The organism is Aestuariirhabdus litorea, from assembly GCF_003864255.1.
GTDB classification, from domain to species: domain Bacteria; phylum Pseudomonadota; class Gammaproteobacteria; order Pseudomonadales; family Aestuariirhabdaceae; genus Aestuariirhabdus; species Aestuariirhabdus litorea.
In genome coordinates, this window is the sequence record NZ_QWEZ01000001.1 from 391,782 (window position 1) to 448,480 (window position 56,699).

Sequence of the window (56,699 nt, forward strand, 5' to 3'; positions counted from 1 at the left end):
GTTGCAGTGGATTGTAGCACTTCAGTGCGCGCTACCCACAATAAAATATCAGAGTAAATCTGTCGGGTATTATCCACGGGCTCCGGTCAGCTGTCCAGTACCCCCTGCTGGTAACTGATCACGGTGATGGCCGAGCAGCCGGGCAAGCTTTCGACGAAGGAGGCGCCCATTAACCGCGAGGGGGTAAAGTAGCCTCCACCGCCCTCGTAGTCGAGTAGATACTGGGTGATGGCCAGTGCACCACTGACGGTGAGGTCGTAGCCGTTGGGGGTGGAGAGGAAGGCCTGTTTACTGGTGCCGTTGTTATTTTTGACCTCTCCCCACACGTAACAGGGGGCCTGGCTGCGCTCCTCGGTGGTGGGGTTTTCGACACTCTGTTCAATGCGTCGCAGCAGAAATCGCTGGAGCCACCCCAGTCGTAACAGGGGGCGCAGCCAGTTGAGTTGTCTCAACTGGCGCACGCGGCCAGGCGGTGCGCCCATGTAGACCTCGATATTACCAATACCCGTGGAGAACCAGGCGGTTGCCAGGTCTCCCCAGGGGATGGCCACAGCGTGCTTTATACCGGTGCCAAAATCGATGTCTCGTTCGCGTGCGGCCAGAGGCTCGCAGACCAGCTTTCCCGCCTGTCGCACCATGCTGCCCTGGCCCGCACCCAACAGGCTGGTTTTGGTGGTGCCCACGCTGAGCCCACCTTCGGTGTCGAATCCCAGGGTGAGACGCTCGGCGTCGGGCAGGGCGTTTTTCAGGGTGGCCGCGATGCAGTCGGTGGGGATGACATCGAAGCCAACACCCGGGCAGATCACCTTACGGCACTGGCGGGCTCGACTGTGTCGGGCCTGGGCGTATTCAAAGATGGCAATCTCGCCGGTAATGTCGAGGTAGTGCAGGTTGTTGTCCATGCAGCTGTCGATCAGCGAAGGGGCGGTGTCGACAAAGGGGCCTGCGCAGTTGAGCAGCAGGTCGATATCCGCAAGGTTCTCGGCAATCCGTTCCGGCTCTTCCAGGGAAAAGACCCGGTAGGAGACCCCCAGTTCGGTGGCCAATGGCACAATCTGCTCTTCACTGCGCCCGGCCAGAATCGGGCTCATCCCCTGCATATGGGCTTTACGCGCAATCATGCTGCCGGTAAATCCGTTGGCACCGTAGATCATCCATTTGGCTTCACGTTTGGCGTTCATGCACAGTTCCTTGGGCAGGGGGTAGATCGGTCTGTAAGGGGTGCTCTAATGATAGGGGCAATCGCTACGGACACAAAGCAATGGATGGCAGCGTGAGTAGCCGGGCCGATGCCACCTTAGGGCTGATTGCTGAGAAAGGTCACAAAGTTGGCTATCAGAGGGGCCTCGACAGGTGGCTGCTGGGGGACGTTTTCCTCTACAATGGCCTGTTTGAAATACGTTGCTGGCGTGTGTGGGGCACTCTGCCCTAACGCCCCGGCCAATCAGTAGAGAAAGAAGAGAGTCCATGAGAGCCGACAATACCGACGAGTTGAAAGATATTCCGAGCATGGCGGTTTCCCGCGAAGATATCCGGGGATCGCAGCGACCGGCTGCACGTACGCCCAGTAAACCCGCTAAAGGCTCTCCACTGCTGATGGTGGTGGTCATGATACTGGTGCTCGCCCTGGGGGCGGTCACCTTTTTTGGTTACCAGCAGACCCAGGCGCTGCGCGCCGAACTGGAGAGTAATCAGCAGGCCTTTGAGTTAACCCTGCAGCGGCTGCAGGATGTGAGCGGAAAAGTGATAGCAACCGGGGAATCGATCGATCAGTCGGATACCAAGGTCCAGGCCGAGTTGAAAGAGATTAACTCCGAGATCCGTAAACTCTGGGATGTATCCAACAAACGCAATAAGCGCAATATTGAAGACAATGCGGCCATGGTTGAGAAGCTCTCAACCTCCCTGACCTCGCTGGAGAAAGCGGGAAAGGCGTTAGACCAGGGCTTGAAAAGCCAGCAGCAGGAGCTGCTATCCGAGAAGGCCCGGGTGAGTGGGTTGGCAACCCAGGTTCAGCTGGCCAGCACCGAGCAGGCAGCACGGCTTGAGTCGGTTCAGGAGCGGCTGGACAGCATGGCAACCCTGGCAGCCCGAGTTGATTTGCTGCAGAAGCAGCTAAGCGCCGATATTGAGGCGGTGAGTGGCCGCGTACAGGGCAACGCCGAGGCGGTCCGCTCCATCGACGCGTTCCGGCGCCAGGTGAATGGGCAGTTGCTGGAGCTGCGTGACAGCCTCAACCGCTTGCAGGGGGGCAGCGCTTCGCTGGCTACTCCCCCCAACGCCGGCTAAGCGGGCGCCTTCTTAATATCGAGCGGCGACCAGCTCGCGCACCATCTGGCGTGTTTCGATACGGCGCGCCAGTGTCAGCTCGTGACTAACCCGGTTCCAGGCGTTGACCGCCTGCAGGGCATCCTTCTGTCGGCTGCCCTGGGCGTTGCAGACCCGGCACACCACCCGCTGGGACAACAGCCCCTGTACGATGTGCAACTGCTGGCTGGCACAAAACGGGCAATCTTCCAGTAACTGTTTCATTCCTATCCCCTCACTCTTAATGGTCTTGCGTGCACCCGACGCGACGCTCTTGGGCGTCTGGGGCGGCGGGTGTTTTGCTGGCTTAGGGCATGGCCAGGAGCTGTCCAGGTCATGCCGTGGGACAATCGGTTCTGTGTCGCGAAGAGGGTGGCACGGGCGGCCACTGAGTGGGTGTTGCGTTTTTCGAGGGGGGTAGAGGGGGCGATCTGGATCCAGACGGGAGAGGGGGGGCGAGGCTTTCGGAAAACTACCGGGCCGCATGCCGGCAGGTGCTCCATGGTCTGGGTATCACAGTGGTATGCCTGTATTTCACCAAGATAGCGTTAAGTGTAGGGATGACCCGGGTGATAGCAAGGGATTTGTTATGGTATTTCTCTATAGGTGAGTCTCTATTATCCCCGTAGCTGCGTATAAGAAGGGTGCTCATATTTGAGCCGTGTGCACCGGGCTGCGCTCCGAAGGCCCCTGTTGTTTGCTGGTGTTTTGCCGCAGGCTAGGGGATGCTGATACGAGACTTGCAGCTCAGCAGGAGCAGTTGCCTGAACAGCTGTTTGAGGGCCTGGTTGGAGGGCTCTTGCCCGGCCTGCAGGGGATTAAAACGCCACTCGAGCTCCGTTCCCCCGGTTTCCAGGTTACGTATATCCAGACAGAGTTGCTGGTCAGCCTCCATCCAGGCGTTGATGGTTAAGCTCATAAATCACCTCACTTATTGAATCTATATGAGAATGATTATCGTTACTTTTATGTAGGTTGTCAATCCAGCTCGACCACGACCCGCAAACCAATGCTGCTGGCGGCATGCTCCGGCTTGAACGCGTCTCGGGCGGAGGCGGTGACCCGGCTTGCCTTGCTTTCAAAGCTTCCCCCCCTGGCGACCCGGCGGTTACAGAAGTTGAACTGCAGTGCGCTGCCATCGTTGGGGGTGCGGCTGTAATCGTTGGCATAGCAGTCCTCTACCCACTCAGCCACGTTACCCTGGGTGTCATAGAGCCCGAAGCCATTGGCTTTGTACTCGCCCACCGGCTGGGTGCGCTTACGGCCAAAGAGGCTGTTGAGGAGGTTGTCGCAGCCCTCGCCGCAGTTGGCCCGCTTCTCGCTCATGGTGTCGCCCCACCAGTAGGCCTTGGTGCTACCGGCGCGCGCCGCATACTCCCACTCTGCCTCGGTGGGCAGGCGGTAGGGTTTACCGGTGACCCGGGTGAGCCAGTTTACGTAGGCCTGGGCATCCTCCCAGCTGAGGTTGATCGCGGGCCGGTCACCCCGTCCCCAGCGGCTATCGGAGGCCTGTTTGCGGCCGGTGGCGCGGGTGAACTTGTCGTACTGGGTGAACGTGATCTCGTGCCGGCTGATGGCAAAGGCCTTGGTGATCCTGACCCGGTGGCGCGGTTGCTCGTCTTCGCTGGCAGAGCTACCCATCAGGAAGCTGCCCGCAGGCACGATCACCATGGAGGGGCCTGAGCTGCCGTCTTGCAAGTGGTTGCTGAAGACAAAGCCGGCTTTGGGGGTTGGGCGCAGGTTGATATCGATCGACTTGTCACGGTTGTCCAGCTCAACCCACTCCTTGAACGGCTGGTATCCCTCCCTGGAGACCTCCACCAGGTAGCGGCCCGGCTCCAGGGCCATGTTGTCACGATAGCGTGGTTTGATGTTGAGGATCCGTACCCGGCTGTCGGCCGGGGTCGGTTGGATGCTGAGGCGGAAGGTGACCGGCTGCAGGCTCACCCGGTGCTCCAGGCTGCTGCCATCGATTCGCAGGGTGTCGAGGGCCGTGGTGTAACCGGGGCGAGCCACCTGCACCTGATACTCCCCCTCGGCAAGCAGTATGCCGGGTCGATAGGGCTCGGGGTAACCGAGCAGAACCACCAGTGCGTCAGCGGGCTCAGTCTGCACCCGCAGGGCGAAGCGGGGTGGAGGCGGCGTGGTCTGTGTGATGGTGACCGCAGCGCTCTCTGCCGGCGGTTCCCCCCTGCTAACCGGAGGCGCAGGGGGCGCCTCCTCGGGGACTGGAGGGGGTGCCAGGTTCATCGCCTGTAGTGCCTGCTGGCGCCACTGCTCCCAGGGTAGCGGAGCCCAGTAGAGAAGCGGGGGGGTGAGCAATAACAGCAGCAATATCCAGCGCCGCCGGCGTTGAGGGGCAGCGGCGCGAATCAGTGTGTCACTGCCGGGGCGAATGTCGGTGGCGGCCTCTTCACCGGGGTCCAGGCCGGCCGGTTGGGAGCCGGTACGGGTTTCTATCTCGTAGCCGAAACTCTCCTGGTTGGCGACCATTTTTCGCTTGCCGGTGAGTTGGTCAAAAAAGCCACTGATACGGCTGTTACGGCGCGGCAGCTCATAGGGGGGGGTTGACCCCTCCAGCATGGCGATATCGTTGACCACTTCGGCACCGCGCTGGTAACGCTCGCTGACATTTTTGGCCAGCATGCGCCGCAGCATGGGTTGAAAGCGCTGGTAGCGGGGTGCCAGTACCGGGACCGGTTGCGAAACATGCTTGATGCCGATGGCCACGGCCGAATCGCCGGTATAGGGGACTTTGCCCATCAACATTTCGTAAAACACAATGCCGAGGCTGTAGAGGTCGGCACGACCGTCCAGGTTGTGCCCCTTGGCCTGCTCCGGGCTCATGTAGTGGGGGGTACCCACAATGGAGCCGGCGGAGGTGACATCCACAGGTGCATCCAGGGCCTTGGCAATGCCGAAGTCGGTCAGGACCGCTGAGCCGTCCTGTCGAAAGAGGATGTTCTCCGACTTTACGTCCCGGTGAACAAATCCCTTCTCGTGGGCGAAATCCAGGGCGTGGGCGACCTGGCGCAGGATCTCCAGCGCCCGCTCCTGGGTCAGGCCGCTATGGATCAGCTGCTGCAGGCTTTGCCCGGGGCAGTAATCCATGGCGATGTAGTACAGCTGGTCGTACACACCCACATCGTAAACCGAGATGATGTGGGGGTGGGAGAGGCGGCCGACGATATTGGCTTCGCGCAGAAAGCGTTCTCCAAAGCTGGGGTCGCTGGCCAGGGCAGGGCTCATTACCTTGAGCGCTACCTCACGCCCAAAGCTCTCCTGGATGGCCAGGTAAACGGTCGACATGCCGCCGCGGTTGATCTCGCGCAGGATGCGATAGCCGGGAATGCGCAATTCCTTCTCTCCATTGAGCAGGGTTTCCACCGTCAGGCGCCCCCCTGACTAAGGTAGAGCAGGCAGAGCAGCAGGGCCAATACGGCCAGCAGCCGCGGAGCGTAGTGGGCATAACGGTTATCGCTGGGAGGGGCGGGTTGGGGGGAGAGGGTATCCGCACGCAGGATCACTACCGTGATGTTATCTTTACCCCCGCGCGCGAGAGCGGCCTCCACCAGGTCGTCCACCAGCGCCTGGCTCGGGACGGGTTGCTCCAGCAGGGACTGGATCTCCTCATCGCAGAGTTCATCACTGAGACCATCGCTGCACAGCAGCAGGGTGTCGCCGGGTTGCCAGCTGAGGGTGTCGGCGTCGACCCGCAGCACCTCCAGGGGGCAGCCCAGTGACTGGGTTATTATGTTGCGCTGGGGGTGGTTGTCGGCTTCCTGCTGGGTGATGAGGCCGCTTTCCAGCAGCTCCTGGACAAAGGAGTGATCCCGGCTCAGCTGCTGAAACGGGGGCACTCGCGTCGAGTTCCAGCGATAGATACGGCTGTCACCCACCCAGCCAATCTGGTACTCCTGGCCCTGATTGTGAACGGCCACCAGCGTGGTGCCCATTCCCTCCTGTTCGGGGTTTGCCTGGCTTTGCTGGCGGATCGCATCGTGGGCCTGGTGGATAGCCTCTGTCAGCGGGGTGTTTTTTTCGACCGCTTCGGCCACGGTGTCAATGGCTATCTGGCTGGCCACTTCGCCGCAGTTGTGTCCGCCCATGCCGTCGGCCACCAGCCACAGGTCGAGATCGTTGCTGCAAAGGTAGCAATCCTCATTGTTGCTGCGCTGTTTGCCGGGGTCGGTTCTCGCCGCAAAACTGATAGTGGCCATGGTTCTCCTGTGGGGGCGAAAATCGATGTTGGACTTGGCGAAACCGGACATTCATCCTATTACTCGAGGATGGCGTAAAAAAGTTTTTAAATCTGTGAACTGATCGCCGTATGACTTAGCCCCACTAGATTATTTTTAGACAGCATATATCGGGCTTCGAATTTTCGCCCAACGCTTTAATTTTATTCGGTATTCAGGCGTTCCAAGATGGGCTGGCCATTGCCTTTGGCCACCCCGCTTTGGTGCTCTTCTTCGTTTAAGCTCTCGATGGTAGTAACAGGAGTTCGGCATGTTAAAGCTGGTGCGGAAAGACAACAAAGGAATCGCACGCTGGTTGGTGGACGCGCGGATGAGGATCGGCTCGGCCCCGGATAACGACTTTGTGATTGCCGATGCGAGTGTGGCCGATACCCATGCGGAGCTGAGGATCAAGGACGAGGAGGTGGCCCTGGTTCGGGTGCATTCCGACTCTGTACTGTCGGTGAATGGACGCGATGTAAAAAAGGCAGTGCTGACCAAGGCCGGTGACCTGATCTGCGTCGGTACCGTCGAGCTGGAGCTGGTGGATCCCAAAGAGGGGTTTGTGCCCAAGATCAAACCGGTGACACAGGATACCCCCTGGTCCATCAAGGCAATGGATGCCTCCCTGCCCGAAAAAACCTTCGCAATCAGTAACAGCATGGTGATTGGGCGCTCGAGTGATTGCCAGATCAGCATCTCCTCCTCGCACCTCTCTCGACGCCATGCCGAGCTCTCGGTGGTGGATGGCCGTTTGATGGTCAAGGATATGGGCTCCTCCAACGGTACCTATGTCAATGGCAAGCGGGTGACCGAGGCGTTTCTGAAGCGAGGCGACCTGCTGGGGTTTGATAAGTTGATCTTTACCGTACTGGGCCCGCCCGATGAGCTCGACAAAACCATGGTAAGGACCATGGCGGACAGCTTGCCTGTGGATAAGCGGGGCGAGTCCGCCTCCGGGCCCTCTGCCAGTATGCCAACCCCCTCCGAGGCGGCCGCCTCAGAGGGCGGAGATGAGCCAGCGAGTGGCGCGCCTGTCTCCCCTCAGCCCGCGACTGCCGGCGGCAGTGGGATGGGGATGATCGTCGCGGTAGCGGTGGTGCTGGTATTGGCCGGTGTCGGGTTGTTTATGGTGCTTTGAGCGTGGCGTGCCCCACCTACAAGAGTAAGCGCACATAACCAGGTACAAAGCGTTTTCCCGGGTCTATGACCCGGGGGCGGCTGGACAGACCAGCAGGTCGCAGCTGAGCTGGGGCTGCACCCGTTCGATGGTGTTGCCCTCGATGGCCCGCTCCAGGGCACCCCGTGTGGTTGCTCCCATCACCACCAGCGTTCCCGCCACCTTGCCACCTTCCGCCGGCACAACCCGCTCAGGTTGACCCTCCACCATCAACAGCTGCGCTTCGGTGATGCCGCTCGCCTTCAGGAGCGGGGCCAGTGCCTGCCGGTGGTGTTGTCTCAAGGCGCTGCTCTGGCCCGGATCGGCAGAGGCTATGTCAGCATCGAACAACAGCTGGGGGGAGAGAGGGGCGTAGCAATGGAGCAGGTTCAGGTCGGCCCCTGTGTGGGTGGCGATACTGCGGGCGGTCTCGATAATCTCCCGCTGTGGGCGGTCGCCGGGTACCCCGTCAGGCGGGGTGACAACACAGGCGAGGATCCGCTGTAGGGGGGTACGGTTGAAGGGGATCCAGACCGGCAGGGGGGAGCGCCGAAGCAGCTCCCCTTCCTCTGGCGGTAGCAAAAGCGCTCGCATCGGGTGATGCCGGACCGCTGATTTGACGATCAGTGCGTCACTACCGGGTGGGCACTCGCTCAGCAGTTCGGTGACGGGGGCGGCGCTGTAGAGCAGCTGCGCCTCGGCATCGGGGTGCTGTTTGCGGGTTTCGGCCAGTAATCCGTGCAGCCACCGTCGGTGCACCTCAATCCACTGCTCGCGCTCCCGCTGGCGCTGCTCTTCATTGAGCAACGGGTTGTGCTCAAGGTCACTGTCAAAGCCCTGGGCAACCAGCTTTATATGGGCCCCCGAGAGCCCGGCGATAAAGCCTGCCCGATCCAGGGCGGGCTGGGGGTCCACTGCCGGTACCAGAACCACATACAGTTGACGGATAGCGTCTATCTTCATAGGGGTACCCTTGGCCGCTGCACTTCAACATAGCATTTTGGAGTAAAGATTCCATACAGCTGGCCGATAGCGCATTACACAGTAAGGATAGGTCCGAATGAGCAGCATCATCTTCTTCTTTCGACAGCCAGGGCGCCTACTGAGCCGCTGGCTTCTTGGGGTGGGGCTACTGGCCCTGTTGGCTGGTTGTGGTAGTTACCAGGTCAGCGGTGGGGTGAGTGAAGGGATAGACCTGGCCTATCAGCAGTATGCTGAGGGTGATTGCGTCTCCACGATCCAGACCCTGAGCCGGGTTGAGCGGATGTTAAGGTCCTATCGTTTCCTGCAGCCGGAGGTCTCCCTGCTGCGGGGGTTGTGCCTGGAGCGGCAAGGTTATTTTGTGGACGCCATGGAAACCTACAACTACATCGTGACCACCTTCCCCCAATCCGAGTACGCCTACCGGGCCAAGGCCCGCCTGAAGGTACTGTCGACCCAGCCGGCCAGTTGAGGGGCTGGCGACCGATTTCGAGGGCGGCGGCTGCCAGTCTCACGCAAAGCGGTTATACTTTGTGCAGACACGACTTGAGATTCGAACGGTGAATAGCCAGCAGCCCATGAAGGAACGGCGCGATTTGTCGCGCCACTATCTGGTCGATTACCTGACCATCTATAACCGCAACACGGGGCGGGAGATCGGTGCGATTGGTAACATATCAGCCCGTGGCCTGATGCTGATTACCCGCTTGCCAGTCATGGTGGGCGAGGTGTTCAATATGCGGATCAAACTGCCGGTAGGTGACCAGTCCTACTTCGACCTGGACTTCGATGCCTGCAGCCAATGGTGTCGGCAGGATGTGGACCCTGCCTATTTCGACAGTGGCTTCAGCATCGAGTGGCCCCACGACGGCATCCACGACCTGGCGGCGGCTCTCAAGGAGTTTTTCAGTTTCCGTGAACCGGAGTTGTGATTCACCGGTGACCCATCCCTACAGTGTTCCTACCCTCCCCGCCAAGGTTGAGCTGGAGATTAAGCGTAGTCGTTTCATTGGCCTGCTTGAGCCGGTCTCCAGCCGCGAGCAGGCATTGGCGTTCCTGGCGGATGTTCGCCAGCGTTATCCCGACGCCCGCCATCACTGCTGGGCCTATCGTGCCGGTAGCGCCCGCTCCCCCTCCGCAGAGGCCTGCTCGGATGATGGCGAGCCCCAGGGCAGCGCCGGGCGGCCCATGCTTAATGTGCTTCAGCAGCAAGCGGTGAGCGACCTGGTGGTCGTGGTGGTGCGTTACTTTGGCGGAGTGAAGCTGGGGGTAGGGGGGCTGGTGAGAGCCTACACCGAGGCGGTACAAGGTATCCTCGAACAGAGCCAGTTGCGCCAGCAGAGGGCAATGACCCCCTGTCAGCTGAGGTTTGACTATGGGTTTGAGGTGCCGCTGCGCCAGCTGGTGGAGCGCCTGGAGGGGCGCTGGCTCGACGCCGAGTATGGGGCCGGGGTTGTCCTGCGGGTCGCCATTGCCGATCAGCAGCTGGCGGCCTTCAAGGCGCAGGCGTTGGATATCTGTCGGGGCCAGCTGGATCTATCTCTGCTCCCCCACCACTGAATTAAGCATAAGGAGCCGTTGCTTTGGCAGGGACCATCTATTGGCACGATTATGAAACCTTCGGTACCAGCCCGGCAACGGACTGGCCTTCGCAGTTTGCCGGACTGCGCACCGACCTTGAGCTTAATGAGATCGACGAGCCTCCCCTGGTGCACTACTGCGCCCCCCCTGACGACCAGCTGCCGGCCCCCGATGCCTGCCTGGTGACCGGAATTACCCCCCAGCTGGCCCGGGAACGGGGCAGCTGCGAAGCGGAGTTTATCGCCCGTATCCAGCAGGCGTTCAGCGTCCCCGGAACCTGCGTGGCGGGGTACAACAGCCTGAGGTTCGACGATGAGGTGACCCGTCACTCCCTCTATCGCAACTTCTATGACCCCTACGCGCGGGAGTGGCAAAACGGTAACAGCCGCTGGGACATTATCGACCTGGTGCGCCTGACCGAGGCCCTGCGTCCCGAGGGGATCATCTGGCCGCAGCGTGATGATGGCCTGCCCAGCTTTCGGCTGGAGGCGCTGACCGCCGCCAACGGCATCGCCCACGAGGCCGCCCACGACGCCCTCAGCGATGTGCGCGCCACCGTCGCCATGGCCCGGCTGATCCGTGAGCGCCAGCCCCGTCTCTATGAGTTTGCCTTTGCCCACCGGCAGAAGCAGAGGGTGGCCCGTTACCTTAACCCCCAGCAGAAAACCCCGCTGGTGCACGTGTCGGGACGTTATCCCGCCAGCCGTCACTGCCTGGCACTGGTGCTGCCCATCGCCCCCCACCCGGAGAACAAGAACGGCGTGGTGGTGGTGGACCTGGCGAGCGACCCGGAGCTGCTGCTGTCACTCGAGGTGGAGGAGTTGCGGCGCCGGCTTTACACGCCGGCGGCTGAGCTCGCAGATGGTGATGAACGACCGGGCCTGAAGACGGTACACATCAACCGCTGCCCGCTGGTGGCGCCCATTAATGTGCTTCGCGCCGAGGATATCGAGCGACTGGGACTCGATATGGGGCAGATGAAGCGCCACTACGAGCGCTTGCTGGCGGCCCCCGAACTGGTGGCCAAATTGCAGCAGGTGATGGCCAGCCCCGAGCGTGAGCCCCACCGGGATCCGGACCATATGCTCTACAGCGGCGGCTTTTTCGGTCCCGGGGATCGCGAGCGGATGGAGCAGGTGCGACGCACCGCCGCGGACCAGCTGGCGCAAATGGAACCGGCCTTCGAAGATCTCCGGCTGGAGGAGATGCTGTTCCGTTACCGGGCGCGCAACTACCCCGAGACCCTCTCGCCCGCCGAGCAGGGGCGTTGGCAGCAGTTTCGCCAACAGCGCCTGTGCCAGGCCGCTGGTGGAGGAGGCCGAACCCTGTCGGAGTACTTTGGGCGCATCGAGCAGCTGCGCATGGAGCGCGCCGATGAGCAGAGCCAGCAGCTGCTCAACGAGTTGCAGCGATGGGGGGAGCAGCTGCAGCAGGGACTGGATTGATCGCCGCCACCGGGGGCTTATAATAGCGCCTCGTTTAAAGGAGTAGCCGATGTCCAGAACCTTCCGACTCGTGGTCGCCTGTCCCGACCGCGTTGGCATTGTTGCCAAGGTGAGTAATTTTCTCGCGAACTACAATGCCTCCATCACCGAGGCAAACCACCACTCGGACCTGGCCACGGGCTGGTTTTTTATGCGACACGAAATCTGTGCCGACTCCATGCCGTTGGATCTCGAGACCCTGCGCGCCGCCTTTGCGCCGATCGCTGCCGAGTATGCGATGCAGTGGCGCATTACCGATTCCACCGAGCCCAAGCGGGTCCTGTTGATGGCCAGCCGGGAGTCCCACTGCCTGGCCGATCTGCTGCACCGCTGGCACAGCGGTGAGCTGGAGTGTTCGATCCCGGCGGTGATCTCCAACCATGATGACCTGCGTTCGATGGTGGAGTGGCACGGTATCCCCTTCCACCATGTACCGGTGAACCCGCAGGAGAAGGATGAAGCCTTTGCCGAGGTCGCCGAACTGGTGGAGCGTTACCGCGCCGATACCATTGTCCTCGCCCGCTATATGCAGATACTGCCACCGGCGCTGTGCGATCAGTTTGCCAACCGGGTGATCAATATCCACCACAGCTTCCTGCCCTCCTTCGCGGGGGCCAAGCCCTACCATCAGGCTTACCTGCGGGGGGTAAAGCTGATCGGTGCCACCTGCCACTACGTTACCTCCGAACTGGACGCCGGCCCGATCATTGAGCAGGACATCGAACGCATCAGCCACCGCGACAGCATTGCGGATATGGTTCGCATCGGCAAGGATTGCGAGAAGACTGCCCTGGCCAAGGGGTTGCGCTACCACCTGGAGGACCGGGTGCTGGTGCACGATAACAAAACCGTGGTCTTCGCCTAGCCCCGCTCTCCCCCCCCCCGACTCTAAAGGCTGGCAGGGTTTTTGCTCTTTACCCGGTGGATGCTGTTTAACACCCACTGGGGGTCCATTATGGTTCAAAAAGGTGCATTGCTTAACGGGGTGGTTCAGGCCGGTGCGTTGACGGCGACGACGGCCAATGAAGCCTTGCCTGCCCTCGACTACCGCGCCTTGCATATGGGTAACCAGCGCCGCCTGGGGCGCATTTCATTGACCCTCAGGTGCCTTCCCCTGTTGAGTTACCTGCAGCACCACCGTGGGGCCTCCCTGGCCGTGCTCAATGGCGACCTCTTCTTTGAGTCAAGAATTCTGGGGATTCAGCAAAAGGTGGAGTATCACCTTGAGCGGGTCCAGCGCCTTGACGAACTGAATCTGTTGAAGACGCCGGGCTGGGAAAACGTCGAGCGGGAGTGGCTGTTCGTCAAGGAGCAGTGGCGCATGGACTCCCCCATCGCCAATTTCAACCTCCACAGCCACCTGATCAATGAGCTGCTGACCTTTATCAAGTCCCTTCTGTTTCATGAGGAGGTCGGCACCGACGGCGATTCGCTTCTGCTGCTGGGTTACATCGTTGAAACCCTGCTACCCATTGTGGAGGTGATAGCGCAGATTCGTGGACTCTCCACCCACCGGGAGCTGGATCAGGAGGGTGACCAGGAGGTGGTGTTCAAGCTCAACTACCTGGTCACCGAGTTTCGCCAGCGCCAGCGGGGCGTTCTCGAGCGTTGCGACGCCTTTTCCGAACGTGACCGCAAGTGGATTCTAAAGGCCTATAGCGAAAGCGGTTGTAGTGAGAAGGTGCGGGACTTTGCAGCCGAGATCGCCGACGGCCAGCAGCAGGGGTGGCATAGTGGCTATGGTAATGGAGCACTCTTTCTCAGCGCCACCAAACTGATTGACGCGATCCTGTTTGTTAGCGAATGCAGTATCAAACGCCTGCGGGACCATATGGACAAGAACCTGCAACGCTGGATTTACCGCGAGCAGGCTTAGCCGCTGGGCCAAAAAGTGGCTACCTTATCAAAAAGGGCAGGCCTTTGGAGACCCTGATTCTTTCTCCTCCCTTTCCCTGTCTCCTTAATCTTCCTTTTATATGAAACTTCATCGTATTTTATGTGCCGAAAGCCGGAACGGTTGATCCTGCCTGCTGCGCAGGCAGCTGAGTGCTGGCGTGTGTTGTTTTGTTTTGGTGCATTCTGCCGGCTGGCCTGCGCAGAGTTGTGGCGCGCTGACCGGGAGAGGGGCATTGATCTGGTGCAAAAAAGGGTATTAACGTCCGCCAACCCCTGTTTTTAAAGGGTTTTGACGGCTGGCACGCTTGTTGAATGAGATATATCAACTTCTGTGGGGTGTCTGTCCAGCCGGTAGCCGCTCCCTCACCCGATGCTCACCTGTGGGAGATAGCAATGATGATTCGATTTGGGCGTGTTCTACAATCCACCAATAAAGCGAGTGCCTGTCATAAAGTGGCGGGAGTTATGCTGGGATGCCTGCTGGCAAGCGGGTTCGCATGGGCCGAGCTGGAGGTCGAAAAGGAGGAACTCAAGTTCGGCTTTATCAAGCTCACCGATATGGCGCCGCTGGCGGTGGCCTACGAGAAAGGCTTCTTCGAGGATGAGGGGCTCTACGTGACCCTCGAGGCGCAGGCCAACTGGAAGGTGCTGCTGGATCGGGTGATCGATGGGGAGCTCGACGGTGCTCACATGCTGGCCGGACAGCCCCTCGGGGCGACCATTGGCTACGGCACCCAGGCGCAGGTGATTACCGCTTTCAGCATGGATCTCAACGGTAACGCCATTACCGTCTCAAATGATGTATGGGAGCAGATGAAACCCCACGTTCCCACCATGGCCGATGGCAGGCCCCGGCACCCGATCAAGGCGGACTCCCTGAAGCCGGTGGTGGACAAGTACCTGGCCGAAGGCAAACCCTTCAAAATGGGGATGGTGTTTCCGGTCTCCACCCACAACTATGAGCTTCGCTACTGGCTCGCAGCCGGTGGCATCCATCCCGGGTATTACGCCCCCGATAAGGGTGACACCTCGGGACACATCAAGGCCGATGCCCTGCTGTCGGTGACACCGCCGCCGCAGATGCCCTCCACTATGGAGGCTGGCACTATCTATGGCTACTGTGTGGGGGAGCCCTGGAACCAGCAGGCGGTCTTCAAAGGCATCGGGGTGCCGGTCGTCACCGACTATGAGATCTGGAAGAACAACCCGGAGAAGGTGTTCGGCGTCAGCAAGGCCTGGGCCGACGCCAACCCCAATACCCACATCGCGGTGGTCAAGGCGTTGATTCGGGCAGCCCAGTGGCTGGATGCCGAGGACAACAAGAATCGGCCCGAAGCGGTGAAGATCCTCTCGCGCAGCGAATATGTGGGCGCCGATTATGAGGTGATTGCCAACAGCATGACCGGCACCTTCGAGTACGAAAAGGGGGATAAGCGCGCAGTGCCGGACTTCAATGTGTTCTTCCGCCATAACGCCACCTACCCCTACTACAGCGATGCGATCTGGTACCTGACCCAGATGCGTCGCTGGGGGCAGATTGCCGAGCCCAAGTCCGACAACTGGTATCTCGATGTGGCCAAACAGGTCTACCGCCCCGATATCTACCGTGCCGCCGTCGACTCGTTGATCGAAGAGGGCAAGATGCGCGCATCAGATTTCCCTGACCTGGCCCGGGAGGATGGCTTTCGCGCCCCCCAGATCCACTTTATCGACGGCATCACCTACGACGGTACCCAGCCCAACGCCTATCTGGACCAGTTTACGATCGGTTTGAAGGGTGACGAGGTCGTGCAATAACGGCGGTTTATTCAGCCGGGGTTGCCTGCCAGCAAGTCCGGCCCTGTTTTGAGGAGGCCCCATGGCGACAAAACTGATCACTGCGACCCAGCCCCTGCTTCCTACGGCATGGTTACCAAAGCTGGCCGGACTCTGGAGTCCAGAACGGCTCAACCAGGGCATCCGGTTGCTGCTGGTACCGCTGGCGGCAATGGCGCTGTTTCTGTTTATCTGGCACCTGGGCGCGCCCCGTATCGTCACTTCCCTGGGGCAGGTTCCCGGCCCGGTGGCGGTCTGGGAACAGGCCGGTACCCTGTGGCAGGAACACCTGGCGGAGCGCGACAAGGAGCAGGCATTCTACGAACGGCAGCAGGTGCGCAACAGCAAAAAACTGCAAAAGAACCCCGATGCGGAGGTCAGGATCCGTCCCTATACGGGCAAGCCAACCTATATCGACCAGATCCTCACCAGCCTGACCACGGTGTTTGCCGGCTTTGGGCTGGCCAGCCTGGTGGCGATCCCTATGGGTATCCTCTGTGGATTGAACGCCACGGTGTACCGCGGCCTGAATCCGTTGATCCAGATTTTCAAGCCGGTATCCCCCCTCGCGTGGTTGCCGATCGTCACTATGGTGGTGAGTGCGCTCTACGTCAGTGATGACCCCCTGTTCAGCAAATCCTTCGTCACCTCGGCGATTACCGTCATGCTCTGCTGCATGTGGCCCACCCTGATTAACACCACGGTCGGGGTCGCCTCCATCGAGCAGGATCTGCTCAACGTCAGCAAGGTGTTACGCCTGAACTGGTGGGTACATATCTACAGGGTGGTACTGCCATCGGCCATACCCATGATCTTTACCGGGCTGCGTCTGTCGCTGGGTGTGGGCTGGATGGTGCTGATTGCGGCCGAAATGCTGGCGCAGAACCCGGGTTTGGGGAAGTTCGTATGGGACGAATTCCAGAACGGCAGCTCCCACTCTTTGGGTCGCATTATGATCGCGGTGATCACAATTGGCTTCATTGGTTACCTGCTGGATCGCATCATGCTGCAGATACAGAAAGCGGTGTCCTGGGATAAGAGCGCGATTCTGCGCTAGGAGTAGGGAGAAAATCATGATGAAAGATCATCTTAGCCTTGAGCAGGTTGCTATTGAATTTCCGGCTCCCGGTGGGCCCTTCAGGGCACTGGATAAGGTTAACCTGAAAATTGAGGAGGGGGAGTTTGTCTCGCTCATCGGCCACTCCGGCTGTGGTAAATCCACCGTGCTCAATATTATCGCCGGCCTGCACCGGGCAACCGAAGGGGGGGTAATCCTCGACGGTAAGGAGGTCAACGAGCCGGGGCCGGAGCGGGCCGTGGTGTTCCAGAACCACTCCCTGCTGCCCTGGTTGACCGCCTACCAGAACGTTGAGCTGGCGGTAAAGCAGGTGTTCGGCCGTAAGAAAAGCCGGGCCGAGACCCGCCAGTGGATTGAGCATAACCTTGAGCTGGTGCACATGGGGCACGCCCTCGACAAGCTGCCGGGGGAGATCTCCGGCGGCATGAAGCAGCGGGTGGGCATTGCCCGGGCGCTGGCGATGCAGCCACGGGTGCTGCTGATGGATGAGCCCTTCGGTGCCCTCGACGCACTCACCCGGGCCCATCTACAGGATTCATTGATGGAGATACAGGCGCGTCTCAACAACACGGTGGTGATGATTACCCACGATGTGGACGAGGCGGTGCTGCTGTCAGACCGTATCGTGATGATGACCAACGGACCGGCGGCGACCATCGGCGAGATCCTCAAGGTTGACCTCGAGCGCCCCCGTGACCGCCTGGCGCTGGCCGATGACAGCCGCTACAACCATTACCGGGCTGAGGTGTTGCGCTTTTTGCATGAGCGTCACCGCCGCAGTGAAACCCCACGGGTGGTGGTGGACAACCCGGCGCCCGACGCCGAAGCGGCAGGAAAGAGCGCCGCCTAGGGGCCGGGCTCAGGGGTTGAGGCCGGCGCCACAGTATTTGCAGTGTTCGGCATCGTTATCGTGGCCGCTACGGTTGCAGTTGGCGCAGTATTTGGCGGAGCGATCGCGACGCAGTTCATCGGCCAGCTCGGCGGTGATGATCCCGGTGGGAACGGCAATGATGGAGTAACCGGTCACCATCACCATCGAGGCCAGCACCTGGCCGAACACGGTGTGGGGGGTGATGTCACCGTAGCCCACGGTGGTGATGGTGACGATCGCCCAGTAGATGCTTTTGGGAATGCTGGTAAACCCGCTCTTATCCCCCTCCACCACGTACATCAGGGAGCCGAAAATCGTGGCCAGCACCAGTACCGAGCAGAAGAAGACAAAGATCTTGCGGCGCGAGGAGAGCATGGAGCGCCAGAGCACATTGGCGTCGCGCAGGTAGCGCATCAGCTTGAGGATACGGAAGATCCGCAGGACCCGCAGCAGGCGGATGATCACCAGGAAGGTCGAGCCGCTGTAGAGCAGTGCCAGGTAACTGGGCAGAATCGCCAGCAGGTCAACGATGCCGAAGAAGCTGCGGGCGTAGCTGAGCGGCTTGGGCGAGCAGTAGAGACGGGCGATGTACTCGAGGGTAAAGAGCAGGGTGAACACCCACTCAATGATAAAAAACTGCTGGTGGTAACGGGAGGAGATCTCCTGGACCGAGTCCAGCATGGCCACCCCGATACTGAGCAGGATGGCGGCAATCAGGAACAGGTCGAAGCGGCGCCCCGCCGGGGTTTCGGTTCCAAAGATGACCTCGTAGAGGTGCTCTTTCAAGCGCTGCGTCGCCATATTCAATCCGTTGATGGTCTGTCTGGGAGCGCTCTATAGTACCGAACTTTGTAGGTGAAAGTCGCGGCAACCGGGTATCAATTAAAGGGGGGGCTACCAACTCATGCGGTACAGCGAGGCCATGCTCAGCAACAGCAGGGCAACGCAGGTGAGAGAGATCATAATATCGGGCACGGGGGATCGCTTGGGTGGCATTGGGCTCTGGCTCCTCGACAGGGGAAGCCCAGTGTAGGGGGGGCTTGTTTCGGTGCCTATGGGTAGAGCTACGGCAATCCTTGTGGCATCTACCTAGAGGCGCACAGGCGGAGCAACCCCTTCGCCTGTGTGCCCTGCCTGGACTACATCTGGTCCTGAACCTGCATTACCTGGCGCACCAGGTGGGCGAGGGACTTGGTGCCCATCTTCTCCATTACCCGGGAGCGGTGGATTTCGACGGTGCGCTGGCTCAGGTTGATGTCCAGTGCGATCACCTTGTTGGCCTTGCCCTCAATCACATGGTGCAACACTTCACGCTCGCGGTCGGTGAGGGTGCTCAGGCGGCGCAGGATCTCCTTGTGCTCCAGCAGCTCCTTGCGTTGCTCGGCGTCGAGCTTGAGGGCGTCGTTGATCAGGTCCAGCAGCTCCTGGTCACGGAACGGCTTCTGGATGAAGTTCATGGCGCCGTCCTTGATCGCCTGCACCGCCATCTGTACATCACCGTGGCCGGTGATAAAAATAATGGGAAGGATGCAGTGCATCTCATTGAGCTTGCCCTGCAGCTCAAGCCCGCTCATCCCCGGCATACGAATATCCAGCACAATACAGCCCGGGCGATTTTCATCGTAACTGTTGAGGAATTCGGCCGGGGAGGCAAAGGTCTCTACGCTCTGCCCAACGGATTTCATCAACAGTCGTAGCGAGTCCCTGACCGCCTCGTCGTCGTCAATGATGAAAACTGTCGATTCCTGTTCTTGCATGTGCGTTTCCTTTCTAGCTCGTGGAGTGACTCGCGCGTTCTGTTTTTTATGGCAAATAGTTTGCCATTATGTGGGGTTTATATCGAGCATTATAGCGGCTTCCTGCGCGGTAGCTGGTCGGCTACCGCCAGTACCCCCGCCGCGATCACCAGCCCCATGCCGATCAGGGTGGCCAGCGCCAGCGATTCTGCCCACAGTAACCAGCCCAGCAGGGTGGCAAAGAGAATCGATGAGTAGGTAAAAGGGCCAAGGCGTCCTGCCGGTGCCAGCGCATAGGCATGGCTGAGGGAGAGCTGGGCGCCGGTTGAGAGCGCCGCCATCAGCAGGATCAGCCCCCACCCCTGGGTCGAGGGGGTGACCCAGTTCATCAGCGCCGGCAGCACCGAGAGCAGGCTGGTGAAGAGGGCAAAGTAAAAGACGATGCGGGTGCTGGGTTCGGTGCTGGCCATGCGCCTGATGGTGACCTTGGCCAGGGCCCCCAGCAGGGCACCGGCTAGGGCGACCAACAGCACCGGGTTCAGCCCTGCGGCGCCCGGCTTAAGGATCAGGGCAACGCCAAGAAAGCCTAAGCCAATGGCAATCCTGACGCTCCTGGGAATCTGCTCGCCCAGCCACAGGAGGGCGATCACCGGAATAAAGAAGGGGGCGGTCTGTTTAAACAGGGCCGCCTCCGCCAGGGGCAGGTGGGCCCAGGAGTAGTAGAGGCAGTACATGGCGCTGACCCCGACCGCGGCGCGCATCAGGTGAAACCTGATATGCCGGGTCTGGATGGCGGCGCTCCCCTGGCGCATCAGCCAGGGGAGCAGCAGCCCCAGGGCAAACAGGTTGCGGCAAAAGACGATCACCTCGTTGGGCAGCTCATGGGCCAGCTGTCGAATGGTGGCGCCGCTGAGCACCAGTAGCAGCTCGGACAGGAGAATAAAGAGCGCACCGCGGTAGAGGGGGTTGGACATGGGGGCGGTTCTGGCCAGAGGGGCGCGCAGTATAGCTTAAGCGGATAAGGGGTTGCATGCCTTTGGCGGGGGTGCGAAGCTGGTGGCAGGAACTTCGCTGAGGCTGATGTCGGGGCCGCGCAGGATGCGTACGCCGAACCTATCGCCCCTGAGAGCATCGGCTCTTTGGGTACACAATAAAAACAATACAGCGAGTGACTCCACTATGATGCGACGTGCACCTTATCTTCTTCTATTGTGCCTGGGCCTGATGTCGGGCCCGGTGCTGGCCGACAAGGGCCAGCTTCTGGACCGGCTCTACGCGCTGGAGATCGAAACCTACGCCACCTCCACCCAGTTCCATATGTTTACCTTTCTTGAGGGTGACCTGCGGGTCGCAACCAAGATCGAGAAGGGGCTGCAGCAGATGCAGGACCGGATCCCGGCCGATGAGGCGCTGCCTGGCGACGAGGCGCTGGCCGCCCTGGTGAACCAGGTCCGGCTCGACTTTGAACCGTACCGTAAAGCCGCCCAAGGCAACGAGATCCGTACCCAGGGATATACCTCGGTGTATGCGGTGAGCGATCTTGAAACTGCCGAGCAACGTCTGCTCAATAGCCTGGCCGTGGCACAGGATTATCTCGATGGCAGCCAGCCCGGCCTGCGTCACCAGTTGATGTCGGCTGCGGCCAGGGTGCAAAAGATGGCGTCTCGTTATGCCCGCCTCGCGGCCCACTGGAATGGGCGTACCGGGCTGATGGCCGATGCCGAGGGTGACACCATCGATGTGCACGCCACCGCGTTCTCTCAGCAGCTTGAAACCCTCCGGAGCTCCCTTGGGGATGAGCGGCTGCTGGAAGCCGAAATCAAGTGGGAGTTTATTTCGGCCAAACTGATCGACTACCAGAACGAGACCGTCCCCTATCTGGTCACCCGCTACAGCGACTCTATCGTCAGCCGGCTGATGGCCGTGGGCGCAGATACCGCCGTGGAACTGCCGGCGTTGGCCTCCAACTGATGGGAGGCTGTTCTTAAGCGGATGCTGCAGGGGAGTTGGTGCTGGGGCGGTGGGGTCGCCCTGTGCGGCACGAACCTGCGTTTTGAGAAAATAAGGGGTATAATTTCCTCTTTACGCCGTTTAGTTTTAGTCTGGGGACCTGCTGTTCACATCTTGCGCAAAACCCCTTGCATGGTTCCTGCCCAGTTGCGTACTTTATGGCACAACCCGCCCGGCTCTGCAGAGGCGGGACACGCTATCCGAGACACCCGTGTGTTGGCCCTGCAACGGCCGGTACCGATTCGATAACGAACCATAAGAAGAGAGTTCTATGAGCAGCAATACCCCTGCACTGGAAGTGAATGACCTGCATAAGCATTTCAATGAACTGGAGGTGCTCAAGGGAGTGTCGCTGACGGCCCAGAAGGGGGATGTGATCTCCATGATCGGCTCCTCCGGCTCCGGCAAAAGTACCTTCCTGCGTTGTATCAATCTCCTTGAAATCCCCACCTCCGGCGATATCTACCTGCACGGCGAAAAGATTGCGATGAAGCCCGGCAAGCGGGGCGTGCCCATGCCCGCGGACCAGAAGCAGGTGGAGCGTATTCGCTCACGCCTGTCGATGGTGTTCCAGAGCTTTAACCTCTGGTCCCATATGACCATCGAGGAGAACATCATTGAGGCCCCCATCCAGGTGCTGGGTTTGTCGAAGAAGGAGGCCCTGGAGCGGGCCCGCCGCCTGATGGACAAGGTGGGTATCTACGAGAAGCGTGATTACTATCCCGGCCACATGTCCGGCGGTCAGCAGCAGCGTGCGGCGATCGCTCGGGCGCTGGCCATGGACCCGGAGGTGATGCTATTTGATGAGCCCACCTCGGCGCTGGACCCGGAGTTGGTGGGTGAGGTACTCAAGGTGATGCAGGACCTGGCTGAAGAGGGTCGCACCATGATTGTGGTTACCCATGAAATGGCCTTTGCCCGAGATGTATCAAACAAGGTACTCTTTCTGCATCAGGGGCTGATTGAAGAGCAGGGGCATCCCGATACGGTCTTTAATAACCCTGAATCAGAACGGCTGCAGCAGTTTCTTGCCAGCAGTTATTAACCTGATCAAACAACAGATAACAAAAACCCTAGGGAGTTACTTATGATAAAGCGTTTGTTTGCCGTTGGTGCCACTGTGATCGCGTTGGCGGCTACTCCGGCCATGGCTAAAGAGTGGAACAAAGTTCGCATCGGTGTTGAGGGGGCTTACCCTCCCTTCAGCCAGACCAATCCCGATGGTTCGGTGACCGGTTTCGATATCGATATTGCCAATGCCCTCTGTGCGGCCATGAATGCCGAGTGCACCATGGTCAAGCAGGATTGGGACGGGATTATTCCTGCGCTGCTGGCGCGCAAGTACGATGCCATCATCGCCTCCATGTCCATCACCGAAGAGCGCAAGCAGAAAGTTGATTTCACCAACAAGTACTACACCTCTCCGCTGGCCTATGTCGCCAAGAAGGGAGCGGGTATCGACACCAGCAACCTGGCCGGCAAGACCGTAGGTGTGCAGCGTTCAACCATTGCTGATACCTATATCTCCAACGCGGTTGAGGGAGTGAACGTCAAGCGTTACGGCACTCAGGATGAAGCTTACCTGGATATGAAGTCTGATCGCCTGGACCTGCTGCTGGGTGATATTTTTGTTATGACCGATGGCTTCCTCGCCAAAGAGGGCGGCGACGCCTATGAGCTGACCGGTAAGAGCATCACCGATCCCAAGTGGGTGGGTGAAGGTATCGGTATCGCGGTTCGCAAGCGCGACAAGGACCTGACCGAGCAGTTTAATGCGGCGATCGAAAAGATCCGTGCCGATGGCACTTACGACACGATCCGCAAGAAGTACTTCGACTTCGAAATCTACTAAGTCGGAACGCAGGCGAAGCACCTTCGGTGCTTCGCCACCTTTCGTTTTCGTTTACCGGATGAGAGTGCAATATGCTTGATCTTCACGGCTATGGGCAAAGTATTCTCAGTGGCGCCATCGTTACCATTGAGGTAGCACTGCTGTCACTGTTACTGAGCATGGTGCTGGGGATTGGTACCGCACTGGCCAAACTCTCCCGCTCACTGATCGCCAAAAGCGTCGCAGTGGTCTACACCACGGTGATTCGTGGCATCCCCGACCTGGTGCTGATGCTGCTGATCTTCTTTGGCGGGCAGATGCTGGTGAACGAACTGGCCTATATGGTGGGCTACGAAGATTACATCGATATTAACCCCTTTGTGGCAGGGGTTCTGACCATCGGTTTTATCTTCGGTGCCTACATGGCGGAAACCTTTCGCGGCGCCATTCTGGCTGTCGACAGCGGCCAACTGGAAGCGGCCCGGGCCTATGGCATGACCAGCCTACAGGTGTTCCGCCGGATTCTGTTTCCGCAGATGATGCGCCATGCCCTGCCAGGTTTTGGCAACAACTGGCTGGTCTTACTCAAGACAACCGCGCTGGTGTCGATCATCGGCCTCGATGACATGGTGCGCAAGGCGTCGCTGGCGGCCGGCTCAACCCAGAAGCCCTTCACCTTTTACCTGGCGGTGTCGGTTATCTTCCTGGTCTTTACCTCGATTTCGGTCGGCTACCTGCAGTGGCTTGAGCGTCGTTACAGCGCCAGCCTGAGACGTGAGGCCTAATCATGGATTTCTCCATTATTTTCGACAACATCGACCTCTATCTCGAGGGGGCCTGGACCACGATTCAGCTGGTGTTCCTTGCGCTGCTGCTGGGGCTCTTTATCGCGGTGCCGCTGGCGGTCCTGCGTAACAACCGCAACCCGCTGATCTGGGGCCCCATCTGGGTCTATACCTACTTTTTCCGCGGCACCCCCATGCTGGTGCAGGTGTTTCTGGTCTACTACGGCTTCGGCCAGTTTGAGGCGATGCGGGAGAGCTTCCTGTGGCCCTTCTTCAAGGAGGCCTACTGGTGTGCACTCTTTGCCTTTACCCTCAACACCGCCGCCTATACCACTGAGATTTTCCGCGGAGCGATTGCCAATACCCCGTATGGGGAGATCGAGGCTGCCAGGGCTTACGGCATGAGTCGCGGGCAGCAGATCCGCCGCATTATCCTGCCCAGCGCCCTGCGCCGGGCCCTGCCGGCTTACAGCAACGAGGTGGTGTTTATGCTCCATGGCAGCGCGATCGCCGGTATTGTCACCATCGTCGACCTGACCGGTGCTGCGCGCCTGATCAATGCCAAGTATTACAGCCCGTTCGAGGCCTTCATTGCCGCGGGCCTGTTTTACATGGCGATCACCTTCACCATCGTGTTTATCTTCCGCCAGCTGGAAAAGCGCTATCACGCTCACCTGCGCCCCCGTTCCTGAGACAGGGATCCCAGAACAACAGCAGGGGGAGCTTTGGCTCCCCCTGTTTTTTTGTGGCGGTTTATACTGCCAGTGGGCAAGGTAGCCCGGTTTCAGGGCAGGGAAGACCGGCAGTGGATCGGTTTTTCTCCCTGGATCATCATCGACCCAGACGAGGGTAAAGCGTGCCTTGGGGCACAAGGAGAGAGCTGATGGCAACGGTCATGATTACGGGATGTAGCCGGGGGCTCGGGCTGGAGTTCACCCGCCAGTATCTGCAGGAGGGTTGGAAGGTCTATGCCAGCTGCCGCAACCCGGAGGGCTGTACCGAGTTGCAGGCCCTCGCCGCAGAAAACCCCAGGCTGCACCTGTTGCCACTGGATATTGCCGATAACGCCTCCATTGAGCGCGCTGCCAAGGCACTGCAGGGTCAACCGCTGGACCTGCTGGTCCAGAACGCAGGCGTCTATGGGCCCGGTGCCAGTCGCCTGGAAACGGTTCAGGTGGAGCCCTGGATGGAGACTCTCCGGATCAACGCCCTGGCCCCGCTGATGGTGGTGCAGCGCCTGCTGGATAACCTGCGTCTGGGCTATGACCCCTGCGTAGTGCTGCTGAGTAGCAAGATGGGCAGTATGACCGATAACCTCAGCGGGGGGAGCTACGTCTACCGCAGCTCCAAGGCAGCCCTGAATGCGGTGGGCAAGAGCCTTGCCGAAGACTTGAGGGGCGAGGGGATTCGGGTACTCCTGATGCACCCCGGTTGGGTGAAAACCGATATGGGGGGGCCCAATGCCCTGATCGATGCCGTCACATCGGTGGCCTCTATGCGTCAAGTGATAGCCGCCACCACCCTCTCGGAGACGGGCTGCTTCCTGGATTACAACGGCGACCCGCTCCCCTGGTAACCCGTCCCCTTACCTTAGGACCCTCAGGCCCGCAGGTCGACCAGGCCCCCTGGAGCGGAGGCTGGTTCAGGGCTTTGGTAGTGTTCGACCTGTGCGCCCCTGGGTTCGGGGCGCAGGCCCGTCTCCTGCTCGGCGGGGGAAACGTTGATGGTCAGCTCGGTGATTCCCTTGTGGCGCAGATAAGCGTAATCCACCAGGGTATGCCGGTCCCGGACCTCGCCCTCACTCATGAGGCGGATATAGGTGTCGACCTGGTCCTGACGCAGGTTTGCATGGCTGATGCCGAGCAATGTGGTGCGTTCGGCCTCCTTGCGAGCCTCGCGTGTATCCCGGGCTTCATTCAGGCGATCACCCAGCTGGTCGAGCAGGGCGTTGGACTGTTCATAGCTCAATCCGGCCTGGGGGAACAGCGGGCTGTTGGGGGTTCCCGGTGCCAGTGTGTAGGGGTTGAAGTGGCTGATCGGAATCATCATTGCCTCCTGCCAAGTATGTCGTCCTAGTGTAGGGGCGAAGCGGGAGGTGGCGAATACGCAGATATGCGTCTTTTCAGGGGGGTGGATTTCGGTTTATGCGCAGCTTCCAGGCTGATGCTGGCGGATCCAGCGACTGAACGCCTCCGCGTTGAGGGCGGGGGAGAAGAGGTAGCCCTGGAAACTATCACAGCCCATCGACTTCAGGTGGCTCCACTGAGGCTCGGTTTCCACCCCCTCGGCCACGGTTTTGATGTTCATGTGGCGACCGATGGAGATGATGGCATCCACCAGGTGACGTGGCGCCTCCAGCTGCAGGTCGCTGATAAAGGAGCGATCGATCTTCAGTACGTCAATCGGCAGGTCCCTCAAATAGGCCAGCGAGGAGTAACCGGTACCGAAGTCATCGAGGGCGATCATCAGCCCCAGCTTCCGCAACTGGTTGAGCTTGTCGATGGTCTCCTCCCGGTCCGTTAGCAGCACCCCCTCGGTGATCTCGAGGCAGAGTCGGTGGTGGGGGATGTTGCTTTTGTGGATGGCGCTGTGCAGGCTGGTGACAAAGTCCGGACGGGCAAACTGCCAGGGCGAGACGTTGATGGTGAGGTAGCCGTCGAAGCCGGGTAGTTCGGTTTGCCAGCGCTGCAAGCGGTTTAATGCCTGCTGCAGAACCCAGTCGCCTATGGCGTGGATCATACCGGTCTCCTCCGCCAGGGGGATAAACCGGTCGGGCGCCACCATGCCCCGCTCGGGGCTGGGCCATCGAATCAGGGCCTCGGCACCAATGCAACGGCGGTTACTGTCCATCAGTGGCTGGTAATGAAGCTCAAACTGCTCGTTGAGCAGTGCCTGGCGCAGCGCCTGCTCCAGCTGTTGCCGAAGCCGGCTCTCCTCCCCGGACCTGGGGTCGTAGAGGTGGAAGCGGCCGCGGCCACTTTTTTTGGCCCGGCTCATGGTGATGCTGGCGCCCTTCATCACCTCATGCACCGTTCGCGCGTGTAGGGGCACCATCAGCATGGCGATGGTGGCACCGAGGTGCAGGCTGTGGTCATTGACCTGCAGCGGCTGGTGAATAATGGAGAGCACCTTGGACGCAATCTGGCGAGCGTACTCGGGGGATTGGCTCTTGACGTGCTCGTCGATCAGGACAAACTCGTCACCGGCAATGCGGGCCACCATCATCGACAGACCGACAGTGTTGCGCAGGCGCCTGGCCAGCAGTTGCAACAGGTGGTCGCCAACGTCCTGCCCCAGCTCGTCGTTGATGCGCTTGAAGTGATCAAGGTTGACCTGCAGGTAGAGCAGTGGACGCGGCGACTCCTGATCGGCGGGTAGGCGCTGTTTCAGGTACTCGCGCAGCATGGAGCGGGTCGGCAGCTCGGTGAGCGGGTCTTCGAAGGCGATACGGTGGATTCGGGTCTCGGCCTTCAACCGTTGCTCCATCTCCAGGGTCAGTGCCTGCTCCCGCTCGAAGGCGGCGGCGGCCTTGCGAACCGCCTCGTAGGCGAGAATGACGCAGACGCCGATGACCATCAGTGAAGCGGCAAACCCCGCCAGGTAGACGCTGTTGACCCGGCCATCATCGATCATGGCGCCGATGGTGCTGGCGATCGCCTGCAGCAGCAGGTAGCAGGCCCAGAGTGCCGCCAGCAGCGAGTGTTCCGTCCACCAGTGGCGCAGGAAGCGCCACAGGCAGTAGGCGTAGATGCCATTGACCCCCAGCAGCCAGAGCGCGGTCAGTGCCCCGGGGGGGCCCTCCAGCAGGTAGACAGCCTCTCCCCAGGGGTAGTGGAAGTGGCGCAGGTCCACAGGGCTGTCGAAGCGCAGGGTCTGGGGACTGGCGATGTTGATCAGCAACAGGGTGATACAGAGTGCGCAGACCAGACTGAGCCAGGGGCGCACCGAGGTCTGTCGGGTAAAGGTCGCGCACAGGGCGGCGTAGCCGATCGGGGCAATCAGCTCGAAACTGAGCTGCCAGCGCGCCAGTAGCAGGCTCTGGGCCTGGGTGGTGGCCTGGTGGTAGAGCAGGGTGCAGACCTGATAGCCGACCCCACACAGGCAGATGAAGCAGAGCGCCCGGTAGAGCTCGCGCATCAGTTGCTGGGCGCTGATGCGCGCCAGCACACCCGTGGTGATGGCCGCGGCCAGCATGATGCCGCTGGAGAGACCCAGCAGCAGGCTCATGAGCGGCAGTGTGGAAGCAGGGTTATGCATAGCCGTCAGTGACCCCAGGACGCGATCAACCCAGTATAGGCCGGATGATCAGGCCGTGGGGGCAACCAGCAGCTTGTCGATCTGCTTGAAGCGATGGTAGATCGAGTCCTGGATATCCTGGCGCTCAAACTGCGAGAGGTTACCCAGCTCAGCCACATCGATGCGGTGCAGGTGTAGGTAGGGGTGTGCCGCCTTGAATTCCCGCAGGTCACCGTTGACCAGTACCGGCAGGAACAGCTGGTTACCGGGTTTGGCCTTGTAGGTGTTGTTGATCAGGTTGATGCCCTTTACAAACTCCAGCATCTTCGAGCGTTTGTTGCCCCGCATCGGCAGTGACAGGTAGAGTCCTCCCTGGTGGCCAAAGCTCTCACCGGGGTGGAGCATGATGCCCGTCTGCTTGATTGAGGCGTTGTTGATAAAGCTGAACATATCATGGAAGGCATAGGGGTTCGGCAGCACGATCAGCCCGCTGTTGCTGTCGCGGGGCAGGATCACCTCGAAGTTGGAGTAGATCTTCTCGACAGAGGGGCTGTAGACGCAAAAGGCACTCGCCACCTTTTTGAAAAAATTGGAGGCGAGCTGCTTGTTGGATATGGCGCTAAGGTCCCAGAAAAGATCCGGATTCTCATTACTGCTCATAGCTAAATCCCTGCTAGGTTCCCGAGACAATAGGTCGATTTATCAGTCTTGGCAATAACCAAAAGGCCAAAGCGCCGATTTAGTCACTAACCCGTTTAATCACTCACCAGTGCCAGCAGCCCGTGCAGAACGATCTCCTCGTAGGTGATCACCCCCACCATCTGACCCTTATCCAACACCGGGGCACAGGCCAGTCCGAACTGGTCGAACAGGCGGGCGCAGTAGCGGATATCCATGTCGGGGGCGACGCTGAGCACCGGCTTGGTCATGATCTCATAGAGGTTGACCCGCTCTGGCGAGCGGTCCCTGGCCAGCACCTTTTTTGAAATATCGGCCAGCACCACGATGCCGTACTCATCGTGATCGTGGCGTTTCTTGATGATCAGGGTGTGGGCGCTCTCCTTCACCAGTGCCTGAATCGCCTCCGCCACCGTCATCAGCCCATCCATCTCGATGAACTGCCCCTTCATCACCTCGCTGACTGTAATGCGTCGCTGCTCGCTCATAGTGATTGCTCCATTTTGCCTACCAGTTCCGTTACCTGGTGGGCCACCCCCACCGCATCCTCCACATCCAGCTGCACCGCAATGCCGCTGCCGGGGGAGGTATCAAATTCGCCAGCCTCGGCGATGTTCTCCAGAATGCGACGACTGAGGTGCTCCTCGACGATCATCAGCACGATGTCTCGCTGGGTCTCCAGGGTGAGGCCAAAGAAGGTTTTGCTCTTGTTCAGCCCCTCGCCGCGCGCGTTGTTGATCACGGTCGAGCCGGTGGCTCCCGCCTCGCGGGCAGCCGCCACCACAGCATCCGTCTTGCTGTCCTCAACAAAAGCCAGTAGCAGTTTAAAGTGCATGGTTGTCTCTCTCCAGGGTGGACGCAGGGGAGAGCTCCGACTCCCTTTCCTGCTGCTTGCGCCGGCGGCGGGCGCTCATCTCGGCGAGCTGGGCATAACCCATCACGCTCATAATGGGAAACAGGCTGGCGAAGGCGATCAGGCCAAAGCCGTCGATCAGGACGCTGCGCCCGGGTACGGTCTCCGCCAGTCCGAGCCCCAGGGCCGTCACCAGCGGCACCGTCACCGTCGAGGTGGTAACGCCGCCGGAGTCGTAAGCCAGGGGGACGATCATGCGCGGGGCAAACCAGGTCTGGATCACCACCAGAATGTAGCCGACGATAATGAAGTAGTGGATCGGCAGGCCGGTAACGATGCGGTAGCAACCCAGGGCGATCCCGATGGCGACGCCGATGGCGACCGCGATCCTAAGTCCCCAGGTACTGATGGCGCCGCCGGAGACCTCGCTCGCCTTGATCGCCACTGCGATCAGCGAGGGCTCGGCGATGGTGGTGCTGAAGCCGATGGCGAAGGCGAACAGGTAGACCCAGTAATACTGCTCCCAGAGCACCTCATCCGGCAGGATGTCGAAGCCCTGGTAGACAAACTCGGGGCGGGTCAGCTGCTCGGCCATCAGGCGGCCGAGGGGGAAGAGCGCCCGTTCGAGGCCCATCAAAAACAGCGACAGCCCCACCACCACGTAGGCAAAACCGATCAGCACGCGCTTGAGGTTGGGAACTGGCTTGCGCAGCACCAGGTACTGGAAGCCAAAGATGATGGTGGCGATGGGGAACACATCCCCGAGGGTGGCCCAAAGCGTGGCAAAGATGTCGTGCAACAGTTCCATCAGCCGATCACCATGCCGTAGCCCATCACGAAAATCATGGGGGTCAGCGAGGCGAAGGCGATCAGGCCAAAGCCATCGATCATGGGGTTTCGGCCTTTAATGGAAGAGGCCAGCCCCACCCCCAGTGCCGTCACCAGGGGAACGGTAATGGTGGAGGTGGTGACGCCGCCGGAGTCGTAGGCGATGCCGATAATCTCGGGCGGGGCGAACAGGGTCATGATCACCACCATCACATAGCCGCCGATGATCAGCCAGTGAATCGGCCAGCCCATAAGGATGCGCAAGACCCCGATCACGATCGCCAGCCCCACCGAAAAGGCCACCGTCAGGCGCAGGCCGTTGGCGTAGCCCTCGGTGGCCTCCCGGGTGGTCGCGATCACCCCGGCCTCGGCGGCGATGGTGGCGGCTTCGCCGGCGACGGCAATGAGGGCGGGTTCGGCGATGGTGGTGCCGAAGCCGAGGGCAAAGGCGAACAGCAGCAGCCAGAACACACTGCCCTTGAGGGCAAAGGCGTGGGCCAGGGTCTCACCAATGGGAAACAGCCCCATCTCCAGTCCGAAAATAAAGAAGGTCAGCCCCAGCACCACGAACACCAACCCGAGTACAAGGTCGAGTAGTTGCGGTAGCGGTTGCTGCAAAACGGCGAACTGGAAAAAGAGGATCACCACGATGATGGGCGCCAGGTCCCGCAGGCTGCCCAGCATGGCCATCAGTAGTGAAATCAGACTGCGTTTCAACCTGGGTTCCCTAATCCTTTAGCGGGTGAGGGGGGCGATGACCCATGCCTGGGAGCCCCAAAACAGCAGAGTATACAGCAATAACCATACCGTTGGGGTGGTTATCGGCGAGGGTCAGCCCGAGCGCTCGCGCCAGCGCTGCTGGCAGATATCGATAATCGCCCGGGTGGCGTCGTTGGGGTCCGCCTGCTTGTCCCAGGCCAGGCCAATGGTACGCCCCAGGTCGATATCGCCGATCTCCTTGAGTACCAGGTCGTCGCGTTGCAGCAGCTGCGGAATCTCCGGCACCAGCGCCGCGCCCACGCCGGCCCCCACCAGCCCCAGGGCATACTCCACGGTCTGGATGCGGGCGCGGATCTTGAGGCGGATACCGAGGCGCGAGAGGGTGCCGTCGAGCACGCTCACCGCCTCGCAGGGGGAGCGGTGGATGAAGTCGATGCCTTCGAAATCGGTGAGGTGGAGTTCGGTTTTGAGGCTCAATGGATGCCCGGCGGGCAGCGCCAGCAGGTAGCGATCGCGCCACAGGGGCTGGAACACCTCACCGCTCTGCAGGTAGGCGCTGCTGATGATGCGGGCATCGCAGGGCTCCTCCGGTTGCACCAGGGTCAGTTCCAGCCCCTCGACGCAGTTACTCAGGTCCTTGAGCAGCTGGCTGACCCGCTCGGCCCCCAGGGAGCGGATCAGGCCGAGGCGAAAGGGCAGCCGCTCACGCTGCTGGTTGAAGAGGCTGACGATCGCCTGGGCATCCCCCAACAGGCGGTTGGCCAGGGGGTAGAGTCGCTCCCCCGCCTCGGTGGGCTGCACCCCCTTGGCGTGGCGGGAGAAGAGGGGGCTGTTGAGGGTCGCCTCCAGCTGGGCGATGGCGGCCGAGATGGAGGGCTGGGCGATAAAACAGCGGCGGGCGGCGGCGCTGATGCTGCCGCACTCGTAGACCGCAACGAAGTAGCGAAGGGCACGTAGATCCATAGAAGATAACTATATCAGATAGAGTTAAAGAATATTATGCCTTTGTTTTGAGACCTCCTACCATGGGCCCAACCATCCCCCGGCCCCAAGCCGCCGGGCCCTACAGCGAACCGGAGCCGCCCTCTGCCGGCGGTCCGCCGACCACCAGGAGACCCCTATGAACAGCCGTCCCGCCTTTAACTGGATTGATCCCCTCGAGCTCAACAGCCTGCTCAGCGAAGAGGAGCGCATGGTCCGCGACAGCGCCCACGACTACGCCCAGGACAAGCTGATGTCGCGGGTGAAGCAGGCCAACCGCGAGGAGCACTTTCACCGTGAGATCATGAACGAGCTGGGAGCGCTGGGGTTGCTCGGCGCTACCCTGCCAGAGGCGTATGGTTGTGCCGGTGTCAACTACGTCAGCTACGGGCTGGTGGCGCGGGAGATCGAACGGGTGGACAGCGGTTACCGCTCGGCCATGAGTGTGCAGTCATCCCTGGTGATGCACCCGATCCACGCCTACGGCAGCGAAGAGCAGCGCCGCAAGTACCTGCCCAAACTGGCCAGTGGTGAGTGGGTGGGCTGCTTCGGCCTTACCGAACCCGATGTGGGCAGCGACCCCGGTGGCATGAAGACCCGCGCCGAAAAGGTGGCCGACGGCTATCGGCTCAAGGGGGCCAAGATGTGGATCACCAACTCCCCCATCGCCGATGTGATGGTGGTGTGGGCCAAGCTCGACGGCGAGATCCGCGGCTTTATCCTCGAGCGCGGCATGGCCGGCCTCAGCACCCCCAAGATCGAGGGCAAGTTCAGCCTGCGCGCTTCCATCACCGGCGAGATTGTGATGGAGGATGTGCTGGTGCCCGAGGAGAACCTGCTGCCCAACGTCAGCGGCCTCAAGGGTCCCTTCGGCTGTCTCAACAAGGCCCGCTACGGCATCGCCTGGGGCGCCCTGGGAGCCGCCGAGTTCTGCTGGCATGCTGCGCGCCAGTACTGCCTCGACCGGATCCAGTTCAACCGCCCGCTGGCGGCCAACCAGCTGATCCAGAAGAAGCTGGCGGACATGCAAACCGAGATCAGCCTTGGTCTGCTCGGCTGCCTGCAGGCGGGGCGCCTGATGGACGCCAACCAGCTGGCCCCCGAGGCGATCTCCCTGATCAAGCGCAACTCCTGCGGCAAGGCACTGGATATCGCCCGCGTCGCGCGGGATATGCACGGCGGTAATGGCATCTCCGACGAGTACCATGTGATCCGCCACGTGATGAACCTGGAGGCGGTCAACACCTACGAGGGAACCCACGACATTCACGCCCTCATCCTGGGGCGTGCCCAGACCGGCCTTCAGGCCTTCGGCTGATCGAGCCCGGGGTAGAAGAGAGAAAGTAAAGGAGAGAGGGGAGCGCAACATGCAAAATCGTGCGGTGGTGGTGGAGGATAACCTCAGGCGGGCGCTGGCCAGTGGCGAGCTGCCGCGCCCGGACAACTACCTCAGCCTGGCGGACGTGGGACTCAGCCCTGCCCAGCTGGTGGATCTGTTCGAAAGCCAGCTGATGAGCCGATTGCTGGATATTCACTCGCGGGTGTTACAGTCCCGTGGGGAGAGTTTCTACACCATCGGCAGCTCCGGGCATGAGGGCAACGCCGCGGTGGCCGCTGCGCTGCGCCACACCGACATGGCCTTTCTGCACTACCGCAGCGGTGCCTTCCTGGTGCAGCGCAGCAAGCAGCTGCCGGGGCAGACCCCGCTCTACGACATGCTGCTCTCCTTCGCCGCCTCCAGCGAGGACCCGATCTCCGGCGGGCGTCACAAGGTGCTGGGGAGCAAGCCGCTGTTTGTGCCGCCCCAGACCAGCACCATCGCCTCCCATCTGCCCAAGGCGGTGGGGGCCGCTTTCAGCATCCCCCTCGGGGAGCGGCTGGGGGTGGCCACCGAGATGCCCCATGACAGCCTGGTGATCTGCAACTTCGGCGATGCCTCGGCCAACCACTCCACCGCCCAGGGGGCGATCAACGCCGCCGCCTGGACCGCCTACCAGGGCTCGCCCCTGCCACTGATCTTCCTCTGTGAGGATAACGGCATCGGCATCTCCACCCCCACCCCCAGCGGCTGGATTCGCGCCGCCTTCAGCCAGCGCCCCGGTCTCCACTACCGCTATTGCGATGGCCTCGACCTGTTCGATACCTACCGCACCGCACGGGAGGCGGCGCGCATCGCCCGCACCCGCCGCGAGCCGGTGTTCCTGCACATGCGCACCGTGCGCCTGATGGGCCACGCCGGCTCCGACGCCGAGATCGCCTACCGATCAAAGGCCCAGATCGAGGCCAACGAAGCCCTTGACCCGCTGCTGTTCAGCGCCGCTCGCATCGTCGAGGCGGGGCTGATGCGCGCGGACCAGCTGCTGGATCTCTACGACGGTCTCAAGGGGCGCATCGAGCAGGTGGCCGAGCGCGCCATCCGCCGCCCCAAACTGACCACCCCGGAGCAGGTGATCGCCTCCCTGGCGCCCGAGCGGCCCGCACAGCCGCCCCTGCCGGTCCTGCCCGAGGCGCAGCGGGAGGCGCTGTTCCAGCGCGACCGCACCCTGATGGCCAAGCCGCAGCCGATGGGCAAACTGATCAACTGGACCCTGGCCGAGCTGATGGCGCAGCGCGACAACATCGTGGTGTGCGGTGAGGATGTGGGGGCCAAGGGGGGGGTCTACCACGTCACCAGCGGCCTGTTGCAGAAGTTTGGCCCGGCGCGGGTGATCAACACCCTGCTGGATGAGCAGAGCATCCTCGGGCTGGCCATCGGCATGGCCCACAACGGCTTCCTGCCGATCCCCGAGATCCAGTTCCTCGCTTACGTCCACAACGCCGAGGACCAGATCCGTGGCGAAGCGGCGACCCTGCCCTTCTTCTCCAACGGCCAGTACAGCAACCCTATGGTGATCCGTATCGCCGGCCTCGGCTACCAGAAGGGGTTCGGTGGTCACTTTCACAACGACAACTCACTGGCCGTGTTCCGCGATATCCCCGGGTTAGTGATCGCTTGCCCCTCCAACGGTGCCGATGCCATGGCAATGATGCGCAGCGCCGTTGCCTTCGCCGCCGAGCAGCAGCGGGTGGTGGTCTTTATCGAGCCCATCGCCCTCTACATGACCCGCGATCTGCACGAGGAGGGGGATGGCCTCTGGAGTCACCCCTACCGCAGCCCCGCGGAGAGCCGCCCCATTGCGGTGGGGGAGTTCGGCGTCCATGGCGAGGGCACCGACCTCTGCATCCTCACCTACGGCAACGGTGCCTACTTGTCGCGGCAGGCGGAGAAAACCCTGCGCGAGCAGGGTGTGGATCTGCGCATCATCGACCTGCGCTGGCTGGCACCGCTGGATGAGGCCGCCCTGGCCGCCGCCATCGAGCCTTGCGCCCACCTGCTGGTGGTGGATGAGTGCCGCCGTACCGGCTCCATCAGCGAAGCCCTGGTCACCCTGGTGCAGGAGCGGCTGGCCCATCCGCCGGCGATCGCACGGCTGACCGGCAACGACTGTTTTATCCCCCTCGCCGGGGCCGCCACCAGCGGCCTGCCCAGCGCCCGGGGCATTGTCGATGCGGCCCTCGAGCTGCTCGCACAAGGTAAGCGTTCACACACCCTGGAGGCAACAGAATGAAAGAACGTGTCGTCGTCGTCTGCCCGGGCCGGGGGACCTACAACAAGGAGGAGCTGGGCTACCTCAAGCGCCTGCATGGCGACCAGGGGGCCCTTATCGAGGGGATCGACCGCTACCGCGCCGGCGTCGGCCAGAGCTCGATCGCCGGGCTCGACGCCATGGCCCGCTACTCCCTCAAACTGCACAGCTCGGGGGAGAACGCCTCGGCCCTGATCTACGCCTGCGCCTACGCCGACTTCCTCGCCATCGACCGCGAGCGTTATGAGGTGGTGGCGGTGACCGGCAACTCCATGGGCTGGTACATTGCGCTGGCCTGCGCCGGGGCCCTGGCCCCGGACAACGCCATCCGCCTGATCAACACCATGGGCTCGATGATGACCGACGGCCTGATCGGCGGCCAGCTGCTCTACCCGCTGGTGGATGAGCAGTGGCAGGCCGACGGGGCCCTCAAGGATACCCTGGAGCGGGCGGTGGCGGAGGTGCAGGCCGAGCCCGGTTGCGAGCTCTACACCTCGATCGAGTTGGGCGGTTACCGGGTACTGGGGGGCAACGAGTCGGCGCTGAAGCGGCTGGAGCAGCGGCTGCCGGTGGTGCAGGATCGCTTCCCGATGCGCCTCTACAACCATGCCGCCTTCCACACACCGCTGCTGGAGGCGGTGTCGGAGCGCGCCCGCTTGCAGCTGCCGGCGAGCCTGTTTGAGGCGCCGGCGCTGCCCCTGGTCGATGGCCGCGGTGCCCTCTGGCAGCCCTACAGCACCGACCCGGTCGCGCTCCACGACTACACGCTGGGGCACCAGGTGGTGGCCCCCTACGACTTCAGCCGCGCCATCGAGGTGGCGGTGAAGGAGTTTGCCCCCGACCGCCTGCTCATCACCGGCCCCGGCACCACCCTCGGCGGCAGCGTTGCCCAGGTGCTGGCGAAGCTCGGCTGGGAGGGGATTACCCGCAAGGCGGACTTTGTCGCCCGCCAGCAGACTGACCCCTACCTGTTGGCCATGGGACATGAAGAGCAGCGTAAGCGAGTGCTCGCTTAGCGGGTCGGTTAGGGGGTGGTTGCAGGGGGCCGCTGGCGCTCCCGCAGCTGCTGCAGGCTGCGGTAGAGGAGGGCGATGAGGATCACCAGCAGGGGGTCGGTGATCTCCGCCAGGTGGTGGTCGAACAGCAGCTGCGCCGCCTCCACCGCCAGGCAGATCACCACCATCACCAAGGTGGCCACCGGCAGCCGCACCCCAAGCTGCAGCAGCAGCCAGAGGGCGGCGCCAAAGAGGAAGAACTTCTCGAAGATCACCGCTGTGTTGAGCATCATCGCCCCTCCCAAAAAGCCGTAGAAGGGGACCCAGTGGAACTCGGTCGGCTGGCTGCGCAGCTCGAAGGGGGCCAGGGCGTTGATCACCAGCATCGCCAGCAGCATCAGCAGCAGCCAGCGGGTGCGTTCGCGGTCACGCTGCAGCCAGCCGATCCAGAGGGCGGCGGCCAGCAGCGCCCCCACCACATTGGAGAGGTTGAGACTGTTGTAGATCACCAGCACCTCCAGCGCGAACACCAGCGGCACTGCCATCCACAGCAGCAGCTCGGGCCAGCGCGCGGGTTTGAACTGGCTCCAGATCAGCGCCACCACCAGCCAGGCCACGGTGTCGTGGAGGATGCCGGTGGCGGACACCTGCGGCTGCAGTAGCAGGGGCTTGAGGCTGTTCTTGATCTGTTGCCAGTCGATGGAGGGGACAAAGGGCATCAGCCGGTAGCCGAACCAGCTGGCGGCCACCAGCAGGGGAAACACCTCCAGCTGGGGGTAGCGCCGCAGCAGGCGGTCGGCCCGCAGCAGCGGGATACGGGCGCCGGCGATGCCCACGGCGGTGCCGATCAGGTTCCACAGCACATCGCGGATATTGGCGTCGCGGCTCGGCAGGTAGACCTGGCACAGCTGCAGCACCAGCGCCAGCAGCAGGCCGCTGATCACCACCTTCAGCAGCCGCTTGCGATGGATGCTGAACATGGCGAAGTAGCCGTAGGGGATAAAGAGGATGACGTTGCCGAGGATATCCCCCATGTGGCTGCGTCCGTTCCAGCCCTGCATCAACTCCGACCACAGCTGGTGCTCCTCCGATCCGGAAAAGTTGAAGGGGTAGAGAGAGCCGTAGGTGATCAGCAGGACGCTGAGGTAGAAGAGACCCTTCAAGGGGGCGATTCCTGTGCCGCGTTTTGCCACAGCATAATCGATCGTCTTTGGCCTCCACAATAGGACCTTGGTGCTCCCATCATAGAACCCTGGTGCCCTGTCGCCTCGCTGCAAGCCCTTTGCTATGCTGGCCCCATCGCAGGGAGGAGAGTCTATGAGTGAGTCACAGGTGCCGGGTCCCAAGCCGCTGGCGGGGGTTCGGGTGCTGGAGTTGGGGCAGTTGCTGGCGGGGCCCTTTGCCGCCACCCTGCTGGGCTATTTCGGTGCCGAGGTGATCAAGGTGGAGCCGCCGGGCAGTGGGGATCCACTGCGCAAGTGGCGGGTGCTCGATGAGGGCACCTCCCTCTGGTGGCGCTCGCTGGCCCGCAACAAGAAGTGCATCACCCTCGACCTCAAGAGCGAACGGGGCCGGGAGCTGGTGCGCCAGCTGATCCTTGAATCCGATGTACTGATCGAGAACTTCCGCCCCGGCACCATGGAGCAGTGGGGGCTGGGGCCCGAGCAGTTTGAGCAGCGCCACCCTGAGCTGATCTACACCCGCATCTCCGGCTACGGCCAGGATGGCCCGATGGCCGCCAAGCCGGGGTTTGCCTCGGTGTGCGAGGGGTTCAGCGGCTTCCGCTACGTCAACGGTTTCCCGGACCAGGCGCCGGTGCGCCCCAACCTCAGCCTGGGGGATTCGCTGGCGGGGCTGCACGCCGCCTTCGGCATCCTGCTGGCGCTGTTGCAGCGTCGGCAGCCGGGGGGCAGCGGGCAGGTGGTGGATGTCGCCCTCTATGAGGCGATGTTCAACATGATGGAGGGGGTGATCCCCGAGTTCAGCGGCGCCGGCGTGGTGCGCGAGCCCTCGGGCACTACCGTCACCGGTATCGTGCCCACCAACACCTACCGCTGCGGTGACGGCAAGTACGTGGTGATCGGTGGTAACGGCGACTCCATCTTCCAGCGCCTGATGGAGGCGGTGGGGCAGCCGCAGTTGGCGAAGGACCCGCGCCTGGCCGACAACGCCGGCCGGGTGCGCCACGAGCAGGAGATCGACGCGGTGCTCTCGGCCTGGACCGGTGCCCACAGCAGCCAGCAGGTGCTGGCGGTGTTGGAGGAGGCGCGGGTGCCCTCGGGGCCGATCTACAACGTCGAGGATATGATGGCCGACCCCCAGTACCAGGCCCGCGGCCTGTTCGAGTCGGTCGAGATCAACGGCAAACCCCTCAAGATCCCGGCCCTGGTGCCGCGCCTGGCCAGTACCCCCGGCGAAACCCGCTGGCCCGGCCCCGAGCTGGGGAGCCACAACCAGGAGGTGCTGGGTGAGCTGCTGGGGCTGGATGCCGAAGCGCTGGCGGCGCTGGCCGCCGAGCGGGTGATCTAGACCGCCCCGGCGAGCGGACGGGTGAGGAACGCGTGGAGCGCCTCGTTGGCCCAGCTGTGGAGCGACCAGTTCTTGATGTAGCCGCAGTGGCCACCGTGGCGGGTCAGCCTCACCTCCAGCAGCGGGTTATCCGCCAGCTGGTCGAGATTCTCGGCCAGGATCACCGGATCGTCCTCCGCCGCCAGCAGCAGGGCCGGCCGTTTGAGGCCCGCCAGCCGCTGGCCGGTGATGGCATAACTCTCCAGGTAACGTTCGGTATCCTCGAAATCGGTGTGGTGGATGACGAAGTAGTCGGTCATCTCCCGCAGCGAGCGCATCTTCAGCAGCGCATCGCGGTAGCCCAGTTCCGGGAAGTGCTCCAGCTTGGTGGCCAGCGAGCGCTTCCATTTGCGTACAAAGTAGTTGTGATAGAGGGACCAACCCTGCTCCAGCGAGTCCATGGTGGAGGGGGGGGAGATCACCGGGCACACCGCCGCCACCCGCTCCAGCGGGATGTCGTACTCCTCGGCGCGGAGGCCGACCCTGAGGGCAAAGTTGCCGCCGAGGGAGAACCCCGCCAGCATCAGCCGCTCGGGCCTCAGGCAGCTGTGGATATCGTGCATCGCCCCCGCCACCTCGGCGTCGCGGGAGGAGTTGAACAGCTCCCGGTTGAGGTGGTGGCTGGGGCCGTGGTCCCGCAGGTGCAGGCGCAGCACATCAAAACCCTGGCGGTAGAGGTAGCTGGCCGCCGACAGCAGATAGAGGGAGTCGCTGCACCCCTCCCAGCCGTGGATCAGCACCACCAGCTCGCCACTGGGCACCGGCTGCGGGCTGTACTCCCCATGCAGGCGTACCCCGTCGCCGCAGTTGAAGATCATCGCCTGGCTGCTGGCCAGCAGGGCCCGTGCCCGGTGCCGCTCCAGCGGCCGCCGCAGGGGCAGGCTGGCCATCAGGGTCTGCACGTGGCCGTTGGTAAAGGGGCGCGAGGGGGTGAAGGGGGCGAGCTCGGAGATCGGTGAGGGCATAACAGGGCTGGGTCCGCGAATGATGAGACTACTCTAGTGCCCACGGCAGGGGAGCACAAGGGTGCGCGGTCCACTGCATAGGCGGTGCCCGCAGCGCCAGTTTTTGCTAAGGTGGAGGCAGACCCGCCCGCGACGGGCGGCGCCCTCCCGCTAAGGAATCAAAATGGCCAAAGGCTTGGATAAACACCGTGCGCGGCAGGAGTTACTGTCCGCGCTGGGCAAGGACCTGGCGCGCCGTGCGCGCTCCTGTTGCGAGCTGTGCGAGGCCTCCGGGGTCAAGCTGGTGACCTTTGAGGTGGAGCCGGTACCGCTCGAACCGGAGTTCGAGCGCTGCCTGCTGCTGTGCGAAACCTGCCGCGAGCAGTTAGCTAACCCCAAGCGGGTGCAGCCGGACCACTGGCGCTGCCTGGGCAGGGCGGTGTGGAGCACGGAACCGGTGGTGCAGGTGGCGGCGGTGCGCATGGCGCGCCAGCTGGCGGCCCGCCACGACTGGGCGCAGGAGCTGCTCGACCCCCTCTTCCTGGAGCCGGAGGTGGAAGCCTGGATCGATCACCCCTAGCGGGCCCAGGCGGTTATAGGCTGAAGGGGCGCCGACGGGCGCCACAGGGATGACCAGGGCAAGGGATGAAGCGGGAGAGCGGCATGAAACAGAAGCTGAAGCGTGTGGTGTTGATGGGCTGGGTACTGGTACTCAGCGGTTGTGCGGGCTGGGGCGCCCTCAACCTGCAGCAACGCTACGGAGAGCCTGCTCCGCGCGAGCGCACCCAGGCGGCCGTGCCCGCCAACCAGGTGGACTACTGGAGCGAGGTCAAGCCGGTGCTGGAGCAGCGCTGTGTGGTCTGCCACGCCTGCTACGACGCCCCCTGCCAGTTGAAGCTGACCTCCCCCGAGGGGATCGACCGTGGCGCCTCCCGCGACCGGGTCTACGATGCCCTGCGGGTGAAGGCGGCGCCCCCCTCGCGCCTGTATGAGGATGCCCAAAGCACCGTCGAGTGGCGCCAGCGGGGCTTCTTCCCGGTGCTCAACGAATACGAAAACAACCCCCAGGCCAATCGCGAGGCGGGGGTACTCTACCGTATGCTGCAGCTCAAGCAGGAACACCCGCTGCCGAACCAGAAGCACCTGCCCGAGTCGCTGGATATCTCCCTCGATCGGGAGCAGGCCTGTACCTCGGCCGAGCAGTTTGAGCTGTTTGCCGCCGACCACCCCCAGTGGGGGATGCCCTTCGCGCTGCCGGCCCTGCCGGTGCATGAGCAGAACCTGTTGATGCGCTGGCTCGAGCAGGGGGCGATGCATACCCCCCGTCGTGCCCCCGACGCCGCCACCCAGGCAGCGGTGGAGCGCTGGGAGCGCTTCTTCAACGGCGACTCCCTCAAGCAGCAGCTGGTGGCCCGCTACCTCTACGAGCACCTGTTTCTGGCCCACCTCTATTTCCCCGAGGCGGGGGGCGGCCACTTTTTCCAGCTGGTGCGCTCGGCCACCCCGCCCGGCCAGCCCCTTGAGCGCATCGCCACCCGCCGCCCCTACGGCGACCCCGGGGTGGCTCGGGTCTACTATCGCCTGCGGGAGCAAGCCGAGACCATTGTTGCCAAGACCCATATGCCCTACCGCCTCGATGAGGCGCGCATGGCGCTCTGGCAGTCACTGTTCCTGGCCCCCGACTACCCGGTCGACAGCCTGCCCGGCTACCTCGATGGGGAGGCCTCCAACCCCTTCCTGACCTTCGCCCAGCTGCCGGTGCGTTCACGCTACCGCTTCCTGCTGGATGAGGCGAAATTCACCATCAATAGCTTTATCAAGGGGCCTGTGTGCCGGGGACAGGTCGCCCTCAACGTGATCAATGATCATTTCTGGGTCTACTTCCTGGACCCCGATTACGAAGGGTACGAACACGCCGCCAGCTTCCTGGCCGGGCGCAGCCAGCGGCTGGAGCTGCCGGCCGCCAGCGACAACATCTATACCCCGATGACCCACTGGCTGATGTATTCGCGACAGCAGAAAAAACTGCTGGAGGAGAAGGACAAGTACCTCAGCCAGTTCATCGGCGAGCAGGGCTTCGGTCTCGACCTGGTGTGGGACGGTGACCAGCGCAACCCCAACGCGGCCCTCACCGTCTACCGCCACTTCGACAGCGCCACCGTGGAGCAGGGGCTCTTGGGCCAGCCCCCCAAAACCGCCTGGGTGATCGGCTATGAGCTGCTGGAGCGCATTCACTACCTGCTGGTCACCGGCTACGACGTCTATGGCAACACCGGCCACCAGCTGTTGACCCGCCTGTACATGGATTTTCTGCGCATGGAGGGGGAGGCTAACTTCCTTATGCTGTTGCCGGAGGAGGCCCGCACCCGCGAGCGCAACGACTGGTATCGCGGCGCCGACCAGTCCGTGCTTGACTATATGACCCTGCCCAACTTCGAGCGCACGGCCAGGCTGGAGATCCCCTACCAGAGCGAGGACGAGAAGCAGGAGCTTTACGGCCTGCTGGAGCAGCGCCTGGCTCCGGTGCTGCCCACCCGCCACCGGCTGGCGAGCCTCTCCAAACCGGCGCTGGTGGAGGCCCTCAAACCCCTGACCCGCCTCAAGGGCGGTGGCGTGGCGCTGCTGCCACAAACCCTGTTTGTGCGTATCGACTCCGGCGACAGTGACCAGTACGTGACCCTTATTCATAACAACGCCCACCGCAACATCACCTCCATGTTCGGCGAAACCGGCCAGCGACTGCCGGAGGAGGATACCCTCGATGTGGTGCCGGGCTTTATCGGCAGCTACCCCAATGCGCTGATCCAGGTGAGCGAGCAGGCGCTACCCGAGTTTGTCGCGCAGATCGCGGCCCTGCGGGAGGAGGCCGATTACGAAGCGCTCATTGACCGCTACGGTATTCGCCGCACCCACCCCGAGTTCTGGCCCCTGAGTGACCCCTTCCAGCAGGCTTACCGGGAGCTTTACCCGATCGAGAGCGGGGTGCTCGATTACAGTCGGTTGGAGGATCGCTAAGACGGGTTGGATGGGGTGTAGGTCGGGCTTCAGCCCGACAACTCCATCGCCCGATAAATGCCGGCCTGAAGGCCTTCAGCCGTTGCCTTGCGGCAACCCTCTTGTCGGGACGCACCCCGACAGGTGCCTCAAGGGGGCGACCAGCGCCCCCTTAAGAATCCCCGCTGGGCCCCACCAAGCCGGCCTTCGGCTGCGCGCGTCGCCGCTTCCGCTATCGGGCGTTTCGAGGGGGCTCCTGCCTCCACGAAACGGCTCGGCGGTCACTCCCGGCCGTCCATGGCCTCCGCGACATTCGAACGTCCTGTTCATCATCCCCCCTCCGGGCCTGATCGGTGATGTAATCCAATGCTCGCCGGCTTGGAGGGTGAGGGGGTGCCAGCTTTGAACTTCGTGTCAAAACACGGGGTGATTTCTTGGCTTAAAAAGGGGCGTAAATAGGCGCGATAAATTTTGATTGCCAGTTAATACGGATCGGCTAGAATTCGCCGTCCTGCCGTTTTCTGTACGGTATGTGTGCAGCCTAAGTACGTTTTCCGGGACGGGAAAACGCCAACCATGTGCTTTGAAACTGTATGCAATTCATATCCTTCGATCTCTTTAGAACCCTCGGGTTTCCCGACACCCGGGTCATTAAACCGGAACAGTTTTTTAAATATAAACGTGAACTCAGCCAGGCCGACTGGGTGCTGTTTCCTGAGTACTGGCAACTCAATGCCCTGATCTACGGGCTAGGCTGCCGGGTCTTTCCCAGCGAAGCCAGTTACCGCATCGGGCACAACAAGATCGAGATGACCCGCGCCTTCGAGATGGTGGTGCCCAGGCATACGCCGCTGACCCTGATCGAGCTCAACGGGCCGCTCCAGCGCGAGCAGCTGTGGGAACGGATGGCGCCCCCCTTTGTGGCCAAGCTGCCCAAAGCCAGCCAGGGGGAAGGGGTGTGGCTCATCCAGAGCCGGGAGGAGTGGCGCCGCTACTGCGAGTGCACCGATGTGCTCTATGTGCAGGAGTACCTGCCCATCGACCGCGACTTGCGGGTGGTGGTGGTGGGTAACCGGGTGCTGACCGCCTACTGGCGCCACCAGGCGGCCCAGGGCTTCTACAACAACGTCGCCCGCGGGGGCTGGATCGAAACCGGCAATATCCCCGAGCAGGCCACGGCGCTGGCGCTGGAGATCGCCCTCAAGCTGGGGGTTAACCATGCCGGCTTCGACATCGCCATGGTGGGGGAGCACCCCTACGTGCTGGAGTTCAACCGGTTGTTTGGCAACCGGGGGCTCACGGAGGGGGGGATGTTGGAGAACGCCATCCTCGAGTACCTGCGCGACCAGGAGCAGCCGGAGGACCCGGATCACCCGACCCTGACGCCTAGGTTGTCGGTGGCGGTTTGAATCCTGTTTTTAACGGTGAGCGGTGGCGATGGCGAATGTACTCGCCTACCTGTTAGTCGTGGCCCCGAGGGAATTGATGACTATGAGGTAGCGCCTTCGGCGCGATCGTTTCTGCCTCGCGGCAGGGATGCTTGTCGGGACGCACCCCGACGGGTGCCTCAAGGGGGCGACCAGCGCCCCCTTAAGAATCCCCGCTGGGCCCCACCAAGCCGGCCTGCGGCTGCGCGCGTCGCCGTTTCCGCTATCGGGCTTGCCGAGCGGGCCTCCTGCCCGCACGCCAAGGCTCGACTTCCCTGTCTCGCCCCTTCGGGCCTTAATCGATAGCGAAAGCAGCTCCTTGCCGGCTTGGAGGATGGGGGGCTCCATGGTGGAATGTACGTTAGAGCATTAACGCCCACGTTCAGGTGCGTTTGAAGCGATGGCCGCTTTTGCGACAAGCGGGTCAAACGTCACCTGCAACGTGTTGTTATGCGCCGTCACTCCAAAACACCTTGAAGTGTTTCTGAGTAAAGGTAATCGCTCTCTACGCATAAATTTACCGCAACGCCGAAACGATCGTGAAAACCACCAGAAACCTTGGCCAGCATAAACTTGCCCAATCTTTTTTCCGGCGGGAGGGGCACATCTTCTCCCATCAGTCCGATTGTTCTCGGAGGGTTTTCGCCGAGTTTGTATAGCTTCCGTTTTGCATCGTCACGCTTCCTGGAAAATTTGTGTGTCAATCTGTTATGAAACTGCTCAGCAAGCTGATCTAACCAATGTTCCACTTCCATCGGGTCGAGGTTGGCCACCTCAGCAATATGCTGTGGCTCCACGAAATAGTGCTCAATATCCGAACCTTCCGTAACGAATGAAATAGCGCCATAAGCTTTAATTCGCGCACAAAGCTTCGCTTCCTCTGCGTCAGTTAGAAAGTCATTATCTGCATGAATAATTACCTTCGTCTCAGGTGCCAGTTCAGATATAAACTCGGTCAAAGCGCCAGCGGAGTGCAAATTTCCGGATGACTTATAGCTGTAGATATTTGTTCGTGACATGTCGAAGCCAGAGGATGCCACCAAGGTCAAAATGAAGTCCAACTTCGCATCCTCCGTCAGGATCACAAAATCGACACCGCCATTCAGAAGCTTGTCGAAGCTATCCAATGCCCCTAGATCCATCAACATGGACATACGATGTAGATCGGTGCCCTGTTGCTCAACTTGCCCTCCTTTCATCCAAACGAAGTTCGCATCACCGTATAGTGAATCCACCAAATGTCGACTATGTGTCGCAAGAATAATTTTGGTACTGAACTGATCGGCAACAGTCTTCAGTGATTCAGCGAGAAGAGCTTGGTTGTCAGGATGCAGATGAGAATCTGGTTCATCAAGAAGTAGCAACTTCGGTTTAAACAGGGTTACATAACTAAAAATTTGCAGTGCTTGCAAAACCCCCGTACCTACCAACCCTAAGGGGACCCGATCACCATATTTCTTTAGACCAATTTCCACATGAATGTGACTATCGTGAACAGGGTCGAAATTGATTAAAATGGAAAACTCGGGGAAGAGCAAGCGCATCAGATCTGCCAACTCAGGCAACAGCTTCTTGGTCTCAATTAGCAGCAGTACATTTCTGAGATAAAGATTTGCGTCTCCACTCGCAACCCCTTTCCTAACCACACTTTCTGAACAGTACTGTTCAACCTGCGGTATTCCTGCCAATCCAGGAACGTAAATGGAAAAGGGTGGAATGAAACTGGAAACTGCGTTACCTATTGCGACATGACCAGTCCTCTCGCAGCCGACATTCCCCTCGTTACGCCCTCGGTACACTCGGACCGTATAGGTTTCATCATCGCCATCGATAACTCCGCGCACTCTTAAGTACCCAAAGTTAGACTGGTTTTGATAGGGAAGTCCGTGCCGAAGATCAACGAAACTTTTGGTAGGACAGTACAACAAATTGTCTTGAGTGAATGTCTTTTTATCTAGCCTCCGCGCGGCGACTGCTGCTACGACAGAAAAGTGAATGCCCTGAAGCACGCTACTTTTACCGGAATTGTTGCCACCAACCAGGACGTTGATGTCATCAAGTACGACTTCCGCCTTTTTAACTTGTTTAAAGCTTTCGACTTCAATACTGGTCAGGTCCATACAGCGATCTCTTCGTTTAGATGCGCATAACGCCCAAAGCAGCGCGCTTTAGCGCGTCCAGCCCGAAGGGCGATGCTGCCTTTGCTTGTTAGGTGCAATGAATTACCTGTTCCCTTTAGCTCTATTGTGGGTAACGCAAAGCATTTGACAGTTCGTTACTGTGCTTTCACCGCCTTTACTCCATGCGGACACATGATCTGCATCCATTTCATTAATTTTCCATATTTTGCTCTTGTTTGCAGAATGGCCAATTACGCATAAAGGGCAATTTGAAATTTTATTATCTTTCGCGTTAGTAGTTTGCTTTGCATATACAGATTTCTTCGTGGCTTCATCAAACACTCGTATGTTTAGAAGCTTTGAATCTTGAAGATCACCTAAAATATACTCAAAAACCCCTTTACGGTTCTTGATATATGGGTCTCCATAAAGTTTCTTAACTTCAGTAGAGACTTCAGACGGATCATAGGATTTGGTATGGTATAACTCGTAGAGTCGGCCCCACTCTTGTCCTTTCATTTCATTTTCAACATCAATGAACACAGCTGATACCCAGTCGATTACACTATTGAAGTAGGCGTTTAGTTCATTGATATTTTCGTCAGTACGATGTGTACTCATGTAACCACCGATATCGCCCTTGCTAACCCAGTCTAGCGCTCGTTCCAGAAAGTCTTGCCTGTTAGCACTGCCTTTTATATATGCACTCCATTTTTGGATGTTCGCGTTCTGGCTGTTACTAAATTCTGCTTTAGCCTTGGTAACAAAAGGGCCAGAGTAAATTGCATTCAATAACTCCTGGGAGTTAAGAGGTACGCCAGAGATATTAATGGTTTCAAACCATTGTTTAATTTCAGTCTCCGTACCCTCGCATTCATATATTAGCAACACTGATTCAAGGATTTTTTCTTGTTGGTCGCTAGGTAGGCTCCCAAAGTTTTTTGGATTTCCTTCGTCTATGATAGCGAACTTATTAGTTACAAAACGACCAATACTGGTGATACGCTGTTGTCCATCTAGCACTTCGTATTTGTCACTAGCTACTTTGTTAAAATATAACAAGCCCAGCGGGTACCCCTTGAGCAATGAATGTATTACTGCTTGTTCTTTTTTTCCGTCACCATCAGCATAGATGTAGTTTCTTTGATATTCTGGTTGAATAGTGAGTTTTCCGCTTAATCCAAATATGCCCTTTCCTTCCAATTGGTTAAAAATAAATCCGTCACAAACATCAGCCACAGTAATAGTAGTTTTAAGAGTCGTTTTCATTTTTTCTTCCCTTTTGACTGCTGGTGGCGATGACGAATTAAAATTCTTTTGTAAATAACTCTTGGTTGGGGTTCGAGCAAGCAAAGCATCCTCATGCCTGGGCTATAATGACCAGTACCACCTCGAGCACGATACGCGGCTATGAAATCATGGCCTAGAGTGCTAACACCAAGCTCTTCCATCATACTTGAATCATCGCTATTCCCAATAATCTCGAATTGGTCTGGATTGTATTTATTTAGAAAGGTAACAGGCACGCCCATGATGCCGTCATAATTACTTGGTATTTCCTTGTACGTCCCAACTTCAAGTGCATCTAAATTTTCATACTTATAGTAAGCTAATTTCCCTTTTAAGTTTTTGCTGAACTTTAGATTATCTTCCATAGTCATGAGGCTTAGCGGCTCATGACGGCGCCCGTGATCTAAATTTGTGAACCAGCACGACGCTGATACCCGCGCCATTTTCTTTCCCGTTCTTTTATCAATATGATGAAACCGTTCCCAGTTGTCTGGAACCTCGAAAAACATACCTACATTAAAGTTGGTGCAACCAAGCCAAATTTTATTTTCTTTAATGAGAGGGAATATTTCTAAGTAAGTAATCGAATTCGTATTCCCTATTATTAGAAATTTCTTTTTGTACTTTGCAAGTTGGGCAACGTATTCTTTAAATAGAGAGAAGGGGGGGTTGGTTACCACGATATCTGCTTTTTTAAGTATTTCTACACACTCCGAACTACGAAAATCGCCACCTTCTTCAAGACTCTTTCGACTATGCGGGTTTTTCTTTAGAAAGACTTCAATATCGTCAATACCAACTGCGCCATCTCCATTGAAGTCTCTGACTTCTTGGATTTCAAGAGCTATTGCTTTCGGCTTAATACGCTTATCTTTTTTCCCTTTATATTCGATTAGGTCAAGTTGCTCTCCAGCGATTGGTGAGCCATCGTAGCTAGTGGTGATTAGTTTTTTAAGCCCAAGTCTGTTGAAATTAGCTGCAAAAAACTTAAAAAAATTACTCTCGAAAGGGTCGTCGCAATTGCAATACACAACTTTGTCTCGAAATGTGTTTGGATTGAATTCAAGATACGCCTCAACTTCTTTCTGAATATCGATATACTGAGTGTAAAACTCATCTTTCTTTGCTACTTTGGCTGCACCTAGCCCACGATTCATTACCTTGCCATCTTCTTCAGGCCTCTCCGTAGCCTTTTTCGATTGTCCACGCTTTTTGCTAACTTTCTTAGTAGTATTTTTTTTTGTCATAACCTTATTCTATTCCAAACGAAATTTTACCTTGCTGAGTTCTTTGGGGCACCCTAACATTTGTATAACGCCCCAGGTACATTTCCCCGGGCCGCTGATTGATTTGAACTAGCGTACCTCTTTGTCTTATATGAGAAAAGTGCTCATTTTCACAGATGTCGCCATGCGACAATCGACCCGGGCGTGTATCTCCGCTGCTTCATCGCTATATCTCCTTTGTCCTTCCTATAACGCACTGATATTGCTAGCTTTATTTAAACCCTGGCGTGCAAATGGTGCACACACTTTGCGCAAAGTGGGCCGTTCACCTGATGCAACCCAATACCCTCTTTATGCATGCAGCAAGCTTTCTACTGCTAGGCAAAAGCCATCGCGCCGAAGGCGCCCCTACCATTTGGATCGCAGCCGCTGTCCATAATCCCTGCGAACTACCGTCCAAATAAAGAAAACCGCAGGTGGCACCCCATTACCCTCCAAGCCGGCGAGCAGTGGGGGAATGGTTCGATCAGGCCCGCAGGGGCGAGGCATGGACGCCGAGCCGTTTCGTGGGGGCAGGAGCCCCCTCGAAACGCCCGGACCAGTTCTCCACAGCGCAGCGCAGCCGCAGGCCGGTTTGGTGGGGTCCAGCGGGGATTCTTAAGGGGGCGCTGGTCGCCCCCTTGAGGCACCCGTCGGGGTGCGTCCCGACAAGGGGGTTGCCGCAAGGCAAAAGGGATCGCGCCGTAGGCGCACACATCCATGCCCACTTAGCCTCCAAGGGAGGAGGCTGTCGCCCTGAAGGGCGACCTACAGGGGGAGCCTGCCCCCTTAGATCGCGTCGTCTCGCTCAATGCAGGCATCGAGTTCGCTGAACCAGCCGCTCTCGCCAAGTCGAATGCAGATGCCGAGTGCGCTGGACCCCCCTGATCGCTGCCGCTTCGATCAATGCGCGCATCGAGCGTGCTCAGCCACGCCGCTCTCGCCAAGTCGAATGTAGACACCGAGTGCGCTGAGCCCTCCTGATCGCTCCCTTCTCGATCAATGCGCGCATCGAGGATGCTGAACCAGCCGCTCTCGCCATCCCTGGCTCCCGCTGCATACCGCCCATCCCTGGGCATAAAAAAACCCCTGGCGCCGGGGCGTCAGGGGTAATGCGGAGATACAGATAGAGTCACATCTGCGATCGAGACATCCGTGAGTCTATCCGCCATCGGTGAGCGGAACAGGAGCGGAAATCCGTTCTTAACACCAATAGCATCATGCGCAAGCACATGATTCGATTGACCGGCGTGGGGCCGGTCGAAATCGGCGGGGGGCGCCTTGGGGGGAGTTCCGAAGAGCTCCTTACGCCTCCTTGTGTAAAGTGTCTGGTTTTTGGGGAGGTCGGGCCATTAGACGTTGGTCGGTGACCGCCCGGTCACGCCGGAAATGGGGTGGAATTTTCCGTCTCTGGCGCCAATACTGGGGGTTCAATCGCTTCAATTCGATCAAAAGTGGCACAAATGCACTGTTATCGTTTTATTTGTGACTAACAGGCTTTTGATAGTCACGCCATAGTGGATATTGACGACGGAAGGAGAGGGTCATTGGCGGATCATTCAAAGGATATGTGGTACGAGCCGGAGCGCCAACTGTTCCATATCCGTGCGCGCCGCCAGATCGGCTTTTTCGATGTGCTGCTCACCTGTCTGTGGGGCAGTGCCCTCGGCGGCGTGGTGGTGGAGGGGATGTTTGGCGGTATCCCCTGGCAGGCGCTGGGGCCGGTCAAGGGGTTGCTGACCCTGCTGGCGCTGGCGGCGATGTTCCTGCTCTGCCTGTGGCGGCTGACGGAGGGGGTGCGCTCGCTGGTGCACGGGGTAAGCCCGCGCTTTGTGCTGCGGCGCGAAACCCTGTTGGGGCTCAAATACCAGCAGGAGCGGGGGCTATCGACCCACTCCATCGCCCTCGGTACCCAGGTGATTACCCGGGTCGCCAACCTGCAAACCTTTCTCGATGCCTGGCAGCAGGCCAGGGATGATATCGCCCGCGAGCAGTTCGAAGCCAAGGCCAGCGAGGCCCAAGACGGGGAGGGCGAACCGCCCGAGCCGGACCCCTGAGTCGGGCCCGGTCTTCAGGAGAGGGGGTTGCAGTGCACGCCCTGGCGTAGCCGGGGGTGCAGCGTCAGCCGGTTGCGTCCCTCCTGTTTGGCGCGGTAGAGGGCTTCATCCGCCGCCTCCAGCAGTTTGTCGGGCATCACCTCCAGGGTGGGCACGCAGGTGGCCACCCCCAGGCTGACGGTGACCACCTGGGCGGCGGAGGAGTGCTCGTGGGGGATGGCGCACTGTTCCACCGCGGCGCGCAGGGCCTCGGCCACCCGGCAGGCGCCGTCGCTGTCGGTATCGGGCAGCACCACCGCAAACTCCTCACCGCCGTAGCGGGCCAGCAGGTCGGAGTGGCGGCGAATGGCGCCGCCCATGGCCCGGGCCACCTGGCGCAGGCAGTCGTCCCCCATGCTGTGGCCGTAGTTATCGTTGTAGCCCTTGAAGTGGTCGATATCCAGGATCACCAGTGACAGCGGTTCGTTGTGGCGGCAGCCGCGGTGCCACTCATCCTCCAGCTTGCGGTCAAACTCGCGCCGGTTGGGCAGCTCGGTGAGGTAGTCGAGGTGGGCCAGGGCGTCGAGGATGGCGGCGCTCTGCTTGGCTCTCAGCTGGGCGTCGAGGCGCGCCTGGGCCACCTTGGGGTTGGAGAGGTCAAACAGCACATCGGCGGCGCCCATGTCGAAGGCGGCCATCTCCTGCTCACCGTTGAGGCCATCGAGCAGCACCAGCACCGAGGTGTGGCGGTAGCGGTGCTCCCGCTTCAGGCGGCTGCAGAGCTCGAGCCCGGCCTGCTCCAGTGAGGCGTAGTCGATCAGCACCACATCCGGGGCACACTCCTGTGCCTCGAGCCACTGCTCCGCCGCCTCGATGCGGGCCTGGTAGACCAGGATATAGGCGGCCTCCAGCTCCACCAGGTTGCAGCGGTCCGGATTGAACTCGCCGACTAATAGCACATTCTGGCGCGGCTTGAGCTGGCAGGCGGCGAGGGTATCGGGCGCCACCGGCAGTTCGCCGCCATTGAAAAAGTGGCGCAGCAGGTCGTAGGTGGGAAAACCCAGCAGGGGTTTTTCGTGCAGGGAGGAGTAGAGCACCGGCAGGCGGGTCTTGAAGCGCTCCCCCTCCCACTCCTGCTGCCAGGTCTCGAGTTCCGGCGACGAGGGAGAGAGTGCCTCGGGGTCGGGGTAGTCGATGCCCGCCTCGCGGGCGAGGGATTCCAGCACATCGGCGTCGGAGATATCCCGACCCTCGACCCAGAGGGCGCGGTAGATCAGGGTTCGAAACAGGGAGACCCGCTTGGGGTCCTGCTCCCGCACTCCAAAGACCACCTGGTTGACGAGGCGGGTGTTGGGGCGGAAGGGGGGCGCGTGTACCGTGATCTCGGGGGCACGCTTGCGGATCACCGCCACCTCACTCAGCAGCTGCTCCTTCTCGTCCGGGGTGACCACGGCACTGGTGGCCGAGGCTTCGTGTTCGATCCCGCGCCACTGGATGCGGCGGCTGTCCCCGAGGCTGATCAGGCGTTCGTTGAGGGCGTAGCAGAAGGGGCAGTTAAAGTCCGAGTAGAAGTGGATGAAATCGGTGCTCATAGCGGTCGGCCCTGGCGGAGCGGTCTGCAAGCAGGGCCGCTCGGCTGAGTTGTATTTGGATTGTCCTATTGTACCCGCGGGCGGGGCCAGCGGAACCCCCGTCGGTACTGTTCCCTATCCTAGGCCGGATTTTGCCGGGCGGGTACTCAAAATCACCAGCGCGATGCCCCCCAGGATCGCCGCCGAGGCCAGCAGCAGGCGCAGGTCGATCGCCTCCCCCAGTAGCAGAGCACCCCCCAGGGCCGCAATCACCGGTACGCTGAGCTGCACGGTGGCGGCCTGGGTCGCCTTAAGCGCTGGCAGCACCCGGTACCAGAGGGCGTACCCCAGCCCCGACGCCAGTGCACCCGAGGCGATGGCCAGCAGCGCCCCGTGCCCGTCGAGGCGGGCGCTGGCGAGGGTGACCAGGCTCAGCAGCGCCGCCAGCGGCACCGCGCGCAGGAAGTTACCGGCGGTGACCCGGGTGGGATTCCCGGCGCCCCGGCCCCGCAGGGAGTAGACCCCCCAGGCGACCCCGGCCCCTATCATCAGCAGCGAGGCGATGAGGGGCGGCTGTTGCAGGCCCGGCAACAGCAGCCCCACCAGACCGGTGATCGCCAGCGCAAACCCGAGCCACTGGCGGGGGTTCAAGCGTTCGCCGCGCCACAGTCCATAACCGATCATGCTGGCCTGCACAGCGCCGAACAGCAGCAGCGCGCCGCTGGCGGCGGAGAGCTGGGTGTAGGCAAAGGAGAAGCCGGCGGCGTAGGCGAACAGGGCCAGGGCCGAGGGCCAGCTGCCGCGTGCCCCGGGCGCTTGCCGCAACCTCGGGCTCAGGGTGACCAGCAGCCACAGGCAGAGGGCGCCGGAGAGCAGGCGCAGGCTGGTAAAGCTGGCGGGGTCGATGGCGCCCTCCAGCAGCGCCGCCCGGCACAGCAGGGAGTTACCGGCAAAGGCGACCATGGTGAGGGCGGTGAGAAGGCTGAGTGGGAGCAGGGGCATGGACTAATCCGGGTGGGCGCCGGGGCGCCTGTGCAGGGGGTGGGTCAGGAGCAGCAGCAGGGCGCCTATCCCCAGCCCGCTCAGCAGCTCCGGCAGCAGGCTGGGCAGGATCGCCAGAGCGTGGTGGAGCGCCTCGATGTTGTGCACAAAGAGGCCGCCGCCCACCAGCAGCATGGCGAGGGTGCCCACCACCCCCAGCAGGCGGATGACCCAGGGCAGGGCCGCCACAAGCCCCTGTCCGCCCAGCCTCAGGGGGGCTTCCAGCCAGGCGGGCTGCTGCCGCGAGCGCTGCATCAGGTAGAAGCCGGCATCGTCCATGCGCACCAGCAGCGCCACCGCACCGTAGACCCCTACCGTGGCGGCCAGCGCGATCAGGCTCACCACCAGCACCTGCACCGCCAGGCTGGCGTTGAGGACAGTGCCGAGGGCGATGACGATGATCTCGATGGAGAGGATAAAATCGGTGCGGATGGCGCTCCTGATCTTGGCCGCCTCGCGTTTGAGGATCTCCTCCCGCTCAAGCGGGAGCTGGGCGGCGATGGGGGTGGCGGGGCGCGGGCGGAACCACTCCACCACCTTTTCGGCCCCTTCGTAGCTGAGGTAGGCGCCCCCCACCAGCAGGATGGGCACAATCAGCCCCGGCAGGTAGGCGCTGAGCAGAAAGGCCAGCGGCAGGATAATCAGTTTGTTGACCAGTGAGCCCTTGGTGATCGCCCACACCACCGGCAGCTCGCGGGAGGCGCTGAAGCCGGTCGCCTTCTCGGCGTTGACCGCCAGGTCGTCCCCCAGAATGGCGGCGGTCTTTTTGGCCGCCACCTTGCTCATCACTGCGGCATCGTCCAGCAGGGCCGCAATGTCATCGAGAATCATCAGTAGGCCACTGGCCATGGGCTGCACTCGCTGGGTCAGGGGGTGGATTGGGGGGCGGATGGGGGGTCGGGCAGGGGAACGTCCTGCCCCCCCGGTCTTTCATGGCAGGCGGCGGTGATCGTCCCCTGCCAGTAGCCGACATCGATCCAGCGCTCGAACTTGTAGCCCACCTCCCGGAACTGCCCCACCTGGGCCATGCCGAACTTTTCGTGCAGAGCGACACTGGCGGCGTTGGGCAGGGCGATGGCACCGAGGGCGGTCCGGAAGCCGCGCTGGGCAAGCTCGGCAAAAAGGGCCCGGTAGAGGGCACTGCCGAGGCCCTGCCCCCCGGCCTCGGGGGCCAGGTAGACGGTGATCTCGGCGGTAAAACGGTAGGCACAGCGACCGTGCCAGCGGGTGGCGTAGCTGTAGCCTTGCACCCCTTGGGCGGTTTCGATGACCAACCAGGGCAGGCCCGTCTCCTCTACCGCGCGCAGGCGCCCGGCCATCTCCTCGGTGGGGAGGGGGTCCTCCTCGAAGGTGACCACCGTCTCTCGTACATAGTGGTTGTAGATGGCGACGATCGCCGCAGCATCGGCTGCGGTGGCCGGGCGAATACGGGGAAAGGGGGCGGCGGCGGGAGGGGGGCTCACCTACTCCTCCACCAGGGTATCGCAGCGGTAGTTGCCCTCACCCTGCTCCCCCACCGCCTGCGCCAGTTTCGGCAGCAGCCCGGCGAGCTTGTCGAACAGCCCCCAGGGTGGGTTGATGAGGATCATCCCCGAGGCGGTCATGCCGCGCCCTTCGGTGTCGGCCCGGAGCCCCAGTTCGAAGCGCTGGATATTGCGGATGCCGCTGCCCTGCAGGGAAGTTTCCAGCTGGTTGATGCGTTCGCGTTCCACCACCGGGTACCAGAGCGCGTAGACCCCGGTGGCGAACTTGCGGTGCGCCGCCTGCAGCGCCTTGACCACCTGCTCGTAATCGGATTTGAGCTCGTAGGAGGGGTCGATCAGCACCAGCGCCCGCCGCGAGGCCGGTGGCAGGTGTGCCTGCAGCCCCTTGAGGCCATCCTCGCAGAACACCCGGATGCGGCGGTTGCCGCGGGTGTTGCCCTTGAGTCGTTCCACATCCTCCGGGTGCAGCTCGTAGAGCCAGGCATTGTCGCGTGCGCGCAGGAACTGGCGGGCGATCAACGGCGAACCGGGGTAGAAACGCAGCCCGCCCTCGGGGTTGAGGGCGTTCACCACTTCGAAATAGCGGGCCAGCTGCGGCCACTCGGAGGGGATGAGGCGGCCGATACCGTTACGGTATTCGACCAGCTTGCTGGCCTCGGCCGAGGCCAGGTTATAGAGCCCGGCTCCGGCGTGGGTGTCGATGTAATCGAAGGGTTTCTCCTTCTTGCACAGGTGCTCCAGCACCTCCACCAGCACAATGTGCTTGAGCAGGTCAGCGAAATTTCCAGCGTGGAAGGAGTGGCGGTAGCTGAGCAAGGGAGAGTCCTGTAGGGGGTAAGTGGGCTAGCGGGTGCAGACCCAGAGCGCGTGAACCATGCCGGGGAAGAAAAACAGCAGGCAGAGCACAATGTTGATCAGCAGCTCTTTGCCAGCTCCGCCCTTCAAAAACACCGCCACGGGGGGCAGGAAAATGGCCAGCAAAATAAGCAGCAGTCGATTCATGGGGCAGATCCTTTTGCAGCGGTTGGGGTGTGGGCGACGGAGTGGTTGCCCACTCTATTGGTATACCAGCTCGGCAAAAGGCGTCAAGCCGGAATCGGGTCCTTGCGCGGGTCGGCTCAGGTGCTGCTTTCGAGGGTGAGGGTCAGTCGTGAATCGGCCAGCGCGGCGCTGCGGTGGAAGACGATCGCCTGGTACTCGGCGCTGGTGACCATCGCCAGGAAGGCCTCAACCGAGGGGTAGCGCACCAGCAGTACCTGGTCCCACTGCT

At 60.9% G+C, this 56,699-nt stretch carries 54 protein-coding genes (1 of these 54 only partly in view); 25 read left to right on the forward strand and 29 right to left on the reverse strand.

The genetic code is table 11. The annotated features are described in order from the left end of the window. Window positions 1–86: 86 nt before the first annotated feature. On the reverse strand, window positions 87–1,181 hold the full coding sequence (locus D0544_RS01920) for a saccharopine dehydrogenase family protein (protein ID WP_125014317.1): 1,095 nt from the start codon (window positions 1,179–1,181) through the stop codon (window positions 87–89). 286 nt (window positions 1,182–1,467) lie between these two features. Here D0544_RS01920 and D0544_RS01925 point away from each other — a divergent pair, with 286 nt between their 5' ends. Further along, complete coding sequence (locus D0544_RS01925) at window positions 1,468–2,289, forward strand: hypothetical protein (RefSeq protein ID WP_125014319.1); 822 nt, start codon at window positions 1,468–1,470, stop codon at window positions 2,287–2,289. Window positions 2,290–2,301: 12 nt separating this feature from the next. On the opposite strand, the gene D0544_RS17060 is transcribed toward D0544_RS01925, so the two are convergent. The 4 genes from D0544_RS17060 to D0544_RS01945 all read right to left on the reverse strand — a co-directional run bounded on the left by D0544_RS17060 (window position 2,302) and on the right by D0544_RS01945 (window position 6,527). Further along, entirely contained in the window at window positions 2,302–2,532 is a 231-nt protein-coding gene (locus tag D0544_RS17060; RefSeq protein WP_164880790.1) for a Lar family restriction alleviation protein, read from the reverse strand. A gap of 493 nt (window positions 2,533–3,025) precedes the next feature. After that, entirely contained in the window at window positions 3,026–3,226 is a 201-nt protein-coding gene (locus tag D0544_RS01935; RefSeq protein ID WP_125014323.1) for a hypothetical protein, read from the reverse strand. A 59-nt stretch (window positions 3,227–3,285) separates the two neighbouring features. Then, window positions 3,286–5,694 (reverse strand): bifunctional serine/threonine-protein kinase/formylglycine-generating enzyme family protein, encoded by a 2,409-nt coding sequence (locus D0544_RS01940; RefSeq protein ID WP_125014325.1) that lies wholly within the window; start codon window positions 5,692–5,694, stop codon window positions 3,286–3,288. A gap of 2 nt (window positions 5,695–5,696) precedes the next feature. Then, a complete protein-coding gene (locus D0544_RS01945; protein ID WP_164880791.1) occupies window positions 5,697–6,527 on the reverse strand; it encodes a Stp1/IreP family PP2C-type Ser/Thr phosphatase in 831 nt (276 codons plus the stop codon). A gap of 289 nt (window positions 6,528–6,816) precedes the next feature. On the opposite strand from D0544_RS01945, the gene D0544_RS01950 reads away from it, so the two are divergent. Then, window positions 6,817–7,686 (forward strand): FHA domain-containing protein, encoded by an 870-nt coding sequence (locus D0544_RS01950; protein ID WP_125014329.1) that lies wholly within the window; start codon window positions 6,817–6,819, stop codon window positions 7,684–7,686. Between the two features lie 63 nt (window positions 7,687–7,749). Here D0544_RS01950 and D0544_RS01955 read toward each other — a convergent pair whose 3' ends face one another. Continuing rightward, entirely contained in the window at window positions 7,750–8,667 is a 918-nt protein-coding gene (locus tag D0544_RS01955) for a universal stress protein (RefSeq protein WP_125014331.1), read from the reverse strand. A gap of 97 nt (window positions 8,668–8,764) precedes the next feature. On the opposite strand from D0544_RS01955, the gene D0544_RS01960 reads away from it, so the two are divergent. The 9 genes from D0544_RS01960 (at window position 8,765) to D0544_RS01995 (ending at window position 17,389) form a co-directional block, all read left to right on the forward strand. Continuing rightward, window positions 8,765–9,157, forward strand: coding sequence for a tetratricopeptide repeat protein (locus tag D0544_RS01960; RefSeq protein ID WP_125014333.1), 393 nt, complete (start codon window positions 8,765–8,767; stop codon window positions 9,155–9,157). A gap of 61 nt (window positions 9,158–9,218) precedes the next feature. Next, entirely contained in the window at window positions 9,219–9,617 is a 399-nt protein-coding gene (locus D0544_RS17065; RefSeq protein WP_164880792.1) for a PilZ domain-containing protein, read from the forward strand. Then, window positions 9,601–10,245, forward strand: a complete 645-nt coding sequence (locus D0544_RS01965; RefSeq protein ID WP_164880793.1) for a YigZ family protein — start codon at window positions 9,601–9,603, stop codon at window positions 10,243–10,245. The genes D0544_RS17065 and D0544_RS01965 overlap by 17 nt, the downstream gene beginning before the upstream one ends. Before the next feature lie 23 nt (window positions 10,246–10,268). Then, on the forward strand, window positions 10,269–11,711 hold the full coding sequence (gene sbcB, locus D0544_RS01970; RefSeq protein WP_125014337.1) for an exodeoxyribonuclease I: 1,443 nt from the start codon (window positions 10,269–10,271) through the stop codon (window positions 11,709–11,711). Between the two features lie 49 nt (window positions 11,712–11,760). Next, window positions 11,761–12,615, forward strand: a complete 855-nt coding sequence (gene purU, locus D0544_RS01975; RefSeq protein ID WP_125014339.1) for a formyltetrahydrofolate deformylase — start codon at window positions 11,761–11,763, stop codon at window positions 12,613–12,615. 90 nt (window positions 12,616–12,705) lie between these two features. Next, the gene (locus tag D0544_RS01980) at window positions 12,706–13,626 is read left to right on the forward strand and encodes a hypothetical protein (RefSeq protein ID WP_125014341.1); all 921 of its coding nucleotides are present in this window, start codon (window positions 12,706–12,708) and stop codon (window positions 13,624–13,626) included. A gap of 485 nt (window positions 13,627–14,111) precedes the next feature. After that, window positions 14,112–15,443 (forward strand): CmpA/NrtA family ABC transporter substrate-binding protein, encoded by a 1,332-nt coding sequence (locus D0544_RS01985; protein ID WP_125015838.1) that lies wholly within the window; start codon window positions 14,112–14,114, stop codon window positions 15,441–15,443. Window positions 15,444–15,504: 61 nt separating this feature from the next. Next, window positions 15,505–16,518: an ABC transporter permease gene (locus tag D0544_RS01990; RefSeq protein ID WP_125014342.1), complete on the forward strand. Its 1,014-nt coding sequence runs from the start codon at window positions 15,505–15,507 to the stop codon at window positions 16,516–16,518. Between the two features lie 19 nt (window positions 16,519–16,537). Further along, complete coding sequence (locus D0544_RS01995) at window positions 16,538–17,389, forward strand: ABC transporter ATP-binding protein (RefSeq protein ID WP_207905829.1); 852 nt, start codon at window positions 16,538–16,540, stop codon at window positions 17,387–17,389. Between the two features lie 9 nt (window positions 17,390–17,398). Here the strand turns inward: D0544_RS01995 and D0544_RS02000 are convergent, their stop codons facing one another. The 3 genes from D0544_RS02000 to D0544_RS02010 form a co-directional block, all read right to left on the reverse strand. Beyond that, complete coding sequence (locus D0544_RS02000) at window positions 17,399–18,211, reverse strand: ion transporter (RefSeq protein ID WP_125014343.1); 813 nt, start codon at window positions 18,209–18,211, stop codon at window positions 17,399–17,401. A 338-nt stretch (window positions 18,212–18,549) separates the two neighbouring features. Next, window positions 18,550–19,167, reverse strand: coding sequence for a response regulator transcription factor (locus D0544_RS02005; protein WP_125014344.1), 618 nt, complete (start codon window positions 19,165–19,167; stop codon window positions 18,550–18,552). Between the two features lie 89 nt (window positions 19,168–19,256). Then, window positions 19,257–20,120: a DMT family transporter gene (locus tag D0544_RS02010; RefSeq protein ID WP_125014345.1), complete on the reverse strand. Its 864-nt coding sequence runs from the start codon at window positions 20,118–20,120 to the stop codon at window positions 19,257–19,259. A 205-nt stretch (window positions 20,121–20,325) separates the two neighbouring features. On the opposite strand from D0544_RS02010, the gene D0544_RS02015 reads away from it, so the two are divergent. From D0544_RS02015 to D0544_RS02040, 6 genes are all read left to right on the forward strand, one after another. Continuing rightward, entirely contained in the window at window positions 20,326–21,117 is a 792-nt protein-coding gene (locus tag D0544_RS02015) for a hypothetical protein (RefSeq protein WP_125014346.1), read from the forward strand. 310 nt (window positions 21,118–21,427) lie between these two features. Next, entirely contained in the window at window positions 21,428–22,201 is a 774-nt protein-coding gene (locus tag D0544_RS02020; protein WP_125014347.1) for an ABC transporter ATP-binding protein, read from the forward strand. Between the two features lie 42 nt (window positions 22,202–22,243). Continuing rightward, window positions 22,244–23,008 carry an ABC transporter substrate-binding protein gene (locus D0544_RS02025; protein WP_125014348.1) on the forward strand — a complete coding sequence of 255 codons (765 nt, stop codon included), beginning with the start codon at window positions 22,244–22,246 and terminating at the stop codon, window positions 23,006–23,008. Between the two features lie 71 nt (window positions 23,009–23,079). After that, on the forward strand, window positions 23,080–23,772 hold the full coding sequence (locus D0544_RS02030; protein ID WP_125014349.1) for an ABC transporter permease: 693 nt from the start codon (window positions 23,080–23,082) through the stop codon (window positions 23,770–23,772). A gap of 2 nt (window positions 23,773–23,774) precedes the next feature. Continuing rightward, on the forward strand, window positions 23,775–24,464 hold the full coding sequence (locus D0544_RS02035) for an ABC transporter permease (RefSeq protein ID WP_125014350.1): 690 nt from the start codon (window positions 23,775–23,777) through the stop codon (window positions 24,462–24,464). 191 nt (window positions 24,465–24,655) lie between these two features. Next, window positions 24,656–25,348, forward strand: a complete 693-nt coding sequence (locus D0544_RS02040; RefSeq protein ID WP_125014351.1) for an SDR family oxidoreductase — start codon at window positions 24,656–24,658, stop codon at window positions 25,346–25,348. A gap of 23 nt (window positions 25,349–25,371) precedes the next feature. On the opposite strand, the gene D0544_RS02045 is transcribed toward D0544_RS02040, so the two are convergent. From D0544_RS02045 to D0544_RS02080, 8 genes are all read right to left on the reverse strand, one after another. After that, a complete protein-coding gene (locus tag D0544_RS02045; protein WP_125014352.1) occupies window positions 25,372–25,821 on the reverse strand; it encodes a hypothetical protein in 450 nt (149 codons plus the stop codon). A gap of 93 nt (window positions 25,822–25,914) precedes the next feature. After that, window positions 25,915–28,029 carry a putative bifunctional diguanylate cyclase/phosphodiesterase gene (locus D0544_RS02050; RefSeq protein WP_125014353.1) on the reverse strand — a complete coding sequence of 705 codons (2,115 nt, stop codon included), beginning with the start codon at window positions 28,027–28,029 and terminating at the stop codon, window positions 25,915–25,917. Between the two features lie 48 nt (window positions 28,030–28,077). Beyond that, window positions 28,078–28,668 (reverse strand): hypothetical protein, encoded by a 591-nt coding sequence (locus tag D0544_RS02055; RefSeq protein ID WP_125014354.1) that lies wholly within the window; start codon window positions 28,666–28,668, stop codon window positions 28,078–28,080. Between the two features lie 95 nt (window positions 28,669–28,763). After that, window positions 28,764–29,174, reverse strand: a complete 411-nt coding sequence (locus D0544_RS02060; protein WP_125014355.1) for a CBS domain-containing protein — start codon at window positions 29,172–29,174, stop codon at window positions 28,764–28,766. Then, window positions 29,171–29,521 (reverse strand): P-II family nitrogen regulator, encoded by a 351-nt coding sequence (locus D0544_RS02065; RefSeq protein ID WP_125014356.1) that lies wholly within the window; start codon window positions 29,519–29,521, stop codon window positions 29,171–29,173. Before D0544_RS02065 ends, D0544_RS02060 begins: the two co-directional genes overlap by 4 nt. Then, window positions 29,511–30,347, reverse strand: coding sequence for a DUF1538 domain-containing protein (locus D0544_RS02070; protein ID WP_125014357.1), 837 nt, complete (start codon window positions 30,345–30,347; stop codon window positions 29,511–29,513). The genes D0544_RS02065 and D0544_RS02070 overlap by 11 nt, the downstream gene beginning before the upstream one ends. Next, window positions 30,347–31,051, reverse strand: a complete 705-nt coding sequence (locus D0544_RS02075) for a DUF1538 domain-containing protein (protein ID WP_125015840.1) — start codon at window positions 31,049–31,051, stop codon at window positions 30,347–30,349. The genes D0544_RS02070 and D0544_RS02075 overlap by 1 nt, the downstream gene beginning before the upstream one ends. Before the next feature lie 147 nt (window positions 31,052–31,198). Then, window positions 31,199–32,050 carry a LysR family transcriptional regulator gene (locus D0544_RS02080; protein WP_125014358.1) on the reverse strand — a complete coding sequence of 284 codons (852 nt, stop codon included), beginning with the start codon at window positions 32,048–32,050 and terminating at the stop codon, window positions 31,199–31,201. 157 nt (window positions 32,051–32,207) lie between these two features. Here D0544_RS02080 and D0544_RS02085 point away from each other — a divergent pair, with 157 nt between their 5' ends. From D0544_RS02085 to D0544_RS02095, 3 genes are read left to right on the forward strand one after another with little or no spacing between them, the layout of a single operon-like run. Then, entirely contained in the window at window positions 32,208–33,386 is a 1,179-nt protein-coding gene (locus D0544_RS02085; RefSeq protein ID WP_125014359.1) for an acyl-CoA dehydrogenase, read from the forward strand. Between the two features lie 49 nt (window positions 33,387–33,435). After that, window positions 33,436–35,676 carry a dehydrogenase E1 component subunit alpha/beta gene (locus tag D0544_RS02090; protein WP_125014360.1) on the forward strand — a complete coding sequence of 747 codons (2,241 nt, stop codon included), beginning with the start codon at window positions 33,436–33,438 and terminating at the stop codon, window positions 35,674–35,676. After that, window positions 35,673–36,710 (forward strand): ACP S-malonyltransferase, encoded by a 1,038-nt coding sequence (locus tag D0544_RS02095; protein WP_125014361.1) that lies wholly within the window; start codon window positions 35,673–35,675, stop codon window positions 36,708–36,710. Before D0544_RS02090 ends, D0544_RS02095 begins: the two co-directional genes overlap by 4 nt. Before the next feature lie 8 nt (window positions 36,711–36,718). Here D0544_RS02095 and D0544_RS02100 read toward each other — a convergent pair whose 3' ends face one another. Then, entirely contained in the window at window positions 36,719–37,852 is a 1,134-nt protein-coding gene (locus D0544_RS02100; RefSeq protein WP_164880794.1) for a VanZ family protein, read from the reverse strand. 154 nt (window positions 37,853–38,006) lie between these two features. On the opposite strand from D0544_RS02100, the gene D0544_RS02105 reads away from it, so the two are divergent. Continuing rightward, window positions 38,007–39,218 carry a CaiB/BaiF CoA transferase family protein gene (locus tag D0544_RS02105; protein ID WP_125014363.1) on the forward strand — a complete coding sequence of 404 codons (1,212 nt, stop codon included), beginning with the start codon at window positions 38,007–38,009 and terminating at the stop codon, window positions 39,216–39,218. Here the strand turns inward: D0544_RS02105 and D0544_RS02110 are convergent. Continuing rightward, the gene (locus D0544_RS02110) at window positions 39,215–40,222 is read right to left on the reverse strand and encodes a YheT family hydrolase (RefSeq protein ID WP_125014364.1); all 1,008 of its coding nucleotides are present in this window, start codon (window positions 40,220–40,222) and stop codon (window positions 39,215–39,217) included. The two genes, D0544_RS02105 and D0544_RS02110, sit on opposite strands and share 4 nt — an antisense overlap. A 163-nt stretch (window positions 40,223–40,385) precedes the next feature. Between D0544_RS02110 and D0544_RS02115 the strand changes: the two genes are divergently transcribed. From D0544_RS02115 to D0544_RS02125, 3 genes are all read left to right on the forward strand, one after another. Further along, window positions 40,386–40,781 (forward strand): phnA protein, encoded by a 396-nt coding sequence (locus tag D0544_RS02115; RefSeq protein ID WP_125014365.1) that lies wholly within the window; start codon window positions 40,386–40,388, stop codon window positions 40,779–40,781. 83 nt (window positions 40,782–40,864) lie between these two features. Next, entirely contained in the window at window positions 40,865–43,216 is a 2,352-nt protein-coding gene (locus tag D0544_RS02120) for a fatty acid cis/trans isomerase (RefSeq protein WP_125014366.1), read from the forward strand. A gap of 572 nt (window positions 43,217–43,788) precedes the next feature. Beyond that, window positions 43,789–44,604 (forward strand): ATP-grasp domain-containing protein, encoded by an 816-nt coding sequence (locus D0544_RS02125; protein ID WP_125014367.1) that lies wholly within the window; start codon window positions 43,789–43,791, stop codon window positions 44,602–44,604. Window positions 44,605–45,080: 476 nt separating this feature from the next. Here D0544_RS02125 and D0544_RS02130 read toward each other — a convergent pair whose 3' ends face one another. From D0544_RS02130 to D0544_RS02140, 3 genes are all read right to left on the reverse strand, one after another. Then, window positions 45,081–46,742 carry an AAA family ATPase gene (locus D0544_RS02130; protein ID WP_125014368.1) on the reverse strand — a complete coding sequence of 554 codons (1,662 nt, stop codon included), beginning with the start codon at window positions 46,740–46,742 and terminating at the stop codon, window positions 45,081–45,083. Between the two features lie 102 nt (window positions 46,743–46,844). Then, the gene (locus tag D0544_RS02135; protein WP_125014369.1) at window positions 46,845–48,011 is read right to left on the reverse strand and encodes a GmrSD restriction endonuclease domain-containing protein; all 1,167 of its coding nucleotides are present in this window, start codon (window positions 48,009–48,011) and stop codon (window positions 46,845–46,847) included. Further along, a complete protein-coding gene (locus tag D0544_RS02140) occupies window positions 48,008–49,279 on the reverse strand; it encodes an adenine-specific methyltransferase EcoRI family protein (RefSeq protein ID WP_125014370.1) in 1,272 nt (423 codons plus the stop codon). Before D0544_RS02140 ends, D0544_RS02135 begins: the two co-directional genes overlap by 4 nt. A gap of 1,565 nt (window positions 49,280–50,844) precedes the next feature. Here D0544_RS02140 and D0544_RS02145 point away from each other — a divergent pair. Further along, window positions 50,845–51,354, forward strand: a complete 510-nt coding sequence (locus D0544_RS02145) for a hypothetical protein (protein WP_125014371.1) — start codon at window positions 50,845–50,847, stop codon at window positions 51,352–51,354. A gap of 14 nt (window positions 51,355–51,368) precedes the next feature. Here D0544_RS02145 and D0544_RS02150 read toward each other — a convergent pair whose 3' ends face one another. From D0544_RS02150 to D0544_RS02180, 7 genes are all read right to left on the reverse strand, one after another. Next, a complete protein-coding gene (locus D0544_RS02150) occupies window positions 51,369–52,925 on the reverse strand; it encodes a diguanylate cyclase domain-containing protein (RefSeq protein WP_125014372.1) in 1,557 nt (518 codons plus the stop codon). A 114-nt stretch (window positions 52,926–53,039) separates the two neighbouring features. Then, window positions 53,040–53,906, reverse strand: a complete 867-nt coding sequence (locus tag D0544_RS02155) for a DMT family transporter (RefSeq protein ID WP_125014373.1) — start codon at window positions 53,904–53,906, stop codon at window positions 53,040–53,042. 3 nt (window positions 53,907–53,909) lie between these two features. Next, window positions 53,910–54,794 (reverse strand): DUF808 domain-containing protein, encoded by an 885-nt coding sequence (locus tag D0544_RS02160; protein ID WP_125014374.1) that lies wholly within the window; start codon window positions 54,792–54,794, stop codon window positions 53,910–53,912. A 17-nt stretch (window positions 54,795–54,811) separates the two neighbouring features. After that, window positions 54,812–55,408, reverse strand: a complete 597-nt coding sequence (locus D0544_RS02165; RefSeq protein WP_243647221.1) for a GNAT family N-acetyltransferase — start codon at window positions 55,406–55,408, stop codon at window positions 54,812–54,814. Beyond that, window positions 55,409–56,245 carry a 23S rRNA (adenine(2030)-N(6))-methyltransferase RlmJ gene (locus D0544_RS02170; protein ID WP_125014375.1) on the reverse strand — a complete coding sequence of 279 codons (837 nt, stop codon included), beginning with the start codon at window positions 56,243–56,245 and terminating at the stop codon, window positions 55,409–55,411. Between the two features lie 27 nt (window positions 56,246–56,272). Then, a complete protein-coding gene (locus D0544_RS02175; RefSeq protein WP_125014376.1) occupies window positions 56,273–56,431 on the reverse strand; it encodes a YqaE/Pmp3 family membrane protein in 159 nt (52 codons plus the stop codon). 116 nt (window positions 56,432–56,547) lie between these two features. Continuing rightward, window positions 56,548–56,699, reverse strand: partial view of a DUF1330 domain-containing protein gene (locus tag D0544_RS02180; protein WP_125014377.1) — the 3' portion only. Its footprint extends 250 nt past the window's final position; only the last 152 of its 402 coding nucleotides appear in the window; the start codon falls outside the window, past its right edge; it ends in the stop codon at window positions 56,548–56,550.

Coding starts and splice junctions, on each gene's coding strand:
- D0544_RS01920 (WP_125014317.1), bottom strand. CDS start 1,181: ATGAACGCCAAACGTGAAGCCAAATGGATGATCTACGGTGCCAACGGA.
- D0544_RS01925 (WP_125014319.1), top strand. CDS start 1,468: ATGAGAGCCGACAATACCGACGAGTTGAAAGATATTCCGAGCATGGCG.
- D0544_RS17060 (WP_164880790.1), bottom strand. CDS start 2,532: ATGAAACAGTTACTGGAAGATTGCCCGTTTTGTGCCAGCCAGCAGTTG.
- D0544_RS01935 (WP_125014323.1), bottom strand. CDS start 3,226: ATGAGCTTAACCATCAACGCCTGGATGGAGGCTGACCAGCAACTCTGT.
- D0544_RS01945 (WP_164880791.1), bottom strand. CDS start 6,527: ATGGCCACTATCAGTTTTGCGGCGAGAACCGACCCCGGCAAACAGCGC.
- D0544_RS01950 (WP_125014329.1), top strand. CDS start 6,817: ATGTTAAAGCTGGTGCGGAAAGACAACAAAGGAATCGCACGCTGGTTG.
- D0544_RS01955 (WP_125014331.1), bottom strand. CDS start 8,667: ATGAAGATAGACGCTATCCGTCAACTGTATGTGGTTCTGGTACCGGCA.
- D0544_RS01960 (WP_125014333.1), top strand. CDS start 8,765: ATGAGCAGCATCATCTTCTTCTTTCGACAGCCAGGGCGCCTACTGAGC.
- purU (WP_125014339.1), top strand. CDS start 11,761: ATGTCCAGAACCTTCCGACTCGTGGTCGCCTGTCCCGACCGCGTTGGC.
- D0544_RS01980 (WP_125014341.1), top strand. CDS start 12,706: ATGGTTCAAAAAGGTGCATTGCTTAACGGGGTGGTTCAGGCCGGTGCG.
- D0544_RS01985 (WP_125015838.1), top strand. CDS start 14,112: ATGCTGGGATGCCTGCTGGCAAGCGGGTTCGCATGGGCCGAGCTGGAG.
- D0544_RS01990 (WP_125014342.1), top strand. CDS start 15,505: ATGGCGACAAAACTGATCACTGCGACCCAGCCCCTGCTTCCTACGGCA.
- D0544_RS01995 (WP_207905829.1), top strand. CDS start 16,538: ATGAAAGATCATCTTAGCCTTGAGCAGGTTGCTATTGAATTTCCGGCT.
- D0544_RS02000 (WP_125014343.1), bottom strand. CDS start 18,211: ATGGCGACGCAGCGCTTGAAAGAGCACCTCTACGAGGTCATCTTTGGA.
- D0544_RS02005 (WP_125014344.1), bottom strand. CDS start 19,167: ATGCAAGAACAGGAATCGACAGTTTTCATCATTGACGACGACGAGGCG.
- D0544_RS02010 (WP_125014345.1), bottom strand. CDS start 20,120: ATGTCCAACCCCCTCTACCGCGGTGCGCTCTTTATTCTCCTGTCCGAG.
- D0544_RS02015 (WP_125014346.1), top strand. CDS start 20,326: ATGATGCGACGTGCACCTTATCTTCTTCTATTGTGCCTGGGCCTGATG.
- D0544_RS02020 (WP_125014347.1), top strand. CDS start 21,428: ATGAGCAGCAATACCCCTGCACTGGAAGTGAATGACCTGCATAAGCAT.
- D0544_RS02025 (WP_125014348.1), top strand. CDS start 22,244: ATGATAAAGCGTTTGTTTGCCGTTGGTGCCACTGTGATCGCGTTGGCG.
- D0544_RS02030 (WP_125014349.1), top strand. CDS start 23,080: ATGCTTGATCTTCACGGCTATGGGCAAAGTATTCTCAGTGGCGCCATC.
- D0544_RS02035 (WP_125014350.1), top strand. CDS start 23,775: ATGGATTTCTCCATTATTTTCGACAACATCGACCTCTATCTCGAGGGG.
- D0544_RS02040 (WP_125014351.1), top strand. CDS start 24,656: ATGGCAACGGTCATGATTACGGGATGTAGCCGGGGGCTCGGGCTGGAG.
- D0544_RS02045 (WP_125014352.1), bottom strand. CDS start 25,821: ATGATGATTCCGATCAGCCACTTCAACCCCTACACACTGGCACCGGGA.
- D0544_RS02050 (WP_125014353.1), bottom strand. CDS start 28,029: ATGCATAACCCTGCTTCCACACTGCCGCTCATGAGCCTGCTGCTGGGT.
- D0544_RS02055 (WP_125014354.1), bottom strand. CDS start 28,668: ATGAGCAGTAATGAGAATCCGGATCTTTTCTGGGACCTTAGCGCCATA.
- D0544_RS02060 (WP_125014355.1), bottom strand. CDS start 29,174: ATGAGCGAGCAGCGACGCATTACAGTCAGCGAGGTGATGAAGGGGCAG.
- D0544_RS02065 (WP_125014356.1), bottom strand. CDS start 29,521: ATGCACTTTAAACTGCTACTGGCTTTTGTTGAGGACAGCAAGACGGAT.
- D0544_RS02070 (WP_125014357.1), bottom strand. CDS start 30,347: ATGGAACTGTTGCACGACATCTTTGCCACGCTTTGGGCCACCCTCGGG.
- D0544_RS02075 (WP_125015840.1), bottom strand. CDS start 31,051: ATGCTGGGCAGCCTGCGGGACCTGGCGCCCATCATCGTGGTGATCCTC.
- D0544_RS02080 (WP_125014358.1), bottom strand. CDS start 32,050: ATGGATCTACGTGCCCTTCGCTACTTCGTTGCGGTCTACGAGTGCGGC.
- D0544_RS02085 (WP_125014359.1), top strand. CDS start 32,208: ATGAACAGCCGTCCCGCCTTTAACTGGATTGATCCCCTCGAGCTCAAC.
- D0544_RS02090 (WP_125014360.1), top strand. CDS start 33,436: ATGCAAAATCGTGCGGTGGTGGTGGAGGATAACCTCAGGCGGGCGCTG.
- D0544_RS02095 (WP_125014361.1), top strand. CDS start 35,673: ATGAAAGAACGTGTCGTCGTCGTCTGCCCGGGCCGGGGGACCTACAAC.
- D0544_RS02105 (WP_125014363.1), top strand. CDS start 38,007: ATGAGTGAGTCACAGGTGCCGGGTCCCAAGCCGCTGGCGGGGGTTCGG.
- D0544_RS02110 (WP_125014364.1), bottom strand. CDS start 40,222: ATGCCCTCACCGATCTCCGAGCTCGCCCCCTTCACCCCCTCGCGCCCC.
- D0544_RS02115 (WP_125014365.1), top strand. CDS start 40,386: ATGGCCAAAGGCTTGGATAAACACCGTGCGCGGCAGGAGTTACTGTCC.
- D0544_RS02120 (WP_125014366.1), top strand. CDS start 40,865: ATGAAACAGAAGCTGAAGCGTGTGGTGTTGATGGGCTGGGTACTGGTA.
- D0544_RS02125 (WP_125014367.1), top strand. CDS start 43,789: ATGCAATTCATATCCTTCGATCTCTTTAGAACCCTCGGGTTTCCCGAC.
- D0544_RS02130 (WP_125014368.1), bottom strand. CDS start 46,742: ATGGACCTGACCAGTATTGAAGTCGAAAGCTTTAAACAAGTTAAAAAG.
- D0544_RS02135 (WP_125014369.1), bottom strand. CDS start 48,011: ATGAAAACGACTCTTAAAACTACTATTACTGTGGCTGATGTTTGTGAC.
- D0544_RS02140 (WP_125014370.1), bottom strand. CDS start 49,279: ATGACAAAAAAAAATACTACTAAGAAAGTTAGCAAAAAGCGTGGACAA.
- D0544_RS02150 (WP_125014372.1), bottom strand. CDS start 52,925: ATGAGCACCGATTTCATCCACTTCTACTCGGACTTTAACTGCCCCTTC.
- D0544_RS02155 (WP_125014373.1), bottom strand. CDS start 53,906: ATGCCCCTGCTCCCACTCAGCCTTCTCACCGCCCTCACCATGGTCGCC.
- D0544_RS02160 (WP_125014374.1), bottom strand. CDS start 54,794: ATGGCCAGTGGCCTACTGATGATTCTCGATGACATTGCGGCCCTGCTG.
- D0544_RS02175 (WP_125014376.1), bottom strand. CDS start 56,431: ATGAATCGACTGCTGCTTATTTTGCTGGCCATTTTCCTGCCCCCCGTG.